This window comes from Affinundibacterium flavidum, from assembly GCF_014284175.1.
Lineage (GTDB): Bacteria > Pseudomonadota > Gammaproteobacteria > Burkholderiales > Burkholderiaceae_D > Undibacterium > Undibacterium flavidum.
Genome location: NZ_JACOGA010000010.1, coordinates 173015 through 228053, shown reverse-complemented (window position 1 = coordinate 228053; position 55039 = coordinate 173015). Strand labels below are relative to the sequence as shown.

The 55039-nt window shown below is 45.3% G+C and carries 43 protein-coding genes and 1 tRNA gene (1 of these 44 only partly in view); 15 read left to right on the top strand and 29 right to left on the bottom strand.

Translation table 11 applies throughout. From position 1 onward, the window contains the following. On the top strand, positions 1-602 hold a 602-nt coding region (locus H8K55_RS12565; protein ID WP_186942409.1), incomplete at its 5' end, for a transposase. Positions 603-675: 73 nt separating this feature from the next. Here the strand turns inward: H8K55_RS12565 and H8K55_RS12560 are convergent. From H8K55_RS12560 to H8K55_RS12550, 3 genes are all read right to left on the bottom strand, one after another. Beyond that, on the bottom strand, positions 676-1512 hold the full coding sequence (locus H8K55_RS12560) for a hypothetical protein (protein WP_186942408.1): 837 nt from the start codon (positions 1510-1512) through the stop codon (positions 676-678). Positions 1513-1589: 77 nt separating this feature from the next. Beyond that, positions 1590-3053, bottom strand: a complete 1464-nt coding sequence (locus tag H8K55_RS12555) for a M56 family metallopeptidase (RefSeq protein ID WP_186942407.1) — start codon at positions 3051-3053, stop codon at positions 1590-1592. After that, positions 3050-3454, bottom strand: coding sequence for a BlaI/MecI/CopY family transcriptional regulator (locus tag H8K55_RS12550; protein WP_186942406.1), 405 nt, complete (start codon positions 3452-3454; stop codon positions 3050-3052). The genes H8K55_RS12555 and H8K55_RS12550 overlap by 4 nt, the downstream gene beginning before the upstream one ends. Positions 3455-3737: 283 nt before the next feature. Between H8K55_RS12550 and H8K55_RS12545 the strand changes: the two genes are divergently transcribed. After that, positions 3738-4430 carry a glutathione binding-like protein gene (locus tag H8K55_RS12545; RefSeq protein ID WP_186942405.1) on the top strand — a complete coding sequence of 231 codons (693 nt, stop codon included), beginning with the start codon at positions 3738-3740 and terminating at the stop codon, positions 4428-4430. A gap of 97 nt (positions 4431-4527) precedes the next feature. After that, entirely contained in the window at positions 4528-5763 is a 1236-nt protein-coding gene (locus H8K55_RS12540; protein WP_186942404.1) for a DUF2863 family protein, read from the top strand. Positions 5764-5855: 92 nt separating this feature from the next. Here H8K55_RS12540 and trhP read toward each other — a convergent pair whose 3' ends face one another. The 3 genes from trhP to typA form a co-directional block, all read right to left on the bottom strand. Beyond that, positions 5856-7253 (bottom strand): prephenate-dependent tRNA uridine(34) hydroxylase TrhP, encoded by a 1398-nt coding sequence (gene trhP, locus H8K55_RS12535; RefSeq protein ID WP_186942403.1) that lies wholly within the window; start codon positions 7251-7253, stop codon positions 5856-5858. Between the two features lie 148 nt (positions 7254-7401). Further along, positions 7402-8298 (bottom strand): DMT family transporter, encoded by an 897-nt coding sequence (locus tag H8K55_RS12530; RefSeq protein ID WP_222612458.1) that lies wholly within the window; start codon positions 8296-8298, stop codon positions 7402-7404. A 114-nt stretch (positions 8299-8412) separates the two neighbouring features. After that, positions 8413-10248 (bottom strand): translational GTPase TypA, encoded by a 1836-nt coding sequence (gene typA, locus H8K55_RS12525; protein ID WP_186889473.1) that lies wholly within the window; start codon positions 10246-10248, stop codon positions 8413-8415. Between the two features lie 347 nt (positions 10249-10595). On the opposite strand from typA, the gene htpG reads away from it, so the two are divergent. Then, a complete protein-coding gene (htpG, locus tag H8K55_RS12520) occupies positions 10596-12509 on the top strand; it encodes a molecular chaperone HtpG (RefSeq protein WP_186942402.1) in 1914 nt (637 codons plus the stop codon). 99 nt (positions 12510-12608) lie between these two features. On the opposite strand, the gene H8K55_RS12515 is transcribed toward htpG, so the two are convergent. Then, entirely contained in the window at positions 12609-13067 is a 459-nt protein-coding gene (locus tag H8K55_RS12515; RefSeq protein ID WP_186942401.1) for an outer membrane lipoprotein, read from the bottom strand. A gap of 208 nt (positions 13068-13275) precedes the next feature. Here H8K55_RS12515 and H8K55_RS12510 point away from each other — a divergent pair, with 208 nt between their 5' ends. From H8K55_RS12510 to H8K55_RS12500, 3 genes are all read left to right on the top strand, one after another. Next, on the top strand, positions 13276-14088 hold the full coding sequence (locus H8K55_RS12510) for a spermine/spermidine synthase domain-containing protein (RefSeq protein WP_186942400.1): 813 nt from the start codon (positions 13276-13278) through the stop codon (positions 14086-14088). Positions 14089-14137: 49 nt separating this feature from the next. Next, positions 14138-15922, top strand: a complete 1785-nt coding sequence (gene tfpB, locus H8K55_RS12505; RefSeq protein ID WP_230408591.1) for a type IV pilus assembly ATPase TfpB — start codon at positions 14138-14140, stop codon at positions 15920-15922. A gap of 152 nt (positions 15923-16074) precedes the next feature. Further along, on the top strand, positions 16075-18894 hold the full coding sequence (locus H8K55_RS12500) for a diguanylate cyclase (protein WP_186942398.1): 2820 nt from the start codon (positions 16075-16077) through the stop codon (positions 18892-18894). 52 nt (positions 18895-18946) lie between these two features. Here H8K55_RS12500 and H8K55_RS12495 read toward each other — a convergent pair whose 3' ends face one another. From H8K55_RS12495 to H8K55_RS12435, 13 genes are all read right to left on the bottom strand, one after another. Further along, positions 18947-21319, bottom strand: coding sequence for a TonB-dependent receptor plug domain-containing protein (locus H8K55_RS12495; protein WP_186942397.1), 2373 nt, complete (start codon positions 21317-21319; stop codon positions 18947-18949). Positions 21320-21491: 172 nt separating this feature from the next. Continuing rightward, on the bottom strand, positions 21492-22853 hold the full coding sequence (locus H8K55_RS12490) for an ABC transporter permease (protein ID WP_186942396.1): 1362 nt from the start codon (positions 22851-22853) through the stop codon (positions 21492-21494). A gap of 55 nt (positions 22854-22908) precedes the next feature. After that, positions 22909-23856, bottom strand: coding sequence for an ABC transporter ATP-binding protein (locus H8K55_RS12485; RefSeq protein ID WP_186942395.1), 948 nt, complete (start codon positions 23854-23856; stop codon positions 22909-22911). A 273-nt stretch (positions 23857-24129) separates the two neighbouring features. Then, positions 24130-25650, bottom strand: a complete 1521-nt coding sequence (gene purF, locus H8K55_RS12480; protein WP_186942394.1) for an amidophosphoribosyltransferase — start codon at positions 25648-25650, stop codon at positions 24130-24132. 49 nt (positions 25651-25699) lie between these two features. Then, entirely contained in the window at positions 25700-26188 is a 489-nt protein-coding gene (locus tag H8K55_RS12475) for a CvpA family protein (protein ID WP_186942393.1), read from the bottom strand. Positions 26189-26247: 59 nt separating this feature from the next. Then, positions 26248-27372 (bottom strand): SPOR domain-containing protein, encoded by a 1125-nt coding sequence (locus H8K55_RS12470; RefSeq protein ID WP_230408590.1) that lies wholly within the window; start codon positions 27370-27372, stop codon positions 26248-26250. 29 nt (positions 27373-27401) lie between these two features. After that, a complete protein-coding gene (gene folC / locus H8K55_RS12465; RefSeq protein WP_186942392.1) occupies positions 27402-28706 on the bottom strand; it encodes a bifunctional tetrahydrofolate synthase/dihydrofolate synthase in 1305 nt (434 codons plus the stop codon). Between the two features lie 103 nt (positions 28707-28809). Further along, the gene (gene accD / locus H8K55_RS12460; RefSeq protein WP_186889461.1) at positions 28810-29682 is read right to left on the bottom strand and encodes an acetyl-CoA carboxylase, carboxyltransferase subunit beta; all 873 of its coding nucleotides are present in this window, start codon (positions 29680-29682) and stop codon (positions 28810-28812) included. Between the two features lie 167 nt (positions 29683-29849). Beyond that, positions 29850-30647, bottom strand: a complete 798-nt coding sequence (gene trpA / locus H8K55_RS12455) for a tryptophan synthase subunit alpha (protein ID WP_186942391.1) — start codon at positions 30645-30647, stop codon at positions 29850-29852. 109 nt (positions 30648-30756) lie between these two features. Beyond that, the gene (gene trpB, locus H8K55_RS12450; RefSeq protein ID WP_186942390.1) at positions 30757-32037 is read right to left on the bottom strand and encodes a tryptophan synthase subunit beta; all 1281 of its coding nucleotides are present in this window, start codon (positions 32035-32037) and stop codon (positions 30757-30759) included. Between the two features lie 17 nt (positions 32038-32054). Continuing rightward, positions 32055-32738, bottom strand: coding sequence for a phosphoribosylanthranilate isomerase (locus H8K55_RS12445; protein ID WP_186942389.1), 684 nt, complete (start codon positions 32736-32738; stop codon positions 32055-32057). A gap of 174 nt (positions 32739-32912) precedes the next feature. Then, complete coding sequence (aceA, locus tag H8K55_RS12440) at positions 32913-34220, bottom strand: isocitrate lyase (RefSeq protein WP_186942388.1); 1308 nt, start codon at positions 34218-34220, stop codon at positions 32913-32915. 339 nt (positions 34221-34559) lie between these two features. Then, positions 34560-35801 (bottom strand): YihY family inner membrane protein, encoded by a 1242-nt coding sequence (locus H8K55_RS12435; protein WP_186942387.1) that lies wholly within the window; start codon positions 35799-35801, stop codon positions 34560-34562. A 250-nt stretch (positions 35802-36051) separates the two neighbouring features. Here H8K55_RS12435 and H8K55_RS12430 point away from each other — a divergent pair, with 250 nt between their 5' ends. The 5 genes from H8K55_RS12430 to H8K55_RS12410 all read left to right on the top strand — a co-directional run bounded on the left by H8K55_RS12430 (position 36052) and on the right by H8K55_RS12410 (position 42063). Continuing rightward, the gene (locus H8K55_RS12430; RefSeq protein WP_186942386.1) at positions 36052-39105 is read left to right on the top strand and encodes a glycosyltransferase family 4 protein; all 3054 of its coding nucleotides are present in this window, start codon (positions 36052-36054) and stop codon (positions 39103-39105) included. Between the two features lie 73 nt (positions 39106-39178). Further along, positions 39179-39775 carry an NAD(P)H:quinone oxidoreductase gene (wrbA, locus tag H8K55_RS12425; RefSeq protein ID WP_186942385.1) on the top strand — a complete coding sequence of 199 codons (597 nt, stop codon included), beginning with the start codon at positions 39179-39181 and terminating at the stop codon, positions 39773-39775. Beyond that, a complete protein-coding gene (locus H8K55_RS12420; RefSeq protein ID WP_186942384.1) occupies positions 39772-40170 on the top strand; it encodes a DUF2069 domain-containing protein in 399 nt (132 codons plus the stop codon). Before wrbA ends, H8K55_RS12420 begins: the two co-directional genes overlap by 4 nt. Positions 40171-40189: 19 nt before the next feature. Next, on the top strand, positions 40190-41596 hold the full coding sequence (locus H8K55_RS12415; RefSeq protein WP_186942383.1) for an FAD-binding oxidoreductase: 1407 nt from the start codon (positions 40190-40192) through the stop codon (positions 41594-41596). Positions 41597-41604: 8 nt separating this feature from the next. Beyond that, positions 41605-42063, top strand: coding sequence for a hypothetical protein (locus H8K55_RS12410; RefSeq protein WP_186942382.1), 459 nt, complete (start codon positions 41605-41607; stop codon positions 42061-42063). A gap of 72 nt (positions 42064-42135) precedes the next feature. On the opposite strand, the gene H8K55_RS12405 is transcribed toward H8K55_RS12410, so the two are convergent. Both H8K55_RS12405 and H8K55_RS12400 read right to left on the bottom strand, forming a co-directional pair. After that, the gene (locus H8K55_RS12405) at positions 42136-43479 is read right to left on the bottom strand and encodes an MATE family efflux transporter (RefSeq protein ID WP_186942381.1); all 1344 of its coding nucleotides are present in this window, start codon (positions 43477-43479) and stop codon (positions 42136-42138) included. 265 nt (positions 43480-43744) lie between these two features. Continuing rightward, complete coding sequence (locus tag H8K55_RS12400; protein WP_186942380.1) at positions 43745-45460, bottom strand: hypothetical protein; 1716 nt, start codon at positions 45458-45460, stop codon at positions 43745-43747. Between the two features lie 272 nt (positions 45461-45732). Here H8K55_RS12400 and H8K55_RS12395 point away from each other — a divergent pair, with 272 nt between their 5' ends. Further along, positions 45733-46188, top strand: a complete 456-nt coding sequence (locus H8K55_RS12395; RefSeq protein WP_186942379.1) for a MarR family winged helix-turn-helix transcriptional regulator — start codon at positions 45733-45735, stop codon at positions 46186-46188. Between the two features lie 297 nt (positions 46189-46485). Then, the gene (locus tag H8K55_RS12390) at positions 46486-46905 is read left to right on the top strand and encodes an organic hydroperoxide resistance protein (protein WP_186942378.1); all 420 of its coding nucleotides are present in this window, start codon (positions 46486-46488) and stop codon (positions 46903-46905) included. A gap of 125 nt (positions 46906-47030) precedes the next feature. On the opposite strand, the gene H8K55_RS12385 is transcribed toward H8K55_RS12390, so the two are convergent. The 5 genes from H8K55_RS12385 to H8K55_RS12365 form a co-directional block, all read right to left on the bottom strand. Beyond that, a tRNA-Arg gene (locus tag H8K55_RS12385) sits at positions 47031-47107 on the bottom strand. Positions 47108-47216: 109 nt separating this feature from the next. Next, positions 47217-48554: a phosphoglucosamine mutase gene (gene glmM / locus H8K55_RS12380; protein ID WP_186942377.1), complete on the bottom strand. Its 1338-nt coding sequence runs from the start codon at positions 48552-48554 to the stop codon at positions 47217-47219. 48 nt (positions 48555-48602) lie between these two features. Continuing rightward, positions 48603-49487 carry a dihydropteroate synthase gene (gene folP / locus H8K55_RS12375; RefSeq protein WP_186942422.1) on the bottom strand — a complete coding sequence of 295 codons (885 nt, stop codon included), beginning with the start codon at positions 49485-49487 and terminating at the stop codon, positions 48603-48605. Positions 49488-49570: 83 nt separating this feature from the next. Next, complete coding sequence (gene ftsH / locus H8K55_RS12370; protein ID WP_186942421.1) at positions 49571-51451, bottom strand: ATP-dependent zinc metalloprotease FtsH; 1881 nt, start codon at positions 51449-51451, stop codon at positions 49571-49573. 210 nt (positions 51452-51661) lie between these two features. After that, entirely contained in the window at positions 51662-52306 is a 645-nt protein-coding gene (locus H8K55_RS12365; RefSeq protein ID WP_186942376.1) for an RlmE family RNA methyltransferase, read from the bottom strand. A gap of 32 nt (positions 52307-52338) precedes the next feature. Here H8K55_RS12365 and H8K55_RS12360 point away from each other — a divergent pair, with 32 nt between their 5' ends. Beyond that, positions 52339-52845, top strand: coding sequence for a YhbY family RNA-binding protein (locus H8K55_RS12360; RefSeq protein WP_186942375.1), 507 nt, complete (start codon positions 52339-52341; stop codon positions 52843-52845). 126 nt (positions 52846-52971) lie between these two features. On the opposite strand, the gene greA is transcribed toward H8K55_RS12360, so the two are convergent. After that, entirely contained in the window at positions 52972-53448 is a 477-nt protein-coding gene (gene greA, locus H8K55_RS12355) for a transcription elongation factor GreA (RefSeq protein WP_186942374.1), read from the bottom strand. 186 nt (positions 53449-53634) lie between these two features. Next, a protein-coding gene (carB, locus tag H8K55_RS12350; protein WP_186942373.1) for a carbamoyl-phosphate synthase large subunit crosses the window boundary here: on the bottom strand, positions 53635-55039 show its final stretch. 1814 nt of this gene lie beyond the right edge of the window; 1405 of the gene's 3219 nt are visible here — the last part of the coding sequence; the start codon falls outside the window, past its right edge — the gene reads right to left on this strand; the stop codon is at positions 53635-53637.

Below are 55039 nucleotides of genomic sequence, written 5' to 3'. Positions count from 1 at the left end.
CCTCCATGGCGGAGCAAACCTTACGTGCTTTGGTTCTGCGCTTAGATGCCTTGCAGAACATGCGTACGCAAGAATTAAATCGACTCGATGTGGCACGTGAGGCGATTCGACAAGGCATTACTGATCATATTGTTTGGCTGGATAAAGAAATCAAAGCACTGATTCGTTCAATCAATGACCATACACATCATGATCCAGACCTAAAAGACAAGCAAAAGCTATTGGATAGCATACCTGGTTTAGGGGAGCGCACTATCGCCATTTTACTTTCGTACTACGCTGATACAGAGCGTTTTACCTCAGTGAAAAAAGCAATTGCATTTGCAGGACTCGACCCACGTCATCATGAATCTGGCAGTAGTGTGCGTGGCAAAACGCGCATGTCGAAAGTAGGCCATACTTTTATTCGCAAAGCGCTCTACATGCCTGCTATGGTTGCTTTATATCGAACAACATGGGGAACAGCTTTCCGCCAGCGTCTTACGGCATCTGGAAAACCTCCCATGGTCATTATTGGGGCAATGATGAGAAAACTGATTCACGTTGCATTTGGGGTCTTAAAATCAGGAAAACCTTTCGATTCAAGCTTGCATTCTGCTTGACTCGGATAACAGTATCTACGAAATTTAATAGATATAGAGAGATAGCACTCTATTCCATATCAAAACACAAGCACTACTCGCCATTTAACGCCGTCAAAAATCGCGGCTGCATACGCAAAGAATTTGCGATCAAATGAAATTCTTGCTCATTTTTTGCAAAGTCTTCTTCAAAGCACCAAGTAGTCAAATATAAGATTTTTTTACCTACACGGATTTGTGTCGATAAATAATGCAAAGGCGCTGCATTCTTATCTCGCCCACGAATTTCTACTTGAAACCCTTCAAAATTTTGAAAAGTCGTTTCATTAATTTTGGTGATATCTGAGTAGACTAATTCGTCACGCAAACGCACGTACATTGAATCTCTGCTGTCTGACCAAATCAAGAATGGATTTGCGTCATAGACACTGATGAAAAGTGCCGCCTGCCCCTCACGATTTTTCGCAAAGACTTGATACAGAGGAGATGGCGAGACACTTGCCTCCCATTTGCTGTTGGCATTAAACTCAAAAACATAATGCGCGCTGCGCAGCGTCGACTGAGATACCTCTTTTGGAATTTTGTGTGCCCCATCGGTGCGCTCTGCACTACCACTCGACTGTAAATTAGGTACATCTCGCACAGCTCTTCGCTTCACGCTAGATTCTTGTGTGCGATAGACAAATTTATCATCGACTGGTGGATCATATTCATCAAATTTTTTTGCATAGCCTGTTTTCAAACATTCTGTCTTTGCGTCTAGGGCCCAGGTTTCTGGCACGAACTGTTTATCAGAAGAGGACGCCTTGGCTATACCAAAAGTCCAAGGTCCACAATCCGCTTCCATTACTTGAGTCTTAACACTGGTACAAGCGGTCAAAAAATTCATCGCTACAAAGAGCAGACCGATCAGGTTTACTATTTTTTTCAAGAACAATCCAATCACAAATAATTTTCGTCGGTACCAGATACCTCTGGATTCGAGATATCTGGTCAGCTCAATCTGATTTAATCCAACTTCCAAACGTATTCAACTTGTATTTCACTTGCTTGTGGTTTGCCATTGAGTGTTCCGGGTTTGCCGGTACATTTTCCTGACAAAAGTTGATTCTTCACTGCGTCATCTAACAAAGGAAAACCACTCGATTTTTTCACAATGACTTGTTCAATGCGCCCTTTCGCCGATAAAGAGACTAAGATTCGAGAGATTCCTTGCGATTCATTACGCAATGCTTCACGTGGATATTCAGGGGTGCATCCTGTTTTCGCAAAATTGACCCGCGCAGCAACAATCACGTCTTTATCGCTACGCACTTTACTCTTTGAGAGAGTCGTTTCTGACATTGGCTGCGATGTTTGATCAGGTGATAGATTTTCGATCTCTGCAGAGTGTGTCGAATCTTTTTCGACAAACGAATCACTTGCCGTCGATTGAACAGAATTCGGTACGAGATTGCTATGTTGCTGTGATATGGTCGGAATGGCCGCATTCGCAGCTAAACCTACACAAGCCGCTGCAATACCAACTGCTGTGACCGCGGATTTCCAATTTATACTTTGTACTTCTGGACGTATTAAACGTTTGATTCTGGACATAAGATTTCCTCCATGTGCCGCTTGGGCGAGTTGAGGGGTGGTGAATTGGAGTAATTCCAACTCTTGTAAAGCAAGCGCCAGACGCCGCGGTTCGCCGAGCATACTTGCAGCTAAATCATCCGCAATGTTTTCTCTTTCATTACGGATTTTCTTTGAAATCCACCAAACTGCAGGGTGGAAAAACAAAAACATTTCAATCACATTCTGGATAAAATTCACTAGGTAATCGTAGCGCGCTATGTGGGCTAACTCATGAGCCAACAAAGCTTCTAAATGCGCGGGTGTCATTCCAGTAATCAAGGATGCTGGAACCAAAATCATAGGACGCAGCCAACCTATGGTGATTGGACTTTCTAAGTCTTGCACTACTCTGAGTACTACCCGATTTGGTAATACGAAGCTTTGTGCCAGACGGTCTAATTGCTGTTGCCAATACACGTTCGCGGTTCCGCGTTGTCCCTGAGCATAGCCACGCAACCACCACAATCCTAAGCTTAAACGCAGGCCTAAAAGACCAACGATTAGAGACCAGTAGAAAACGATATTGTTGATATTTATTTGGAGCCAACTGCCGATGTCGCGCAGACTTGATTCTCTAACGGTTGTTGCATATTGAGTTCCCATGTTCGTCAAGGCATCTAGCGAATCAACGCCTGCATGGAAAGCTTGACTGACTTGCCATGCTGGAATGAGAAAGCAAAAAATCAATCCCAGGCAGGCTATGAAGTAACGTGTTTGGGCGCGTGCATTTCGACAAAAAAGTAGCAAAACCGCAGTTATTACGGCGATCAAAATTCCCTGCCATACGAAATGTATTAAGGCCCAGCCTATCGCGTTGATCATAGAAATCAAGGCGTTGTTGAGATCAAAGCTCATTCTTCATCTCCATGCAAAAATTTTTGAATTTCTTCGCGTTCTTCTTTGCTCACATGCGAACGTAAAGCGGCTAGCACCAAAGCCTTCGCCGAGCCAGAAAAAGCTTTGTGAATTAAATCTTTGACCAGATTTGTCTGCAGCGTGTCTTGCTCCTCAACTGCAGCATAGACATGTGCCCTCTGACTCTCATCGCGGCGCAATTGGCCTTTGGCATGCATCACTTGCAGCATGCGTAGTACCGACGCATAGGCGATTTCTGGGCGTTCTTTGATCGCCGCTTCGTGTACTTGCTTCGCTGTTGCGGGGCCTAATACCCATAGCAATCGCATTAACTCCATTTCTGCAGCAGTCGGCTTTGGAGGACTGGGATTTTCACTGAGGGATGATGATTTCTTAGTCATAATTGATATTGGGTGATGTAGATCGATTGGTCTAGATTAAATGATCTAGATTATTTAGTCTAGATATTTTTCATTACATTTTAATTTGTTGTTTTTATACATAAAGCGAGGCGCGCTAAATTGAGCGACGCCTGTACGCACTTGAAGAGTAGTGATCTCAATGAAACTCAGAGTATCAGCGTAAATTGCCTTAGATCAGAAATGCAGTGGGGCGGGATATAATCGACTCAGATTCAACACAGATTCAGAACAACTGTTCGGCTACTTTTTCTTGGAGTTTTTAATGATAGACGTCTATTCTTGGCCTACACCAAACGGTCACAAAGTCCACATCATGCTAGAGGAATGCGGTTTGAGTTATCGCGCTATACCGGTTGATATTAGCGCTGGAGCGCAATTCACTCCCGATTTTTTAGCGATATCGCCCAACAACAAAATCCCTGCGATTGTAGATGCCGATGGCCCAGATGGAAAACCGATAGCCCTATTTGAATCTGGTGCAATCCTGATCTACCTAGCGAGTAAAGTAGGTCGATTTTTAGGTCAAACTGATCGCGAAAAATACGAAACTTTACAGTGGTTAATGTTCCAAATGGGTGGATTTGGCCCCATGCTTGGGCAGGCGCATCATTTCAGGATTTATGCGCCGGAAAAAATTGACTATGCTTACGACCGTTATACCAACGAAGCGCAGCGACTCTATAATGTTTTAGAGAAGCAATTGAGCCATCATGCCTATCTGACGGGAGAACATTATACGATTGCAGATATTGCATGCTTCCCATGGGCGCGCTCTGCTGCGAATCAAGGAATCAATTGGGAAGATTATCCAAATACGAAACTTTGGTTTGACAAAATTCATGCTCGACCCGCCGTGCAAAAGGCATTAAGTGTATTAGCTGAGTACAGAAAACCACTGACTGATGCCAAAGCAAAAGATATTTTGTTTGGTAAAACCCAGTACGCAAAAAAATAGGAATACACTAGAGTTTGTTCATGATTTTTGTTTGTCTCTGAACATAGCTTTAAGCACAGCGCCAGCACAAAATATATCTCAAGAAAATGATCCCATTATGCGACGCGCACCCAAAAAGAAAATTCAAAAATTAGCTGGAGATGCCTTGCGCATCGCCAATCTATCTCTGGCGGTTTCACAAGCGGGCAGCCGCCTGGAGGATAATGACTGGCAATCCTTGTTGGATGCCTTAATCGCCAAAAATCTGGAGGCCAGGCACCAAAGCGTCCTGGACGCAGCCGCTGAGCATGTCTTTACTAATCAACCTGATGCCTACGAAGTCTTAATTGAAGCGATTGAATCGATCGCCACATCAGGTCAAATCAAAGATGGCGAGAGCGCTTACGATATTATTTTGGTGGCAGCACCCATCTTGGCCTGGAGTCGTTTTGACATTGCCTCTGGCAACGTTCCCGTGGCGATACTGAAATCTCTGACCACGAGTTGGCGCGAATCCTTGCTTTGTAAAGGAGTACAAGTGTGCATGTTGCCAACACTGTACTCTATCGATCAATTGCCGCAAGATCATTGCGCTGTCAACGATTTGCTCCACGATACAGCTCAACATTTTCTGCAAAATAAAGCCATCGTAGCACCTAAGGATTTGCCGAAGACCGTGCCTTTCTTAGCAGATAGCCGTTACTTACTCGGTGTGGTGTTAGCACCGAGCAATGCACCGCTATTTCAGTGGCAAATGACGCCTTCACCTTTTGATATTGCGAAGGCCAAGGAAGCCGCCCTACTGTTGTGGAAGCAAAGAGCACATGCGGATATTGCCCATCTGTTGCCGGGATGTGGTTTTGAATTTCTTCTGCCTGAGTCTTACTACTCTGCTTGTCGCGAAGCAGACATTTTGGTGCGTCCAATCTCTATCCGTGCCACAGTGTTTTATTTGTGCCAGACCTTAAATGTGGAAGCCAATGATTTAAGCGCGATTATCGGTCGATTTGGACCCGAAACCCATCCGGGACAAGTCGATGAAATCCGGGTTGGATTCACCCTTAAGAAAGCGCCAGAAGTCATTTACGGTGTGATCTGGCCGCTGTATCAGCAAGAAGATGAACTCAACGCCTTGGTCGGCCCATCGATCTCGACTATGGATGAACGCGAAGGTGAAATTCCTACTTTATTAAAAGAAAGTGGCATCACGCAAATTCAAATATTAGAAGATATTTTTGGCATGGAATTCTGTGAAGATTGCCAGGCACCGCTGTACGCCGATGCCGAAGGTGATTTAGTGCATCCAGAAATGCCTGATGACGCACCACCAGAGGGATCTGTGCATTTGCATTAATTTATCTCGCGCCAATTTTAGGTATATCAAGCAAAACGGGCACATAAAGTGATTAGCACTTATGTGCCCGTTTTTAATTGCAGCATCAAGAATTACAACATGCGTGCCAGCAAAGCCTTATCGTATTTTGCATCAAGAGGAATACGAACTTTGTGCCCTGCGCCGCCAATGACATCGACTGACTCATTACGCTTATTACGGATCTCGCCTAATGTGACAATTTCATTTCCAGTTGGATGAATAATTTCAATTTGATCACCGACTGAGAAGCGATTTTTCACTTCGACTTCTGCCCAACCGTCTGCGACCGACAAAACATTTCCTACATACTGACTGCGATGCGCTTTTGACACACCTTCCATGTAGTTTTGGTGTTCTTGCGTATGATGGCGTTGGTAGAAGCCATCGGTATAACCACGATTTGCCAGACCATTTAATTCACCCAACAATTGCTCATTGAATGGACGTCCTGCTACAGCGTCATCAATCGCACGGCGATAGGTTTGCGCAGTACGTGCGACGTAATATAAAGACTTGGTACGCCCTTCTACCTTTAAGGAATCGACACCGATTTTTGCCAGACGCTCAACGTGTTCAATCGCACGCAAATCTTTGGAATTCATGATGTAGGTTCCATGATCGTCTTCCAGTATCGGCATGAAATTACCTGGGCGGCCAGCTTCTTCAATTAAGTAAGGACGATCTGCTAATGGATGACGTGGCATATCTCCCATGGCGGAGAAAGATTGATTCGCTTCTTCCAAAGCTTTGTTGAAATCAAACTTGATTGTTTCAACTGGAATGCGTTGCAAGTCGCCGGTTTCATTTTCGGTCGCGTTTTCTACCTTGTAATCCCAACGACAAGAATTGGTGCAGGTACCTTGATTCGGATCGCGGTGGTTGAAATAGCCTGATAACAAACAACGACCAGAGTAAGCGATGCACAGTGCACCATGCACGAATACTTCGAGTTCCATTTCTGGGCAGCGTTGCTTGATTTCTTCAATCTCATCTAAAGACAATTCACGCGACAAAATCACGCGGGTTAATCCCATCTTTTGCCAGAACTTAACGTCAGCCCAGTTCACCGCATTCGCTTGTACGGACAGATGCACATTCACTTCTGGCCATTTTTCACGCACCATCATGATCAAACCTGGGTCGGCCATAATCAGCGCGTCTGGCTTCATGGCGATCACTGGTTCCATATCGTTCAGATAGGTTTTGAGTTTGGAGTTGTGCGGGAAAATATTGCTGGCAACGAAGAAAGATTTGCCACGAGCATGCGCGCCTTCTATGCCTTGCTGCAAAATATCCAAGGTAGAAAATTCATTATTACGTGCGCGCAAGCTATAACGCGGTTGTCCTGCATACACAGCATCCGCGCCGAAGTCGAAGGCTGCGTGCATTTTTTCTAAAGAGCCCGCTGGCAATAATAATTCTGGTGCTTTGAGTTGAACAGCACTGGTTGCGGAAGTGGAATTTGACATGGCAATACCGTCTAAAAATACTGCGATCTCACTGAATTTCACTGAATTTCACTGAATTTCAATGACAGGGAGAGCGCACAAAGTTAATCAATTTTACGAAATTCTTACACAAATCAAGCTGCGCATTCTGCGCTAAGACAAGCTCGGATCACTTCTCCTGGACTTTTGATAAACGCTCTTGTCTAAAGGCCATAACTTCATTGAATATCAAGGCGCTTAAGACCACCGTTCCACCGAGCAAAGTCGCTTTTGCAGGTTCTTCGCCGATTGCTAGCCAGACCCAAAATGGCCCAAGCACGACTTCAAGCAAAGACAATAAAGAAATCTCGGGCGCTGTTAATCCTTTGGCGGCATGCACCATAATCATGCACGGCAAGCCTAGCTGAAACACACCTAAGGTCGCCAAAATGACTAAGTCATGCAAGGATGCAGAAAACGGCAAAGCAAACGGCAGCATCAGCGCAGCCGATAAAATGCCGCCGACCAAGACTGCCGGAATCAAATCCACGTGCTGTCCGCCCTTCTTCAAAATAATCACGTTTGCAGCTACGGCGAATGGCACGCATAGCGCCAACATCACGCCGATCAGACCGCGTGCATCGAGCTGAGAAAAGCCATCAACAAACATCCATAACATGCCAGCGAAAGCGACAAAAATCGCTAACCATGTTCGGCGGGGAATTTTTTCTGCCAGAAAAATCCATGCGAATATCGCAGTTAATAAGGGGGCAAAACTCTCAACGATTAAGGCATTCGCCACGGTTGTCATGGTTAATGCCAGCATGAAGCAAGTGAACATCGCAGCCCACATAAAGCCAGATGCCAAACCATAGCGTCCGAGTCCGATCAGCTTCTTGCCTAGATTAATTTTGTGCTGCCAAGCCAGAATACCTGCCACAAAAATCGCGGCAAAAAAACTACGCCAAAAACTAACTTCAAAACCTCGTGCTGATTCCAAATGACGCGACAAGACACCTGCGGTACTCCACATAGTCGGCGCTATAATCATTAATACCAATGCAGTTTTGTGGCTAGGTTGCTGCATGCACAAACTCCGAATTTAAAAAGAAGAAGCCCGCTTGATGGAACATCAAGCGGGCTTATGTTGGAACTGATTTAAAACTAATTTAAAACTAATTTAAACCTGAATTAAATCTTATTAAGCTTCGCGAGATGCTTTTTTACGCTCGTGTTCTTTCAAGAAACGCTTACGCAAACGAATGCTCTTCGGTGTAACTTCTACCAATTCGTCATCTTCAATGAACTCAACCGCGTATTCCAGACTCATTTGAATTGGTGGTACCAAACGTACCGCCTCATCCGTACCAGAAGAACGAACGTTAGTTAATTGTTTGCCTTTAATCGGGTTCACAACCAAATCGTTATCACGTGAGTGGATACCGATGATCATACCTTCATAGACCGGATCGTTGTGAACTACGAACATACGACCGCGGTCTTGCAATTTCCAGATCGCGTAAGCAACTGCTGCACCATCATCTTGAGAAATCAACACACCGTTACGACGGCCAGCCAATTCACCTTTAGTATTATCAACTGGTGCGTATTCATCAAACACGTGACTCATCAAACCAGTACCGCGTGTCAATGTCATGAATTCGCCTTGGAAGCCGATCAAGCCACGCGCTGGAATACGGTATTCCAAACGCACACGACCTTTACCGTCCGGTTCCATGTTTTGCAAATCACCACGACGACGACCGAGTTCTTCCATCACGCCACCTTGGTTGTTTTCTTCTACGTCAACCGTCAAGTTTTCATACGGCTCGTGGCGCACGCCATCTACCATTTTGAACACAACGCGTGGACGTGAAACTGCCAATTCGAAACCTTCGCGACGCATGTTTTCGATCAAAATTGTCAAATGCAATTCACCGCGACCAGAAACTTCGTAGGTGGAGTCATCACCTTCAGCTTGCACAACGCGCAAAGCCATGTTCGATTTCAATTCACGATCTAAACGATCGCGGATTTGACGTGTCGTCACGAATTTACCTTCACGACCAGCCAATGGTGAACTGTTAACCATGAAGTTCATCGTCAATGTTGGTTCATCGATCTTCAACATTGGCAAGCCTTCCGGTGTATCCGGTGCGCAAATGGTGGAGCCGATACTGATTTCTTCAATACCATTGATCAAAACGATATCGCCAGCCAACGCTTCATCGGCCAATACACGATCCAAACCTTTAAACGTCAATACTTGATTGATACGCGCTTTACTTGGCTTGTCTTCTGGACCATTCATCCAGACAACGTCCTGACCTGCACGAACGCGACCACGCAAAATACGGCCAACGCCGATCTTACCGACGTAAGAAGAGTATTCCAAAGAAGTGATTTGTAATTGCAATGGACCATTTGGATCATCTTCACGCGCAGGAACGTGTTTCAGAATCGCATCAAACAATGGCTCCATGTTACCGTCACGTACTGTATCTTCCAGACCAGCATAGCCTTTGAAGCCAGAAGCGTAAACGATAGGGAAATCTAACTGCTCATCTGTTGCGCCGAGTTTGTCGAACAATTCAAATGTCGCGTTAACTGCTTTTTGTGGATCAGCATTTTCACGGTCAATCTTGTTTACGACCACGATAGGTTTCAATCCCAAAGCCAACGCTTTACGTGTCACGAAACGCGTTTGCGGCATTGGACCTTCTTGCGCATCAACCAGCAACAACACGCTGTCAACCATGGACAATACACGTTCAACTTCACCGCCGAAATCCGCATGGCCTGGGGTATCAACGATGTTGATGTGTGTGCCTTTGTATTCAACTGCACAGTTTTTGGAAAGAATCGTGATACCGCGCTCTTTCTCAATATCGTTGGAATCCATAACGCGATTATCAACTTGTTGATTATCACGGAAAGTACCAGATTGGCGCAGCAGTTGATCCACTAGCGTAGTTTTGCCGTGGTCAACGTGGGCGATAATGGCGATGTTGCGAATAGCGCGTGTATTGTTGGTCATGATTGTATTTATTTGGGAGGTGATTCGAATAACCGACGATTATAGCATGCTGCAATGCAAAACTTACGCCTTGATTACAAACAATGCAGATATTTTCGTCATTATTTCAAAGACTTACTACGCATTGATGACAAAAAGATGGGTTTCTGTCACGCCTATACGGCGTTTTGTATCAGGGGATGATCCTTGCTTGTTCAAAATACACGAAGAACTCAAATGTAGAAAAAGTCTACATCTCCCTCTTGAAATATCGCGTTACTGCCACACCTGATGCCCACATTAAAACATTCATTGAGTCCGCTTGAGTGCGGTTTCTACTCCTTCAATTCTTAAATATCGAGGAAAGCATGTCAGAAAAACAAACCCTGGGATTTCAAGCAGAAGTTTCACAATTACTCCAATTGATGATCCATTCTTTGTATTCAAACAAAGAAATTTTCTTAAGAGAATTCATTTCTAATGCATCGGATGCATCCGATAAATTGCGTTTTGAGGCAATTAACGATGCCAGCTTGTTCGAAAATGATTCCGAATTAAAGATCAAAGTTAGTTTCGATAAGGTTGCACGCACGATTACCATCAGCGATAACGGCATTGGTATGACACGTGACGATGCAGTGAATCATTTAGGCACCATCGCCAAATCTGGCACGAAAGAATTTTTCTCCAAATTGTCTGGCGATCAGCAAAAAGATGCAGCCATGATTGGTCAGTTTGGCGTCGGTTTCTACTCAGGCTTTATCGTTGCAGACAAAATGACGGTGGAATCACGCCGTGCCGGCACAGCGGCAAGCGAAGGCGTGCGTTGGGAATCTGCTGGTGCTGGCGACTTCAGCGTAGAGCAAATCAGCAAAGAAGATCGTGGCACTTCTATCACCTTACATTTGCGCGAAGGTGAAGATGATTTCCTCTCGTCTTGGAAACTCAAATCTATTATCCGCACTTATTCTGACCACATCTCATTGCCTATCTTCATGCAAAAAGAAGAATGGGATGATGAGAAAAAAGAACAAGTTCTCAAAGACGAACTCGAAACTGTGAATCAAGCGAGCGCCTTGTGGGCACGCAGCAAATCTGACATCACGCCTGAGCAATACACAGAATTCTACAAACACATTTCGCACGATTACACCGCGCCTTTAACGCATACGCACAATCGCGTCGAAGGTCGCAGTGAATATACACAGTTGCTGTACATTCCAAGCCGCGCGCCATTTGATATGTGGGACCGCAATAAGCGTGGTGGCATCAAGCTCTACGTCAAGCGCGTGTTCATCATGGATGATGCCGAACAATTGATGCCAGTTTATTTGCGTTTTGTGAAAGGGATTATCGATTCCAACGATTTGCCCTTGAATGTATCTCGTGAAATTTTGCAAGAATCACGCGATATCAAAGCAATCCGTGAAGGTTCTACAAAACGTGTGCTGGGTATGCTGGAAGATTTGGCGAATGCAGAAGGCGATGAAGCAGAAAGCAAGAAAGAAAAGTTTGCCAGCTTCTGGAAAGAATTTGGCCAAGTATTAAAAGAAGGTGTCGGCGAAGATGCCGCGAACAAAGATCGTATCGCTGCCCTGCTCCGTTTCGCTTCTACCCACAATGACAATGAGTCTCAAACGGTTTCATTGGCCGACTATATTGCCCGCGCTAAAGAAGGCCAAGACAAGATTTACTACGTCACCGCCGATAGTTTTGCCGCAGCGAAAAATAGCCCACATCTGGAAATTTTCCGCAAAAAAGGCGTAGAAGTCTTATTGCTCACCGATCGTGTTGACGAATGGATGTTGTCCTTCCTGACTGCGTTTGAAGGTAAAGATTTGGTTTCCGTTGCGAAAGGCGATTTGGATCTGGGCAAATTGGAAGATGAAGCTGAGAAGAAGCAGCACGAAGAAACTGAAACGCAATTTAAAGATCTCGTTGAAAAGATGGAAACTGCCTTGGCAGATAAAGCCAAAGACGTTCGCATCACATTCCGTTTAACTGATTCACCAGCTTGCTTAGTCGCTGACGAAAACGAGCTTTCAGGCAATTTGGTACGTATGTTGAAAGCCGCAGGTCAGGCAGCGCCAGAATCTAAACCGATTTTGGAGGTCAATCCCGATCATCCCTTGGTACAACGTCTAAAATACGAAGAAGCTAAGTTCAATGATTGGTCACACATACTATTCGATCAAGCGGCACTGGCTGAAGGGGGCACACTCGAGGACCCAAGCGCTTTTGTAAAACGCTTAAATGAAATGTTGCTGAACGTCAGTAAATAAGTAGGTATCGCGATGTGAATCGCTAACATAAACAAAAAAACCGGAATGTGAATTCCGGTTTTTTTCTATCAAGCGCTAAGATTTAGTACCTTCGCCGAGTTAGTGCGTTACGCGTGTAGTACGACGATCAGACAACAAGCGTACGCGATCACCTGCGCGGAAAGTCTCGTCTGCATCTTGGGTAATTGCTTTCAATTCACCATTATCTAAACGAACCGTAATTTCTACGCCACGGCGTGTATTGGCATTGGACTCAACGTTATTACCAATAATGCCACCAACTACAGCACCAACAATACTCGTGGCAGTTGAACCACGACCACCACCCATACTGGCACCTGCGATTCCTCCCAAGGCCGCACCAGTCATTGTGCCGACCCCGCTACGACCACCGTCAATCGTTACTTCGCGCACCGATTCAACCACACCCATACGAACAGACATTTCATTCTGTGTTTGATACGGGCGATAAACACTGCCCGATGTGTGCGTTGACACACAGGCACTTAAGGAAACTACAGAGACGAGCGCTGCAGCAATCACAATTAATTTCTTCAAGATAAACTCCTTATTGAAACAGATGACGAGCAAATAAAACCCTACATAACTAATACCTGTGACTATACAACGATAGATTTAACAATTAGTTGACATTTTACAGATTATTACCATTACATAATTTGATGGCACATACTGCAACATAGGGTTTACAATCAATCTTCGCAAGATCGAAACAGCAATCCTGTTTATCACTCACCTGCTTTCTATGTTAATAAAACGAAAATCTATCGAAGCTGAATCCAATTATCGATCCGGCCCAGTCGCTGCTAAAAAAGTGGAAAAAATCCGCAAACCTAAATTTGCGCCGGTCACACTGTCCGAACACGACGGCGTTCGTTACCTGCACTTCGGAACCGAATGGGTACAAGGCGCAATGCGCTTACGTAAACCTGATTGGCTGGAATTAGAATATGCGCAACAGATGATGGCTTGGATGCTATTCAAAGATCAGCCTAAGCAGATACTACAACTAGGTTTAGGGACTGGTGCACTGACAAAATTCTGCTACCGTCAATTCCCAGAAGCACAAGTGACGGCGATTGATTTAAATCCTGCGGTCATTATGATTTGCGAAAGTATGTTTAAGTTACCTGCTAACGACGAAAGATTAAACGTGATCGAAATGGATGCAATGGATTACGTAGCGGATAACCATCATCACGACCAATTTGACGCTCTTCAGGTCGATTTGTACGACGCTACCGCGCGCGGTCCCGTGCTTGATAGCACGGAGTTTTATCAAGCTTGTTTCGATTGCTTGAAAGCAGATGGCATTTTGACTGTGAATTTATTTGGCGATCACCCGAGTTTCGCCAAAAATATCAAGGTGCTGCGTTACGTGTTTGGCACCGTCCTATGTTTGCCTGAAGTGCATGACGGCAATGTCGTCGCAATTGCATTTAAACCAAGATTAAAGTTGGACTTAGACACTTTATATCAACGCGCAGAAATCATTCATAAGAATACAAAATTGCCGGCAAAAAACTGGGTCGATGGCTTGGCATTAACGCAAAAATAAGCACCACAAAATACTTCTACTCACCATGCACACAAGTGAAATCACGAACATGAATAGCGGAACAATCAAAAGTTTAAGTATGCAGCAAATTTTCACATGGTTGATGGAAGATGGCATAGTCAAAAAAGACGATGCAAAAACTGCTTTTAATCATGCGCGTGGCATCTTAAAAAATGGTGCTGAGAATATGCATCCATTTACAGCAATTGCACAAGCTAAGCTGTATTCTGCCTTGCGACCACAGCAATTGCTGACATTAGATTGGCTAACAGAATGGGCGGCGCGCAAAGCGGGACTGCCTTTTTTTCGCATAGACCCTCTCAAAATTGACTTCACCAAAGTATCGGATGTAATGTCATCTACTTATGCCACACGGTTCAATATTCTGCCTGTAGATGCAACGAACGACAGCGTGACGATCGCGACAACTGATCCATACAATAACGCGATTTGGCAAGATGAAATTTCTCGTATCACGAAGAAAGAAATCAGACTTGTTTTGGCCAATCCACTCGACGTGGCGCAATATACGGCACAGTTTTTCTCGTTGGCAAAATCAATCAAAGATGCTCGTAAATCAAATGGTAACGATGTCGCATTGCGCAACAACTTCGAGCAGCTAGTTGAATTAGGTAAATCAAACAAGCAAGTTGATGCTAACGATCAACACATTATCAATATCGTTGATTGGCTATGGCAATTTGCATTTGAACAGCGCGCTTCAGATATTCACTTGGAACCCAAGCGCGATATGGCAACCATACGTTTTCGTATCGATGGCGTTTTGCATCAGGTGTATCAAGTACCTGCTGTGGTCATGATCGCGATGACCGCGCGTATCAAGTTATTAGGTCGTATGGACGTCATTGAAAAACGTCGGCCGCAAGATGGTCGGGTTAAGACCCGTACCGCAGATGGGCAAGAAGTTGAGTTACGTTTATCAACATTGCCGACCGCCTTTGGCGAAAAATTGGTTATGCGTATTTTTGATCCCGAAGTCGTTGTAAAGACTTTGCCTGAATTAGGCTTCCCCGTGAACGATGCAATGCGCTGGAATGAACTGACAAAAAAACCGCATGGAATTATTTTGGTCACTGGACCAACTGGTTCAGGCAAGACCACGACTTTATACACGACCTTAAAAGCTCTTGCGACACCCGACGTGAATGTTTGTACGGTGGAAGATCCTATCGAAATGGTCGAAGGTTCTTTCAATCAAATGCAGGTGCAATCGAATATCGATTTATCTTTTGCCGATGGTATTCGCGCCCTGATGCGGCAAGATCCCGACATTATCATGGTGGGTGAAATTCGTGACCTGCCGACGGCTGAAATGGCTATTCAAGCGGCCTTAACTGGTCATTTGGTGCTGTCAACATTGCACACCAATGATGCACCTTCAGCGATTATGCGTTTGTTGCAGTTGGGCGTTCCTTATTATTTATTAGAAGCGACTATCGTTGGCATTCTCGCGCAGCGTTTGGTGCGAACCCTGTGTCCACATTGCAAAGCGAGTGATGGCGAAATCACGGATCCAGTTTGGAACGCGATGGTAGAAGAATGGCCTTTAGAAAAACCCAAGACGGTTTACCGCCCAGTTGGCTGCCTGGAATGTCGACAAACTGGCTACAAAGGGCGTACAGGTTTATATGAATTACTCACAGTGACCCAAACCTTTAGTAAGTTAATACAACAGGACTCAGATATTCATGCTTTGCGTGATCAAGCGATTACGGATGAAATGAAACCACTCAGGATCGCGGGTGCCAACAAAATTATTGACGGCGTTACGACGGTAGATGAAGTACTAAAAGTGACTTCTGCCTTATTTTGAGAAATATTCTTCAAAAGCATACTAAATAAATATCGCACAAGACAAAAGGTAAAAATATATTTTCAACATCATCGCTTCTCTCTTGATCTTGTGCGATCTGCGAAAGGATATTTCAAGCAAAGATTCTTTATGTTAAATTCACTGACACTGTCGTGTTGCACTACGGAAATCAAGTCAAGGTCAGTATGGATTTATACGCGTTAGACGAAGAAGTTGATGTACTCAAGACCAAGCTTACCTTGTCTGATAATGAGACTCGCCTATCGCATTTGATTGAGCTCGCCTGGCATTTACGCCAACGCGATTGCCAGCTAGCTTTAGAACTCGTTAGTGAAGCAAGAGCCCTACTTGCACACATCTCAAGAGGATCACGTGACTACAAGCGATTGCTGGCGCGTACTAACCTGATTAAAGCTGAAATACATTGGCTATTTGGCGAGTTAGAATTAGCCAAACGAGATGCAACCATCGCATTTACGAATCTGGAAGAAATACAAGATAGTCATGGTTTAGGCGATGTTTATTTCTTGTTTAGTTCTATTCATCGCGACTTAGGCGAAATTCAACAACGTGATCAATGCCTGCAAACTTCGATAGAGCATTATCAAATTGCTGGTGAACTACTTGGCTACCAAATTGCCTTTGCCCGCAGCCTGCACAATAGTGCCATTCGTGCTCCACAAATTACTGCAACAGAATTGGATAGGCAATTTGCGGTCGATCACAGCTATCCAGTTCCAGTCACTGCGTGGTTATCCAGTGCGCGTGCCATCATCGCCAACAAAATCGGCGATTTAGGTGAATCATGTCGTCTACACATAGAGGCTCATCGTGCAGCACTTGAATCAGGCCAAATACGTCTGGCAATTTTGGCGGCGACCAACGCTGGCGATTCTTTTGCAACCTTAGGCGATTTAGACGCGGCGCTGGAATGGGATGAAATAGCGCTCGCCATTGCGCGCGCCAATCAATGGCCAGGTTCATTGGCAATAGCTCTGTTGCAAACCGGAAACGCGTTAAGGCTACTGGGGCACCATGAAGACGCTAGGGAAACCTTAATAGAATCATTGAGCATACAAAGCAAGATCCCAGGTTCAAGAACTTTCGCTCATACATTAGCTTATCTTGGCGACCTCTCCTTAGACTTAGGCACTCCGGTGGATGCACTCAATTTCTTTGAACTTGCTGCTGAAAAAATTGAAGCACACGACGAAGCCGTGTTCTTATCTGACTGTTGGCGTGGTCAGGCAATTGCATTTTGCCGCCTGGATCAACTACACGAAGCCGAAGACAAAATTCGACAAGCATTATGCATCGCGCGTGAACACCATAATGTAGACGAGCAAATTAAATGTCTCAGAGTGTATGCTGAGCTAGCAAGAAAATATCCCGCGCTAGATAATAGTTCCTTGAGCATAGAAAACAATATGCCCAATCTCAGCCTGCATTACCAATTAGAAGCCCTTGCGCTCTGTCAGTCTATCAAGGGCATTTGTATTCCTGCAGATCTATTAGATAGTATCGCCGATGACTTCGCGCTGATCGAAGACTATCAATCGGCGTTTCAATTCTCACGATTGGCCGCCAAGGCAAAAGAAAATCGTCGATTAAGCGAAGCCCATAATCGTGCCACCGCAATGCAAGTTCGCTACGACAATGAACGTCATCGGGCAGACGCTGAATACCACCGCTTAATCGCCACCACAGAAGCTGAACGTGCTGCCAGCCTGCAAGAAGCTAGCAATACTTTAGAAACACTTGGTCTGATTGGACGCGAACTCACTGCCAATCTGAATGTTGAATCCGTATTTGAAGCACTGTATCGTCATGTCGACGACTTGCTAGACGCCAGTAGCTTTGGCATTTCGCTATTGGCACCTGATGGCGCTACTTTGCGCTTTGTATTCGGCATTGAAAACGGTGCGCCAATTCCGTTTTTTGAAACAGCTTTAGATCATCCAATTTCATCATTTGCTCGTTGCGCACGTGAACGTCAAGAAATCGTCCTTGAACGCGAACCGGGGGCGACTGGACGGTTTATCGTTCCGGGGACGATGGAAACACTCAGCTTGTTGTATACACCTCTCATGATTGGTGATCGCCTATTGGGTGTGATGTCTATCCAATCTATACGCCCGCATGTATATGGTGAGCGTGAACGTTCGATTTTACGCACGCTTGCTGCCTATGGCGCAATCGCCTTAGACAATGCGTCTGCCTACAAGCAACTGCAAGCCACTTTGACAGCCCTGCGTGAGACCCAAAATCAGCTAGAAGAAGTCAGCATTACCGATCCTTTAACTGGATTAAGAAATCGTCGATTCTTACTACAAAATATCGAAGGGGATGTTGCCCGCGCCTTACGTGCTTACGAAGATCAACTCGTTGACCCGACTGACAATTTTAGTCAATTAAGCGATGATGATTTGGTATTTTTCATGGTGGATTTGGATCACTTCAAGTCAGTGAATGACACGTATGGTCATGCTTGCGGCGATATGGTGTTAATGCAAATGCGCGATCGCTTACAGAGCGTATTTAGAGAATCAGATTATTTAGTGCGCTGGGGTGGAGAGGAATTTTTAGTTGTCGCACGCAACTGCAATCGTAAAGATGCACCAACGGTCGCCGAACGGATTCGGCATATTGTGTCCAGCACTGCTTTCACTCTGCTGGATGATCTTGAAATATTTAGAACTTGCTCAGTGGGCTATGCAAGCTATCCATTTTTACCCAAGCAACCGCATTTAGTAACTTGGGCACAAGTCGTGAATTTCGCAGATCAAGGCTTATACATGGTGAAGAAATCTGGACGTAATGCGTGCATAGGAATTGCACATACAGATCAACATCAAGTAGACGATTTTTATAATCGTGTCATGCGCCACCCGCAACAGGCAGCGCAGTCCCAACTCATACAAATAATTTCGCACAACACCGATGATCTAGACGAGGCCATACGGGCAAGCTAAGGCGATTTTGAGTTGACCACAAGGTTTAAGGTGAGAACAATATTGTTTGCTCTTAAATTTTCAACTCCAAGCGCAAATTAAACACGGTGTATGTTTTAGAACGATTGCTTTGCAAGTAATTGACGCCATTAATCGACAAGCTACTGCCGCTTAAGAAATCATTCGCTTGCAAATTGCTCGCCGATAATCGCAATTTCATATTCGGTGAAAATTTCCACAAGGCATACATATCAAGCTGTCGTTTAATGCCAGTGCTGGTGGTCTGTGTATCGCTAGTTTGGTTGACGTAAGCTGGTGTCCAGTTGACATTGCCGCCTAAAGTCAAAGGTACACTACTGACACGATAATCAAGTCCCAAGTTGGCGGTTTGTGTGGGTTGCTGATCTAGTCGATTATTCGGACCTTTAACATCATCGACGTTCGACCAGAAGCGGCTATAGTTGGTGCGCACGTCGATTGCAGGCCCCTCAGGAAAAAATTCTTGGGCTTGAAATTTCGCTTCTAATTCTATGCCTTTTGCAATTGCATGACCGATATTGACTGGCGAATTTACCCAACGTAATGCATCACCTACTTGCACTTGTTCGGTTCGGCGACGGATCAAGTTATCGATATTTTTCACGAATAAATTGACGCTCATAATCCCGGCACTTTTAAGATAATGCTCATAAGCGATATCCAAGCCACGCGATAATTCTGGCTGCAAATTCGGATTACCAGTGCGATCTGGGCGAGTTGGTCCATTCAACGGAGAAATTGCCGGCACTGCAATCACGTCATTCAAAGCAGGCGCACGATAACTACTCGTCAAGCTCATACGGATCTGATCTTTTCCCAAATCAGGAATACGGTACACGGCATGCATGATAGGGCTAAAAACACTAGTCGAATTATCGACGACGTAATTCGATTTACTACTATGTGTTTTTATTCCTTCCCAACGCAACCCTGCATAGCCAGACCACTGCGCATTGATATCAATTTCACTCTGCACATAAGCTGCCAGCCGACGGGTTGACGCCTCTAAATTGTCGCCAGAATCTGTAAATTGAGGCTTACCATTATCCAGAGAAACGCGCTTTTGCTCGCGCTGGCTACGTTCGAAATCCCAACCCGCTGCCAAGTTTTGCTTATCACCAATCGGCGTCGTGTATTTACCGCCCTGGCTAAACGAGGTATCGCGCGTGTCATTGACATCGCTAATGACATTGAGCTGATCGCCATTCTTCGCATACTGCGTACGTAAACTATCGCTATCAGAGCGACCAATGCCACCGCCCAGTTTGATTGTTAATTTTGCGGTATCTTCAAAACGATGTTGAAAATTGGAATTCAATCGGAAGAAAGTAGAATCCGCATTGCTATTGGAATTTGCCAGTGCGACAGGAGGCAAATGCGTGACTGGATCTGGTGTTTCAGGTGACTGTGTTAGTGTTGAAGTATTTCTTGAATGACTACGAGAATTCATCAAGAAGGGTTGCACCGTCAGATTGTCGCCGCTTTCAAATTTATAACTAAAACGCGGAGTCAGATGGATGCCCGAAGATTGTCGGTTAGTTTGATCAATCTGATCTTGAATCAATTGAATTACACCCGCATCAGTTTGCTCCACACGTTCTGACGTGGAGTAATCATGCTGACCGTTATGAAAAATTGAAGCGCTCAAAGCGTAATTAAGTTCACCTATTTGACCGGGATACGTAATTGATAAATTGGGAGCGACCCTGCCCTGCTCAAATCCCAAAGCCAACTTCAAATCGATATCTTTTGGGTGATACTCTTCACGCAAAATGATATTAATAGTTCCTGCAATTGCCTGAGTACTGAATTCTGCGACTGGTCCACGCATTACCTCTATGCGTTCGACCTGATCGGGCGATAGAGACTCCATCGAAAATCCACGTGGTGGGCGTTCGCCATTGACTAAAATTTGTGTATAACCGCCACCCATGCCACGCATACGAACATCACCACCACGCCCTGGGCGACCTCCAGTTGTCACACCGGGTAAGCGCTTGAGAATTTCACCAACAGTGAAGTCACCATCGCGATCTAGCTCCTCACGTCCGACAATAATTTTCCCGGCGATAGAGTTGCGACGCAAATCAATATCCGATTGTTTGGTGCCATTCACCGTTACTTTTTGCAACTGAGTTTGTAACTGACTTTGTAACTGAGAAGGATTTTTTGTATCTGTAGCGTCCGCTTTGGTCGGAGCTGGTTTCAACTGCGCAGGATTTTTTTGAGCATTGGAATTACGGCGCTTATTTTCTTCGCTACTTTTTGATTTTTCTTCCGTGGACTTTGTACTTTCTTCAGTCTTACTTTTTTCTTGTACTTCTTGCGCATGAGCAATTCCACTCAGTGCAAACGCACTACCAATAGCTAGTGCCACTACGCGCAAAGGAAAAGAAGTTGTTGTCATTATTTTGGCCGAAAAAAAATGGTGAAAAAGTTTTCACCATTATATTTTCAATCGAGCTCTGAAAAACTATCCTATCAACTTTGTTTTGTATGGAATTGAAACAAGCGCATGGGTTCTGTTACGTTTCGATACGTATGCCCCATGCGCCTCGCGCCATAACCGCTTGTTTCAGTTACCTTGCAGTCTGATCCCGACCGAATCGCCACAATGCCAAGGCACCAAACAAACTGGTAAATCCTAGCAACGCCGCCATGGGAGCGATGGCAGCATGTATTCCCAACCCGCGCCAGGTCATTGCGTCAAAACCATCAACAGCCCAACGGGTAGGGATAAAAATCGTTAGATCTTGCAACCATTGCGGGAAGAAAAAAGATGGCATCCAAGCTCCACCCAACATCACCATAATCAGGGTTGCGAAGATCGCAATACCACGTGCTGCCTCAGGTGTTTTTCCAAACGCTGCTATCAATAAACCAAAGCTGGCAGTCATTAAGGAAAAGCAAACCGCAACTCCCATCAGACCCAAAACGCTTCCTAGTATTTGCACCTGAAATACCAACATCGCTACTGCGCAGATCACACAACTCACAAGCAAAGCGATCAAAGCACAAGATAGTCCACGCGCCACAATAATGGTATTCATACCGATAGGCGCTGCTAACTGTCGATTCCAAATACCCAATTTACGCGACAACAAAACAGAGATGCCCGCGTCAATCGCTAAGAACAAAATGAATTGCACTGTCATTCCGGCGAAAGAATGAGCATAGCCATTGTAACCATTTGCAACGCCAGTCTTTGCCGACAGCGCTTCATCCTTGGTATTGAACGGCATACTCAAGCCCGCAGGTTTGGCAGCTTCAGATTGATTTTGGGTGGTCTGTGCGGTTTGCGCATTTTGGTCTTGTTGATGTTGCTGGAACTTCTTTAAGCTAGTCAAAAATGTTTTAAGTTCTTGCTTGTCAGTTGACGCAGTCGCAGAATCAGCAGCAGATTCTGCCCCCTGCTCCGCCTTACTTTCTAACTGCGCGATACTTTGATCGAGTGTTGCCATTCCCGACTTACCGCTAAACATTTCAGCACTCACGCTTTGCATCACATGCTGCGTCAGTATGCCCTTAACCATCGCTAACATCGTACTTTGAGATGGATCGTAATAGATAGGTAAATCTGGCTTTCCGTGCGCATTGAAGAAAGCCGCTCCAGCCGCCTCACCAAAACCAGCGGGCAAGACCAAAGCCACCGCGATCTTGCCTTTACGTACTTGTTCTTGCGCTTGCTCCAGACTCAGTTCTTTAATCAGCAAACTCTTGTCGTTCTTCAATCCTGCTAAGATTTTTTGGCTAATGAGATGTTGGTCTTGCTGTACGACGCCTAGTTCAATTTTTGATGCTTCTTGCTTACCACTGCCACCTGTGAGATAGCCAAAAAAAGCGGCCAATAGTATTGGCATTAGCAATGTCAAAATTAAGGCGCGTTTGTCGTGCAAAAATAAAATAATGTCTTTACGAATCAGGGCAACTAAAGGAATCATGATTGATCACCGTCTTTCAAATTATGTCTACAATTTTTTAATTCTTGGCGATCAATTAATCGCGCAGGCTACGTCCAGTTAGCGTCAGGAATACGTCTTCTAATCTTGTTTTCGCCGTCTCAAAATGACTGATCTGACCGTGCTGTTGTTGCACAAAATTCAGAATAGATATTGCCTGATCTGGCGCAGATAGATGTAACTCCAAAGTCTTTCCTTCATTCTTATTCAGGACCTTTTGTACGCCGATCTGTTGTGTTAATTGACTTAGACCTGTCTCGTCTAGAGCTGATGCTAAATTAACTGTGAGCGCAGCCTGTGCTGGAAGTCGCTGAACCAATTCCGCAGGCGTCTCATTCGCGATAATTTTTCCGTGATCAATAATCACAATATGGTCTGCAAGACGTTCGACTTCTTCCATGTAGTGGCTGGTATAAATTAAAGTCCGCCCTTGCGCTTTCAATACTTCCAAAGCATCAAAAATGGCATTGCGGCTTTGCGGATCAATGCCGACTGTAGGTTCATCCAGAATCAACAACTGTGGATCATGCAATAAGGCCGCAGCAATATTTAAACGTCGCTTCATCCCACCTGAAAAACTTGAAGGCTTATCTTTCGCTCGGTCTTGCAAGCTCACCAGTTCTAACACGGCATCACAACGTTGTTGTAAATGAAGACCAGACAAGCCGTATAAAGCGCCAAACAATTTCAGGTTTTCACGAGCGGATAAATCATCAAACAAGGCGAGATCTTGGGGGACTAAACCTAATTGTTTTTTTACCTGATGTTGTCCGGCAGCCATGAGTTGGCCTGAGATTAAGATTTGCCCGCTATCCGCTTGCAATAAGCCACAGATCATGTTCACTGTCGTAGATTTACCAGCGCCATTTGGCCCCAACAAACCAATCGTCTGCCCCGACTGCGCCGAAAATGAAATATTGTCGACTACCGTTGCTTGACCAAATTTTTTGCTGACTCCCCGAACTTCCAATAGCATTTTCGTCATATTCACGCCCTATCTCTAATTAAGCACTTTCATAATGTGCAATTTGAATTTTGGTATCGATTTCAGCATTAATTGTTATCGACCATGAACGTATTCTCGATCAAATTGACGGGCATGCAAAGAACAGTTTGCCACTTCTTTGTCATGACAAATGTCATGTTCAGCAAAAAACATGAAATGACAGGCAAAAAAATCGCCGGTAGTTTTCACCACCGGCGATTTCAAAAAATGCAGTTACAGCGCTCTTGCTGTGATTTTAAAGCTCTTTACATATCAATCAGCGCTATGCGACAAATTAAGATTGAGTTGAGAGCGCACCATATCTTCTTTATCTGAACGCGATCCATTGCGAGCTGCTTCCAAACGATCCAAGTAATCAGGCGTAACATCGCCCGTGATGTAGAAGCCATCAAAGCAAGACGCCTCAATACTCTTCAATACTGGATTAGCATCAGAGATTGCACGTTTCATGTCCGCAACATCTTGGTAGACCAAAGCATCGGCTGTGATTTCGCGGCAGATTTCGTCTTGTGAGCGACCATAAGCAATCAACTCGCTGCGCGTCGGCATATCAATCCCATACACGTTCGGAAATTGTACTGGAGGCGCAGCAGAAGCAAAAATCACTTTACGCGCACCGGATTCGCGTGCCATTTGCACGATTTCGCGACTAGTTGTACCACGTACGATAGAGTCATCGACCAACAGCACATTTTTGCCTTTAAATTCCGATGCAATCGCATTCAATTTTTGGCGCACCGATTTTTTACGAATTGCCTGACCTGGCATCATAAATGTACGACCGATGTAGCGATTCTTAATGAAGCCTTCGCGGTAGTCTAAGTTCAAACAATCAGCCAATTCCATTGCAGATGGACGAGATGAGTCCGGAATAGGCATCACGACATCAATATCGCCTTGTCCGAACTGACTGCGAATTTTTTCCGCCAGATATTTACCCATATTCAAACGTGTCTGATACACAGAAGTGCCATCAATTGTTGAATCTGGACGCGCTAAATACACATACTCAAACGCACATGGATTGAGGCTAGGGTTTTCTGCACACTGTTCGCTGTATAGTTTGCCATCGAGGTCAATAAAGATTGCTTCGCCAGGGGCAACATCACGCTCAAATTTGAAGCCTGTGCCTTCCAATGCGACGGATTCACTCGCCAACATGTATTCGATACCACTATCGGTATGGGCAGAACCCAAACACAAAGGACGAATACCAAATGGATCGCGGAATGCGAGCAATCCATGCCCAGCGATTTGTGCCACAACGGCGTAAGAACCGCGTACACGACGATGCAACATAGACACAGCACGGAATAAAGACACAGGATCTAAAGAGTAGCCGCTGACCACTTCTTGAATTTGATGTGCCAAAATATTCAACAACACTTCAGAATCAGAATCGGTATTTAAGTGACGATAGTCATTCTTAAATAATTCAACTTTCAATTCCGCCGCATTCGTCAAATTGCCGTTATGAGCGAGCACGATACCAAACGGTGCATTCACGTAGAACGGTTGCGCTTCTTCTTCGCTGGTGGATCCAGCGGTCGGATAACGCACTTGACCGATGCCGATATTGCCCGGCAAAGAGCGCATATTGCGAGTACGAAACACGTCACGCACCAAACCATTCGCTTTATGCATTGCGAATTTATTGCCGTGACTAGTTGCGATACCAGCCGCGTCTTGACCGCGATGCTGTAACAACAGCAAAGCATCATAGATCAATTGATTAACGGGATTTTTTGAGACTACGCCAACGATGCCACACATGGTGGACTCCTAAAAAAACGAAAATAAGAACAAACAAAAATCAAACAAATTACAACTTCACATGTTGGGTCACTGAGCCAGGTAAAAAAGGCATTACCGTACGCACTGCGCTAACGGCAACGGGACTCAACAAAGCATCTTTCCAAAATGATTGTTGCGGGATCGCGGTCATGCCACACACTAAGACCATAGACATCACGATCACGCAACCACGTGCCAAGCCGAATAAGCCACCCAAACCACGATCAGCCAAGCTCAAACCACTAGCTTTTATCATGGCATCAATCGCCCGCATCAATAGCGCCATCAACAGACGTACACCAATAAACAAAGCTAAGAACGCGACTATCATGCGAGTTAATTGACCAGGGATCATATCCGGCAACCAATTCGCCACCGTTGCACCAAACGCATTTGCGACGACCAAAGCAACGATCCAGCTGATCAAGGATAAAATCTCTTTAATCAAGCCACGCAAAGTGCTGATCACCACCGAACAAATAATGATAAATAAAACGATGTAATCAAATAAGGTCACGAATTATCCTTGCCAAAAATTAAGCCAGCTCATATGGATTCATGTTGGCTCATGTAGGCTTAAGTAGGCACCAATGAGCCACTTAAGCCAATCTTCACTAACTTCGCACGCATCTTTTCGGCTTCTGCTTTGCTACTAAACGGCCCAACACGTACCCGGCTGACCTCACCGGTTTTGGTAATAATTTTTTGTGTGTATGACTGAATATTTGCGGCTTTTAATTTTGTCTGTAGTTCGCGTACTTTAGCGGCTGAATTTAAGGCTGCAACTTGTACAACAAAAGTTCCGGCAGCACTTTCTGTCTTGTTTGGCTTTGCAACAGTCTTAGCAGGCTCAGGCAAGCTTCGCCCTTCTAATAAAGCCAGTGCACGCGCTGCATCGTCAATAGTGTCCTTCTTGGTTTCAGTCTTTGGTTCGACTTTTATTTCAGGTTTTTTTACAGGATCTGGTACTACTTTGTTAGCAGTAACAGCCTGAGCAGCAATGGCATTTTTACTGCCGGAGCCAAGATCAGTTTTTTTATCTGAGTTTTTTTCTTGAGTTTTTTCTGGAATAGCAACCGGAACTTTAGTACTGGCATCAACCTTTGTAATTACGCGTTCATCTTTTACAGGTTTATCCGTCAATGTTTGATTAGACACTGAGCTAGTTGGCGCTACAGGCGCGGCGATAATCTCTTCTGATTTATCAATGCCTTGATTGAGGTTTGAGTCTTGTGGTCGACTCGCAGTTCCAGCTTGATTGTTCAAAACAGTTTTTGCGGGCGCGGCATTCTGAGGTGCCACCTGCCTTGTGTCCTGTGCTGCGTCCTGTATTGCCCCCGGAGCAGTATCTTTAGCTGGAATCTCTATCGCAATTTTTGATGCCCCTGGTTTAGGCTCAGAATCGAACACCATAGGCAAACCTATGATCGCAGCTAATACCAAGGCGACTGCGCCAATCAAACGACGGCGTGCACGTTTTTTTTCCGGCAGAGCAATATCGTCTGCGCTATTTTTTCGACTATTACCTGCAGAAGTTGAGCGCTTGCCAGTTTTGGCAGCTTTGCTGCGTCCAGGTGCATCGGCAGCGGCCAAGCTCTCTTCTTCCGAGCGCGAACGGAATTCACCACTGACACTATCATCAGTGAAATCAGCATCGGCTTTTTTCTTATTATTTTGCTTAAATAGCGAGTCTAGGCTCATAGCAAATAGATTTTTCTTTGGTAGGTCGCTTAAGATTGAGCGTTTCTTCTGGCACGCATGACACCGGCAACTGTCAAAAACGAACCGAAGACCACTATTCTATCATTTTCCCCTGCTTTGCTCATTGCAAACGTATAAGCATCTTCAGGATTGCTGAATTTTTGCAAACTATGCTCTTTATCTTCAAGCACACCAGCACTCTGCAAACTGTGTAATAACTGTTCAGAAGTCGCAGCTCGTGGCAAAGGCAAATCACAGACGCACCAGTGGTCTATTTTATCTTTCATCTGTGCGATGACGCCTGCGATGTCTTTATCCAGCATAGAACCAAATACGGCATAGGTATAGGCATGAAAGCCCATATTGTCGAGATTTTGCGCTAAGGTCGCGGCTGCATGCGGGTTGTGGGCAACATCCAAAACAACTGTTGGGCGTCCGGGCAAGACTTGGAATCGCCCTGGCAAATCGACCATCACCAATCCAGTTCGCACTTCTTGCGCACCAACGGGTAATTCATGACGTAAGGCTTCAAGCGCAGCTAATACAGCTGAGGCATTCAACAATTGATTAGCGCCTCGCAGACTTGGGTAAGCTAAAGAATTGCGCCTTTGTTCGCGGCCACCAAAGTTCCATTGTTGCTTATCGCCGTTGTAGTTAAAATCGCGACCAAATAAACGTAAATCTGCACCAATTGACTCGGCATGATCAATCAAGCTTTGTGGTGGTTGAGGATCGCTACAAATTGCCACTTTACCAGTCCGGAAAATTCCAGCTTTTTCAAAGCCTATTTTTTCGCGTGTATCACCGAGGTAGTCAACATGATCAATATCCACACTCGTCACGATGGACACATCGGCATCAATCACATTTACCGCATCTAAGCGCCCACCCAAACCTACTTCCAATATGACGACATCTAGCGGCGCATCGGCCAACAACTTACAAATGGCGAGTGTCGTGAATTCAAAATAAGTAAGCGAAATATCACCACGTGCCGCTTCTACTTGATCAAATACCTGCACAAAGATTTCATCGTTGACGGGAATGCCATTGATACGTGCACGTTCGTTGAAATCCAAGAAGTGCGGTTTGCTATATAAACCAACGCGATAACCCGCTTGCATCAAGATCGCTTCTAACATCGCGCAGGTTGAACCTTTACCATTCGTACCAGCCACCATAATCACAGGGCAACCGTACTGAATGTCGAGCTTATTCTTGACGTGAGAAACCCGATCTAAGCCCATATCTATTTCTTTTGAATGGCGGGTTTCCAAAACAGATAACCATTCGAGCAAATTACTTGGTTTTACTGAAGTGTCAGAATTACTCATGGTGGTTATGCGAAAATAATCTAGAGGTAAATAAAAATGAAAAGAGCCTGAAGATTTTTGCCAAATCAGCAAATATCTTCAGGCTCTTGAAATGACATTGGAATTAAGAAACGGCTTCCACTGGTTGATTTTGCAAGAGTGCCATCAACCGGGCTAATTCTTCACGCATTTTGCGACGATCAACGATCATATCCACGGCGCCTTTTTGCACTAAAAATTCAGCGCGTTGAAAGCCTTCTGGAAGCTTTTCACGTACCGTATTTTCAATTACGCGCGGCCCTGCAAAACCTATCAATGCTTTTGGCTCTGCGACCACGACGTCACCCATGAAAGCGAAAGAAGCAGACACACCACCCATGGTTGGATCTGTTAAGACAGAAATGAACGGTAGTTTCTTCTCAGATAATTTGGTCAACATCGCTGTGGTTTTAGCCATTTGCATCAAGGACAACAAGCCCTCTTGCATACGAGCACCACCTGTCGCTGTAAAGCAAATAAACGGCACTTTTTGCTCCAACGCCGTTTGTACGCCACGTACAAAGCGTTCGCCAACAACTGAGCCCATAGAGCCGCCCATAAATCCAAATTCAAAACAGGCTACGACGGCTGGTACGGACATAATGGATCCACCCATCACAACCAATGCATCGGTTTCATTGGTGCTGTCCATTGCATCTTTAAGACGTTCTGGATATTTTTTGCTGTCTTTAAACTTCAAAGTATCCACAGGCAAAACTTCCTGTCCGATTTCATAACGACCACCGGTATCCAATAAGGCATCAAGGCGTTCACGTGCGCTAATACGCAAATGATGATCGCACTTAGAACATACGTGGACATTGGCTTCTAAATCGGAACGGTATAAAACAGCTTCGCAAGATGGGCATTTGACCCATAAGCCTTCAGGCATGGAACGGCGGTTGGCCGTTTCGGAACGTTGAATACGTGGGGGAAGTAATTTTTCTAACCAACTCATAGCTCTCTCCTCATATCTATTTGATCAATTTACATTCATCAAACGGGGCGCACTCTTCTAGGAATGTTGCAATTGGCGCGTATTCTATTCTATTTCCGCGCCAATTGCGACTCAGATAGTTATTTAACAAGCATCAAGCGGCAGATTTCTGAGGATTTTTTATCGATTTAATTATCAAGAGCACTACGAATTCCTGTGATAAAGCTTTGGACTGCTGCAACTGCCTGCTCTCTCGGGGTATTTTCCAACTCTTGAATAATACGAGAGCCGATCACCACCGCGTCCGATATGGAGGCAATTGCCTTCGCCGTTACACCGTCACGAATTCCGAAGCCAACACCAACTGGCACACTCACATGCTTTTTGATGCGAGGAATCATGTCAGCGACAGCATCCAAATCCAAAGCACCGGAACCTGTCACGCCTTTTAAAGAAACGTAATACACATAGCCAGTAGCGATTTTTCCAACTTGTGCAATACGCTCATCGGTAGAAGTTGGTGCCAATAAGAAAATCGTATCCATGCCGTTTTTGTGCATATTTTCAGCGAAATATTCACATTCTTCAGGCGGGTAATCGACGACCAAGACACCGTCAACACCAGCTTCTGAGGCTGCATGAATAAATTGCTCCTGCCCCATACGTTCTATGGGGTTGGCATAGCCCATTAATACGACGGGCGTGGTTTGATTTGTACTGCGGAACTGTTTGACCATCTCCAATACATTTCGCAAGCTAACACCTTTGAGCAAAGCACGCTCAGAGGCACGTTGTATCACTGGCCCATCGGCCATAGGATCAGAAAATGGCACACCGAGTTCGATGATATCGGCACCACCTTCGACTAAGGCGTGCATTAAAGGTAAAGTTAATTCAGGATCAGGATCACCCGCAGTGATAAATGGGATCAGACCTTTTTTATTTTGTACTGCTAAAGCAGCCAGACATGCTTGAATTCGGGACATAATTTTTACGCTCACTTTAGGCTAAGAATAGTGGAACTACAGAGCGACGCTGACCGCACATTAAAAAAACTCTGTGCATTCAGCGTCTCTGCGGCTATGTTGATTATGCTCAGTAGAACTTCAGTCCAGCTCGTTCTGCAACCGTATGCATATCCTTATCGCCACGCCCAGACAAATTCGCTAACACGATCTTATCTTTAGGCATAGTCGCCGCCAATTTTGCCGCGTAGGCTAAAGCATGACTTGATTCCAATGCAGGAATAATTCCTTCAATACGACAACAATCGTGGAAAGCTTTGAGCGCTTCTTCGTCCGTAATTGTCGCGTATTGCGCGCGGCCAGAATCTTTGAGCCAGGCGTGTTCCGGACCAACTCCTGGGTAATCGAGGCCAGCTGACACCGAATGCGTTTCGATGACCTGTCCATTTTCATCTTGCATCAAATAAGTGCGATTACCATGCAATACGCCCGGAGAACCTGCCGTCAAGGAGGCTGAGTGCTTACCGGTTTCCAAGCCCTCACCTGCCGCTTCAACACCAATCAATTGCACGTCTTTCAAATCAATATAGGGATAAAAAATCCCCATCGCATTCGAGCCGCCACCAACGCACGCGGTCACGACGTCGGGCTGACGTCCCGCTACTTCTGGCATCTGCCATAAGCATTCTTCCCCGATGACGGATTGAAAATCACGCACCATCATGGGATAAGGATGCGGGCCAGCGACCGTGCCAATAATATAGAAAGTATTGTCGACATTCGCGACCCAATCGCGCATTGCTTCGTTTAAGGCATCTTTCAAAGTCTTGGAACCAGATTCAACTGGCACCACAGTCGCTCCCAAGAGCTTCATACGATACACATTTTGCGCCTGACGTTTTACGTCTTCAGAACCCATGTACACCACGCATTCCAAGCCAAAACGTGCACAAATAGTCGCGGTCGCTACGCCATGTTGACCCGCACCGGTTTCTGCAATCACACGTGGTTTACCCATGCGTTTAGCCAGCAAAGCTTGGCCAATCACGTTGTTAATTTTATGCGCGCCAGTGTGATTCAGATCTTCACGCTTAAAGTAAATCTGCGCGCCGCCCATGATTTCGGACCAGCGTTTTGCGTGATAGATAGGTGATGGGCGACCGACGAAATGTTTGAGCTCATAGCGAAACTCTTCTAAGAATTCCGGATCATGTTGAAACTTGGCGTAGGCATCTTTTAACTCATTCAAAGCATGGGTCAAAGTTTCAGAGACAAAAGTGCCACCATACATACCGAAATGCCCACGGGCATCGGGATAATTATAAGTTGCGGAATGGTAAATCGCGGTAGGCGCTTGTGCGCTCACTGATTGACGTTCGAAATGGGCGTCAAGAGAAGATAATTCTTTCATGAAAATTCCTTGGAAAACTAGTTTTGATTGTCTGGCATGCTATTGGCCAAGCGCACGGCTTGCACAAATGCCCGAACCTTAGCTGCATCCTTCACGCCTTTTGACAGTTCAACACCACTACTGATGTCGACTGCAAACGGCCGTACACCCACGACTGCGTCAGTCGCGTTTTGTACGCTCAAGCCACCACTTAAAACGACCCGAGGCGCGAGTTCTTTTGGGATGAGAGACCAATCAAAAACCTTTCCACTACCACCGAAACTATCTACGAAAGTGTCAAGCAACAGTCCCTGAAATAAAGGACTAGCTGCTTTATATTCTGCCTCACATTCTAACAAATCTGCCGCGCTTGTGTCAGGTTTTACCCGAAAAGCACGGATAAAAGGCCGGTTCACGGCACTCGCCAAGCGATGACACTCTTGTGCCGATTCATCGCCGTGAAATTGCAATGATTGTATAGGTGCCAGCTTAATGACGGCTTGGAGTTCTTCCATACTGGCATTCACAAACAAGCCTACCGAGGTCACAAATGGTGGCATTGCAGCAACCAAGGAAGCCGCAGCTTCAGGATTGAGGTAACGCGGACTTGGTGGGTAAAATACAAAGCCAAGGGCGTCAGCGCCAGCATCGACCACAGCGCGCAAATCTTCTAATCGCGTAATTCCACAAATTTTTATTCGAGTTTTTTTAGATAAAGGCATAACGTGTATTCTTTAAGAGATGGGCTATTATTCCGCAGCTGAAATACTAACCGATCAGGCCTTTTTCTGCGCCTAAATACAAGCACTCACAATATTAATAATCATAATATTAATAAAAAAAGCGGTAGCATCTTTCAATGCTACCGCTCTATTTCAAAAAAATGCTAACTAAACTTAAGCCACTTTCTTCGCATCAAAGAACTGTTCATCCTCAGTAGAACCATGCAAAGCAGTCGTTGAAGACTGACCTTGTTGAATCACTTGGGTCACAGCATCAAAGTAACCCGTACCAACTTCACGTTGGTGTTTCACCGCAGTAAAGCCCTTCTCTGCCGCTGCGAATTCTGCTTCTTGCAATTCGACGAAAGCGGACATCTGACGACGTGCGTAGCCGTGTGCCAGGTTGAACATGCCATAGTTCAATGCATGGAAACCTGCCAAGGTGATGAATTGGAATTTATAACCCATTGCGCCCAATTCTTTTTGGAATTTTGCAATCGTTGCATCGTCCAAATTCTTTTTCCAGTTAAAGCTTGGTGAACAGTTGTAGGCCAACAATTTACCTGGGAACTTAGCATGAATCGCATCTGCAAATGCTTTTGCGAAAGCCAAATCTGGCTTACCTGTTTCGCACCAAATCATATCGGCATACTCAGCATAAGCTAAACCGCGAGAGATAGATTGTTGCAAACCTGGATTGGTTTTGTAGAAGCCTTCAACCGTGCGTTCGCCCGTCAAGAATGGTTTGTCGTTATCATCAATATCAGACGTGATCAAATCAGCTGCTTCAGCATCTGTACGTGCCAACAAGACCGTGTGCGTACCCATAACGTCAGCAGCTAAACGCGCAGCATTCAATTTCTCTACAGCTTCACGGGTTGGTACCAAGACTTTACCGCCCATGTGACCGCATTTTTTGACTGAAGCCAATTGATCTTCAAAGTGAACACCGGATGCGCCCGCTTCGATCATGGCTTTCATCAATTCGAACGCGTTCAATACACCACCGAAACCAGCTTCCGCATCCGCCACGATAGGCGCAAAATAATCGACATCGCCAGAACCCTCTGACCATTGAATTTGATCTGCACGGGTCAAGGTATTGTTGATACGTTTAACAACCAAAGGCACTGAATTGGCTGGATACAAGGATTGATCTGGATACATTTCACCAGCCACGTTTGCATCGCCAGCGACTTGCCAGCCAGAGAGATAGATCGCTTTCAAGCCCGCTTTAACTTGCTGCATAGCCTGATTACCAGTCAAAGCACCGAGTGCATTCACGAAGGGTTCATTGTTAACCAAGTCCCATAATTTCAATGCGCCCGTTTTAGCGATCGTATGTTCAACTTGCAATGAACCACGCAAACGAACTACATCTTCTGCTGTGTAGTTACGTTTGATGCCTGTCCAACGTGGATTGGTATCCCAATCTTTTTGGATTTCTGCAATTTGCTGTTCGCGAGTAAGTTTTTGCGTCATGGTAGTTCTCCTGTTGTGATTGCTGCGGTTTTTAAATCAATGCTTAAAAAAAGCTTAAAAAGTGTTCGTCCTTGAGATCTATAGTAGGACAAACCTTGCAGCGCAACAATGTCTTATATAAGACATAGGAGAAATATTTTTTACTTATAAATCAAATAGATATGATTTACATTTCATGATACGAAACAACTTTCCTCAAAATGAAATTATTTTATGGTGCGGCACATTAGAGGTTTTCACAATGTGAAATCACAATTTCACCATGTAGGATTTGCCAAATTTAATAACCTAAAATCGAATTTTGCCGAATAATATTAATGTTCAGCGAGCCTGCCAGCTCTAACGCAATAGGAAATGATCAAACAAACTTTCGGACATACCATCCCCGATCACACGGTGCACATGATTTGCCAATGGAGAATTGGCCTTAGTATCAAATACAAATAATCGATACACATCAGCCAGCGTGAATGCTGCAGGATTCATGATCAATACCCAGCGCTCAGCACCGGCATCATGTTTGTGCCACCAAGAGCGTTTCTTGACTGGGCCATCATTCGTCAAACGTGCAACCCAGCCAGCATCTAACATTTTTTCTAGCAAGCCTTCGATTTCATCCACACCAAAGCGAGTTTGCTTGCGCACTTGTAATACGTCGACTACCGCATTCGCATCAGAATTACGTGCCATGACCAAAATACGTAAAACTGCCATCGCATCTTCAAATGCACTGCCTGGCTCTGGGACATGCCACCAGCGCTCAAATTTCACTACTGGCAATGAAGCCGCAATCACCGCCCCAACGAGGGTAATCAGCCAGGATAAATAAATCCAAATTAAGAAAATTGGAACGGCCGCGAGTGCACCATAAATCACTGTATAAGTCGGAAACTGCTTAATGAAGATCGCAAATAGACGTTTAGCAATTTCAAAAGCCACCGCCGCGAAAACACCGCCCCATGCGGCATCGCGCCAATCTACAGGTCGATTCGGCACTGTCAGATACAGCAAAGTATATGCACCAGTTGTGAACGCAATCGAGACTGAGGTATAGAAAATTGTACCGATTAGGGGAACTGTTTTCATCAAACCGTTGGTTGCAGTAAACAGGCTTGAAGTCGCGCTCATAGAAATGCCGATGAGCAAAGGCCCCAATGTGACAATTGCCCAATACACGACTATCCTTTGCACTAGGGGTCTTGATCGCTTGACTTGCCAGATTTGATTAAAAGTCTTATCGATCATCGCCATCGTAGCGACTGCGGTGAACATCAAGACTACACCACCGACCGCAGATAACCTTGTTGCTTTGGTGGCGAACTGTGTCAAATATCCCATGACTGTCGTCGAGATTTGCTTAGGCATTAGGCTTTGCGTAAAGTAAGCTTCGAGCGACGCCTTAAAATCTGTGAATAAAGGGAATGCAGTTAATATCGCTAAACCTATCGTCAAGATCGGCACCAGAGCCAATACTGTCGTAAACGTTAAGCTGCCTGCTACCTGCGGCAAGCGCACCTCTTGTAATCGACGAAGTGCGAATTGAATTAGATTCTTTATTTGCGGCCAACTTAATCCACGCATTGATGTCAATTTCCTTAAGATAAAAATGCCAAAATCTTAAAACATTTTATTGGCATGAAGTCCGGTATTTTACTTGGCTAAGATGCCCAAGTGTGCCTGAATCACACCACATTAACAAAAACATACTCAAAATTATTCCTGCATGATTGCCAAGTCTTCAAGCCTTGATCGGGATCGGGTATCATGCGGCAGCAGCAGGTGTCACCAATCCACACCGCCCCATCACACTTACATTGCCAGATAATTTACCTTGAACAACAATAACAAAACCGCGGTCTTTACCATCGTTTCGCTCAACTATGGAGCATTTGCCAAAACTCTGATGGAGTCATTGGCACAAACACATCCAGATTGGGATAGGTTTGTCGGCCTCGCTGACCGTTGTGATGATGTTGACGCATTCGGCGGCCAACTCTTTCAACCCGTTTTAGTAGAATCTTTACCGCTGCCGAAGATAAATGAATTCCTGTTCCGCTATGGAATTATGGAACTCAACACCGCGATCAAGCCCTATATGTTTTCGCATTTGAGAAAACTTGGTTACAGCCACATTGTGTATATCGATCCAGATATTTTGGTGGTTGACCGTTTGCTCGATGTCGAACAATTGCTCAACGATGGCGCGGCAGCAGTCGTCACTCCGCATTTGACCGCCCCACTCAATGATCAGTTTGCGCCAACAGAGTTAGATATCATGCGTGCCGGCTCCTTCAACTTAGGATTCTTGGCACTGGGTAATCAACCCGAGTCCGATGCTTTTATTCATTGGTGGGAAGAAAAGCTTGAACATGGCGCAGTATCAGATCCTGCACGCGGTTTATTTACCGATCAGAAATGGGTGGATCTGGCACCAGGTATGTTTGGCAAATTTGCGATCTTGCGCGACCCAGGCTACAACGTCGCCTACTGGAATCTTGCACATCGCCAGCTAAAAAAAGTCGGCGACAATTATCTGGTGAATGATAGGCCCCTCCGGTTTTTCCACTTCAGCGGATTTGATCCCCTACACCCTAAGCCCTTTTCTAAACATCAAAATCGCTTCGATCTTGAAAGCATAGGCGACGCTAAATCTTTGGCGCTGACGTATGCGCAAAAAGTCATTTCACACGGCCTCAGTGAATTTAGAAAACGCCCTTACACCTTCGGCAAATTCAAGGATGGAACACCGATCCCGAATGCCTTACGCTACTTGTATAGGGAAGATGAAGATGTGCGATTCCAAGCCGGTGAAAACCCTTTTGACGGCATCGACTTTTTCGTTAATGGTGAAGCTGGCGATTTACCGGTGATCTTGCGTGCCGTTTGGATAGAACACCAACATCTGCAACGCGCATTTCCACATCCACTGACTAGCCATCGTCAAGCTTACTGTCATTGGTTCGTCGGTGGTGGTGCCATCGAAATCGGCATTACCGAAATTTTCATTAACCCGATACGCAGCAGGCTGAAAACTGAGGACGCGGTTAACCAAACGCAGCAGATATTACAAGCCCACAAAGCAACAATTTGGGCACGTGGCTTAGTGTTCTTACACAGACGCGCGACGGGTGGGAAGATTAGCCATGAACGGATTCGCCAATACCAGCAAATCAACAATCCGCTTGATTTTTGCCGTTTGGCGTTTAGGCAATTCCGTGCATCTCGTTGGGCGAATAAATTAGGATTGCAGCAAAACAAATCTATTAAATTAGATCCCTTAAACTCTGCGCATGTTGCCATTGAATTGAACATACCAACACGCAAAATACGCGGTCGCAAAATAAAGCAGAAATTTTCCGGAATCTATTTCGAAAATCAACAAACGGCGTGGTGGGTTAGCAAGCAAGCACGATTTTTGATTGACCAAAACGACGCGCCAACATTAAATCTGCGCGGCATACATCATCCACAACTAGTCGAGTTGTCGTCCGACTCACCCAATTTAACAATCAGTGTGGGCTTTGACGAACAGCCTAGGCAGGAGATTGTAATTCAAGATATCGAGTTCGACATCAGCATCGAATTACAAAATCTTCCAACGCGTTGGCCTGCAACTTTATACCTGACGCCGTCCTGTAGTTTTGTACCAAAAACTTTAGGCATCAATGAAGATAGCCGTGAACTCTCATTTCAACTAAGTGAGTTACGCCTGGGGTCACGTACCGTTTTCAATCCAGAACAAATGCAAATTGATGCCGCGACAGAAGAAGCCGTCCCCGGCATCAATTTACTTGGCTATGCCAGATCCGAACATGGCGTAGGTCAATCATTACGGCAGTTTGCTGGAGCACTCGCCGCCAGCGATACGCCCTATGTCGTGATCGACTTTAACCGGAATAATCTGAGCCGCACTGACGATAGTAGCGTTGAGAAAAAAATCGTGACTGACATTGTGCATGAAGTAAATGTCTTTCATATCAATGCAGATCAGATGCCAGAAGCCGAAATGCAATTGCCTAGTCATTTTTTTGGTCCATACAACATCGGTTTTTGGCATTGGGAACTACCAGAAATGCTGCCCGAACACCGTGCTGGATTTGATCAACTTGATGAAGTCTGGGTACCGACAGGCTTTGTGCAAGAATCGATTGCTAAGCATTCGCCGATACCGGTCATTCGCATGCCACATGCGATCCATTTCTCGCTATCGGCAAACGCGAATCGTGAGTACTTCAAATTACCTCAGGATAAATTTCTATTCCTAATGATGTACGATTTTTCCTCGTATCAGGAAAGAAAAAATCCGCAAGCGAGTTTAGATGCGTTTGAACGTGCATTCGGCGCCGACAATGAACGTGCAGTGTTAGTGATTAAGACTCAAAATGCGCAACATCATGTTCAAGATATGCAATTGCTACAAGAGCGCTTGCTAGGACGTCGTGACATCATCTGGATTAATCAAACCTTGAGCCGCCAAGAAGTTTATGATCTGCAATCGGTTTGTGATGCGCTAATCTCTTTACATCGGTCTGAAGGTTATGGCTTGGGTCCGGCGGAAGCGATGTTCTTGGGCAAACCCGTCATCGCTACTAATTGGTCTGGCAATACCGAATTCATGCGACAAGATAATTCGCTCCCAGTCAATTACACCTTAGTGAAAATTAAGCAGGATGTCGGAGTCTATAAAGCCGGGCAAACCTGGGCCGAGCCTGATATTGCACATGCCGCGCAACTGATGCAACAGTTAGAGAATGATCGCGCGCTGTATAACCGAATCTCACAAGCAGCGCGCAAAACTATGCTGGAGGAATTCAGTCCCGAGGTCATCGGTAAACGGATACAACAACGCCTGCGTTTCATCCAGCATCAGATGATAGCGAAGTGACGAAATCGTGATGCAGCAATGGGCTTATACACACAGCATCCTTGCACGACTATGAAAGACTTTGAATAAATTTATGATTCCGATTTTAGTACTTTATTACTCACGCCATGGTAGCACCCAGCAATTAGCACAATTGATCGCCCAAGGCGTCAATAGCGTCCCTGGATGCGAGGCGCGGGTGCGCACTGTGCCAGCCGTTTCCACCGTCACAGAAGCGACAGAATCCGCGATACCTGACAGCGGCGCGCCGTATGTAGAGTTAAGTGATTTTAAAGAATGCGCTGCACTGGCACTTGGCTCACCTACCCGCTTTGGCAATATGGCGTCCGCAATGAAATATTTTTGGGATGGCACCGCAGCCGATTGGGTGTCGGGCACCTTGAGTGGCAAACCGGCTTGTGTTTTCACTTCCACTGGAAGTTTACATGGCGGGCAAGAGTCAACCTTATTATCAATGATGCTACCGCTCCTGCATCATGGCATGTTGATAATCGGTTTACCCTACACGCATCCAGAATTAATGGCGACCAAATCAGGCGGCAGCCCGTACGGCGCAACGCACTGGTCTGGCCTGGATGGCAAACTACCGATTACCGAAGACACTCGTATACTAAGCATCGCGCTTGGTAAGCGCCTCGCCGAAACCGCATTAAAGCTACAAACACCATGACACAATCACCTACTCTGTTTCATCGTCTGGCAAGCGCTAGTTTAATTGGTCTGATCGCTCTCTGCATCGCGTGGGAAATGTGGTTGGCTCCGTATAAGCCAGGCGGTTCAATCTGGGTGTTGAAAGTCTTACCCTTGTTGTTTCCTTTACGCGGAGTATTGCAAAAAAATATTTACACATTACAATGGTCATCTATGTTTATCATGTTTTATTTCATGGAAGGGGTGGTCAGAGCGATGGGGGATGCGGAATTGATTTCACGCGGCTTAGCGGGTTTAGAAATCGTCTTAAGTGTATTGTTCTTCATCAGCGCCATTTACTATGTGCGGCCATACAAAAAAATCGCTAAAGCCGCTAAGAAAAAAGCCGAAACCGAATCCTCCGCATCCAACTAAAAAAGATCAAAAAAAATTTATGCAAAATTTTCTGAACCTCTGCAGAGCAGCCATTGGAGAAGATTATGTTTTGCATGAACCCGAAGCACAAGCGCCATATTTGCAAGATTGGCGGCAACGCGCCACCGGTAAATGTCTGGCTGTTGTCAAACCAGCCAATACAGCACAAGTCGCACTGCTAGTGCGACTATGTGCTGAACACCAAGTCCCTATCGTGCCGCAAGGTGGCAACACTGGACTGGTTTTGGGTAGCATCCCAGATCAGTCAGGTACAGCCATCGTCATGTCTTTGCAACGTCTAAACAAAATCCGCGAAATTGATACCGCAAATAGCACCATCACAGTCGATGCCGGTTGCTTGCTTGAGACAATACAAAATGCGGCGGATCAGGCTGATTTTCTCTTTCCATTATCACTGGCCTCTGAGGGCAGTTGCACCATAGGTGGCAATTTATCTACCAATGCTGGCGGTACCGCAGTGCTGCACTATGGCAATACGCGTGAACTCTGCCTGGGACTTGAAGTTGTAACGGCAGACGGTGACATCTGGAATGGTTTGCGTGGCTTACGCAAAGACAACACAGGTTACGATTTACGTGATTTATTGATCGGCGCGGAAGGTACATTGGGAATTATTACGGGCGCGGTTTTAAAACTGTATCCCAAACCAAAAAGCCAAGGAACGGCATTCATCGCTCTCGATAATATTACACAGGCAGTGGCGCTACTGCACTTGGCTAAACAACAGTGCCATGCCAACTTGACGGGATTCGAATTAATCAATCAGTTGAGCTTAGAATTAGTCCATCAACACTTTCCGCAATACCAGAAAATTTTTCAATATGCCACACGCTTTTATGTTTTGTTAGAACTCTCAACTTACGACAACGAACAAGTAACGAAGCAATTATTGGAACATTTGATTACGACGGCATTTGAACAAGAACTGGTAGTCGACGCTGTGATTGCAAACTCGATTGCGCAAGCTAAGAATTGCTGGGCACTACGCGAATCCATTTCTGCAGCGCAAGCTAAAGAAGGAAAAAATATTAAACACGATATTTCGCTACCCATTTCAAAAATCGCCGATTTCGTACAAGACACTGATACCGCGCTACGGTTAGCTTTTCCGTCTAGTCGCATGGTCACTTTTGGTCATCTAGGCGATGGCAATCTGCATTACAACGTCTCCCCCCCATTCGGCGCTGATCAAGATGGTTTTTTACAACATCAAACGGAAATCAATCGTATCGTGCACGATAAAACGCACCAGTATGGTGGCTCGATTTCTGCCGAACATGGCATAGGCACGCTCAAAAAACATGAATTACTGCTTTACAAATCACCAGTAGAAATCAAATTGATGCGCGCGATCAAGCATGCACTTGATCCACACAACATCATGAACCCGGGGAAAATCTTATAGGACAGCCCATGAAATTTTTTGTTTCGACGATGCTATTTTTGAGTTTAGGTTTGGGTGTGAGCCTTAGCTCCGCAATTGCTGACACACCCGCATTTAAATGTCAGGACAACGGCAAGATCATTTTCAGTCAAACGCCATGCAAAAGTGGTACGTCGACTGTCATCGACATCAAGACAATTCGTCCTTCAGAACAGGAACAACATGCTGCGCAAAACGCGCACCAACAACGTCTTAAAATAGTGAGCAAACTCGAAAAATCTCGCCACAAAGACGATGCTAAACAAGATGCTATTAATCGCCATATTGCCAGCCAAGCAGCTAGCGCAAGAAAGCACTGTGAAGCAAAGCAATTGCAAGCAAAGTGGGCAAAAGAAGATTTGAAAAATACTCAACCTAAGGCAGAAATGAAAGCCAGGCAGAAGTTAAAACGCGCTGAAGAAAAAGCAGATTTAGTTTGCAAAAATTAGAGCCTGCCAGATCAATGATTCTGAATTCTGCAAATCACCTACTTTCAAATCACTAAGCTTCGCAAACACTATTCACTCCATCGTCCGCAAACTTTTCTTCAGTTGTCCGCGTAAAAAAAATAGACTGATACACGCTTGCAAGGTCACGGTCGCCACCGACAAATACCAAACATGGACGATCTTAAATCCAGGCTGATGAGACAGCCATAAAGCGGGAATAACGAAGGAGATAACCCGCGTTCCCATACTAATCAACGAGGGCCAAGTATTGCCCAATGCTTGAAACATACCAGAGCACGCAAAAATAATTCCTGAAGCCACAAAATTCCAGGATATCAACTGAAGAAATTCAGCACCCACCGCAATGACTTGTTCATCCTGTGTGAAGAAGTGCACAAACCAACGTGGTTCAATTTGGCAAAGCAAGGTCAGAGTGACCATCATCGCACTCTCTATATAAATCGCCTTCCATACGGTATCACGCACACGCTGCGGTAGTTTGGCGCCAAAGTTCTGACCAGCAATCGGCGCAATCGCAAATGAGATTGCCATGATGGGTAAAAAAATCGCTTGCATCACACGTGAACCCAAACCGAACCCTGCCTGTGCCGCAGCACCAAAATCTTTAATGATGGAATAAATCACCGCCATGAAAATAAACATGAATAAAAACTCTGCGCCAGCAGGTAAGCCCACATTCAGCATTCGCTTCCAAATCGTAAAATCAGGACGTAAAGATGCGGCGTGATAGGCGACATAATGTTCAAGTTTCGCGAAATACACGAGCATGACTAGGACACCAACCAGCGACGCAATTGAAGTGGCGAGCCCTGCACCAGCAATGCCCATAGCGTGTCCAGTTCCCCAACCTGCTATCAACACTGGCGCTAAGATAATATTCACTAGAACAGTCAACATTTGCCCCACCATGGCGGGTTTTACAACGCCTGTTCCACGCAAAGCGCCGCCCGCTGCGGCCAAAGCAAATTGCAAAGCAAGCCCCGGAATAAGCCATCGGATAAAGGTATTGCCAGCGTCGATCGTAGCCTGATCCGCCCCCAGTGAAGCCATATAGACCGGTCCTAGAAGATAACCAGCTAACAAGGTAAATACGCCACAGATCGTCGACAAAACGATGGTTTGATTGAACACCAGATTCGCTTCTGGCTGATCTTTACGACCAACGGCATGCGAGATTAAAGTAACGGCTCCCACACTCAGCATTTGCGTCAATGCCATCACAATAAAATTCAAAAGACCAGCCGAACTAACACCCGCCAAAGCAGCGTCACCGAGACCCGCAACAAAATATAAATCCACAAAGAAATAAAGCGTTTGCACCAGCATGCCTATGCCGATAGGTGCTGCCATTGCCAGTATATGTTTGGGAATTGATCCTTGAGTTAAGTCACGCATGAATATCCTTTTACATTCTCACTATTTTTTATCGCAATGTTTCTTATCACTATGTGTTGGGTGACCAACAAATACCCCGCGTGCTGCGTTTAACGATGTCACTTGCAATTTTATAAGGAAAAAGTAGCTAGTGGCAAAGTACAAATATTGATTGCGTTGGCATGTAGCGAGCTTTCACAGTGAAGCAAATTCGAGTCTAAAAATGACGGAGTTATGTTCCTTGACTTAGCCGCCATTTTCACAAACCAGACTTCAGCTAGGAGTACTAATAATTCGAACGTAACTGCGAATCAGCCGACTTCCAACTACTATCCAAATCATTCTTGACTAGCTGCGCTTCATTCTTCTTACCCTGTCCCAGTAATGCAGCATTCAAGCCTTGTAAAGACCAACCGCTATGCGGATGCTCAATTAAATCTTTCTTGAAACTTTGTTCCGCAGCGGCATACGCCTTAGTTTGTACTTGCATTTGCCCCAATCTACGTAAAGGGCCTCCAGCTAGAATTGGCGGCTCTGTGCCTTCCGCATCATATGCGGCGTCCGCCGCCTGTGCTTGATACGAAATCGCGTCATCCGTGCGATTTTCAGCCAAGGCAAGTTCCGCACGCAGTTGGTACTGTGCAGTCTTGGTGATACTGCGAATTAGCTTGGAAAAGTAATCATTGCCCATATTCTTTTTGAGTAGCTCTGTCGCAGCCGGTTCCAGACGTGTCAAGGCGGTCTTTGCTGCATCAATTTGCCCAGTGCGGGCAAAAGCAATCCCACGCGACATCTCTCCCAAGACTGTTGCTACGCCCTTACCTCCAGTCGGCATAGCTTCTTTTTGCAAAACATCCCAGCGCTGCAGATATAGCAAAGTCAACATAGGCAAGCTACGCGTATATTCGCCAAAGGTATGGTCGCCTTTCGACTGTTGAGCGGCAGCACGAGCGGTTTCTAATGCCAATTCACCGCGTCCTTCCATTAAAGCGCCGTACCACTGAAAATGGCGATTATGTCCACGCCAGTCAGACGATACAGAGAAATTTTGTTTCTTTAATTCGACCATCATGGTTTCGTCAGCCGCCACCGCAAGTTGATTCACTCGCGTTGCATCGGCATATCGACCAACCTGCGCATAAGTATGTGACGGCATATGTAAGAGATGCGGTGATTTAGGCGCAAGTTGACCAAGACGGTCGGCGGCTGCAACTGCACGACTTGCCACTTGCACTGCGTCGACGCTGTGGATCATGTAATGATTTAACCCGGTGTGATTAGGAAACTTGATCAGATTTGCTTCCAAACGATTCGCTAAGTCGCCGATTTTCCCACCAGCCTGCCCCGTCTTTCTGTCCCACCAATCGGCAGTTGTCGCTACCATTTCGGCTTCTGCATAAATAGCCAAGACATCGGGATCATTGGGAAAACGATCAGCTAATTGTTGCATGCGCTCCGCGTAAGCGACATCTAAGGGATTCGCGCGCTCAGATCCACCACTACCTGCGACCGCACAAATTTCGCCCAGCAAAGGCGCCACATCACGCGCCACACTGCCGTGCGCGTAACGCAACGCCAATGACTCAATCAACGCTCGATCGCGCTCCGAGGCCTTCTGGCTGTGCTTAAGAGCATATTCCACATAGCGCAGTGCTTCGGTCAAATCACCGCGTCGGGGATTGTTGATATTCGGACCCATTTCATACGCAACACCCCAAGCGCATAATCCACATTCAGGATCTCGCGCTAATGCCGCCTTGAAGGCGCGAATCGCTTCTGCGCCATTGAAGCCATAAACCTGGCCCATACCTTGCGCAAATAAAAGTCGCGCCGCATCGTTCGCTTGCGAAGGCCAGAGACTATTTTCTCCAAATCCATCTAGGGTCGGTGCGCTCGCTTTTTGATCAATTTGAAATGGAATCAAAGTACAGGCGCCAACTGTGAGCATGGCAATGGTAATGACTAATCGTTTCATCAGTGGCGAAGGACGACTATTGCGCATAAAATTTCCTAATTCAAAAATGAGTGTACAAGTCCGTATAAGCTTGTTCGACGATTTTCATTCCGCGATAAAGCGATAGGCATTTTTAACCAATGAAAAGTGCGAGCAAATATGTAAATCCTCGACAATGTTTTCGTCAGTGTCATCGAGACAATTTCTAACATTACATGAATTAGCATTTGTTGAGTCAAACTTTATCGCTTACCTTCGACAAAGTGATAAAGTCTTGCCCATGCATTTTAAAAAACATTCAAACGTAAAACGACTTTTCCATGAAAAAAACTCCCGTCTCTCAGAATGACTTCTTGGCTCTGGACAGGCAATTTTGTTTTGCCCTGTATTCCGCGTCACATGCTTTAACAAAAACCTATAAGCCTTTATTGGATGAGCTCGGACTTACTTATCCCCAGTACTTAGTCATGTTGGTACTTTGGAAAAATGACGGCATTCTGGTGAAAGACATAGGTGAAGCCCTATTTCTTGATTCTGGAACATTGACTCCACTCTTGAAGCGCATGGAGGTTGGCGAATTTATTTCGCGACAACGTGATCTTCAAGATGAGCGGCAAGTACGCATCAAGTTGACTTCCAAAGGCAAGAATCTCAAAAAAGATGCAGAAAAAATACCACAGAAGATCTTATGTGCTAGTGGTCAAAACCCTGAGCAGCTGTCGGAGCTTCGCAAGCAACTTCAACAATTACGCCATGTACTGCACGCCGATGATTAGGTTTGTTCAGGGAGTTACGCGTTGCATTAGTGCATAACTCGCTAAACAAAACACAACATAATCTAACGCAACATCACGAATGGCTATCGAGGGAAAATCTCTTAATTGTCGTTAGCGACCAGATTCCAATCTCGTCAAAACCTCGTTATTAATTATGACTATCGGATTCATAGAAATATAATTTTCAAAATAAATTGTACACAATTAAATTGTGCGATATTATTTATCCCATCGCAGCACGCAAATACTATGTCGCGACAAATCAATCTCTGAAATCTCATTACCAAAGGAAATATCATGCAAGTACTTTATACCGCAAGAGCCACAGCAACAGGCGGCCGCGAAGGTCGCGCCAATAGTGACGATCAACGTTTGAACATTAGCTTGAGTACGCCTAAAGAACTTGGCGGTGCAGGCGGAGACGGAACCAACCCAGAACAATTATTTGCTGCAGGTTATTCAGCCTGTTTTATTGGAGCGATGAAAGTTGTAGCCGCAGCGGCCAAACAAGCCTTACCCGCCGATACCAGCGTGACAGGTGAAGTCGGAATTGGCCCCAACGGTCAGGGTGGATTTGGTTTGAAAGTAAGTTTGACTGTATCCTTACCAGGGCTAGATCGTAGCGTTGCCGAAAGTATTATCCACAAAGCACACGAGGTTTGCCCGTATTCAAACGCGACAAGAGGCAACATCGACGTTGACTTGAAATTAGCGTAAGTTGAAGATTATTAAATTGGACCGATAGGTAATCAAATTTCTATTTCTATCCACGGCACAATTCGCCCGCAAAAACAAAAAAGGATTACCTGATTGACAGGTAATCCTTTTTTCTTAAAGTCATTTGGCGCGTCGGGAGGGGTTCGAACCCCCGACCCATGCCTTAGAAGGGCATTGCTCTATCCAACTGAGCTACCGACGCACACACATTTTCAGCCGTTCAAATACTCGCTAACGTGCTAAAAATCAGAAGGCTGCATATTACAGGTTATCGCTATTAACTTCAAGAATGATTCCCTATTTGCACAAAATTAGCTAATGCAATTTGCTAGACGACGAGCCATTTTTTGCGCAACTTCGGCATCAGAAGTCTCTACCATGACGCGAATTAATGGTTCCGTTCCAGAAGCGCGTATCAATACACGTCCCTGCCCTGCCAATTCCTTTTCTACTTGCGCTTTTTCCGCAACCATTGCCGCATTACTTTGCCAATCAAAACCTGGCGTAACGCGGACATTGATCAGTACTTGTGGGAAGAGCTTGAGGTTCTCAAAACATTGATCTAAGGATTTGCCATTACGCTTTAACGCAGACAAAACCTGCAATGCAGAAACGATACCATCACCCGTTGTGTGTTTGTCGAGGCAAAGTAAATGTCCTGAACCTTCCCCACCCAACAACCAGCCTTGTTGCTGCATTTGCTCCAACACATAACGATCACCCACTTTTGCACGAATAAAACCTACGCCTAAATCTTTAAACGCCAGTTCGACCGCCATATTGGTCATTAAAGTTCCGACCGCGCCCGCTACGGGACCGATTGCCAGGCGATCCAAGACCATCAGGTAGAGCAGTTGATCGCCATCATAGATCTTACCGTTCTTATCAACCATTAAGAGTCGATCTGCATCACCATCTAATGCGATGCCTAGATCCGCATGATTCGCACGCACAGCTAATGACAGTGCATCAGGCGAGGTCGCACCGACTTTGTCATTAATATTAAATCCATTTGGTTGATTACCAATCGCAATCACTTCTGCGCCTAACTCGTGAAATACATGTGGTGCAATATCGTAGGCCGCACCGTGAGCGCAATCGACGACGATTTTGAGGCCGCGCAAATCGAGTTCGTTGGGATAAGTACTTTTACAAAATTCGATATATCGTCCGTTCGCATCACCCAGTCGTTTCGCCTTGCCCAGTTTATCTGAACTCACGCATTGCATTTCTTTGTCTAATTCGGCTTCAATCGCGAATTCGACTTCGTCTGGTAATTTGGTGCCTTGCGCGGAGAAAAATTTAATGCCGTTATCATCATAGGGATTATGCGAAGCCGAAATCACTACGCCAGCAGACAAACGTAGCGCACGAGTCAGATAGGCAATTGCGGGTGTTGGCATAGGGCCGGACAGCATTACGTCAACCCCTGCCGCCGCGAAACCAGCCTCTAGTGCCGCTTCCAACATATAACCAGACACGCGAGTATCTTTACCGATTAACACTGTCGGCCTTGCATGTGTAGCAGTATCCAACTGCGCCAGCACTTTTCCTGCAGCGTAGCCGAGACGCATGACGAAATCAGGCGTAATTGGACTGACGCCAACTTTGCCACGAATACCATCAGTACCAAAATATTTACGAGACATGTTTTTCCTTTCTTATTTTTTTATTGATATTGTTTAATTTTGAGTTGATTACTCACGCTCAATCTTTTCGGTATGGACTGATTGCCATACACGTATCGCATCAACTGTCTCTGCAACATCGTGCACACGCACTATACGCGCACCTTGCGCCATAGCAGCGAGCGCAGCTGCGAGACTTCCTGCCATGCGGCGCTCTACTGGTTTCCCTGTAATGCTGCCTATCATGGTCTTGCGTGAAATACCTGCTAACACTGGCAAACCTAATTCTTCCTGCATCAAGCCGATGTTTTGTAAGAGCTCAATATTATGCTCAAGAGTTTTCCCAAATCCAAATCCAGGGTCAATGCTAAGTCGATTTTTCTCAACACCTGCAGCCACCAGTTGATCACAACGCTCGCGTAAAAATGCGATGACATCTTGCGTCACATGCCGATAATTTGGTTGCTCTTGCATAGTTTCTGGAGATTTTTGCATATGCATCACACACAAACCGACATCACTATCAGCCACCACTGCGCGCGCTTCTACTGAATCGAAACCGCGAATGTCATTGATCATATCCGCGCCAGCGATTATTGCTTCACGCATGACTTCGGGTTTGTAGGTATCAATTGAAATCGGCTTACCACAATCGCGCAAAGCATAAATCAATGGAATCACGCGCTTCAATTCTTCATCCAAGGGCAAGGGTACGGCACCGGGGCGACTTGATTCACCGCCGATATCAATGATATCGACACCGTCTTCTATCATTTGCTCCGCGTGCGTGATCGCGTGATCTAGAGATTGAAATTTTCCGCCATCAGAAAATGAATCAGGGGTGACATTCAAAATACCCATCACCAGTGGTTTGAATACCGTTTTGACGCCATTGGTGTTCGGCACTTTCATTGGGAAGCGATATCTTCCACATTCAAAATACGTTGTCAGCATCATCATGTCATTAAGCGATCGCTCTAAAAATGAAGGGTGAGGATTTCTCCTCACCCTCGCAAGACTTCTAACTCTTTTAAGACTTAGGCCGGTGCCGTCGCATTCGGCGTCACACCGCCAGGTGGTGTGTCAGAAGAAGATTTTGGCGCAGAAGTGAACGACTTAGGTGGGTTTGGTTGCAAACCATTCATGATGTCATTAATTTGTTCCGCATCAATGGTTTCCCACTCCAACAGCGCTTTCGTCATTACTTCAACTTTTTCGCGATTTGCTTCTAACAAACCGCGCGCAATCGCATATTGCGCATCCAAAATTGAACGAATTTCAGCATCCACTTTTTGTTGTGTCGCCTCAGAGATTGTTTTTGAAGAGCCACCAAAATAACCACTATCCTGACTATCTTCGTACACCATTACGCCCAAAGTATCAGACATACCAAAACGCGTCACCATCGCACGCGCCAACTTCGTCGCACGAGAAAAATCATTCGATGCGCCAGTCGACATTTGACCGACAAAGATCTCTTCAGCAATACGACCGCCAAACAGGATAGCGATTTCTTCCAACATCTTATCTTTGTAACCGCTAATCTGATCATGTTCAGGCAACTGCCAAGTCAAACCAAGCGCATTACCGCGCGGCATGATAGTTACTTTATGAACCGGATCCGCTTTTGGCAAAAGCTTGGCGACGACGGCATGACCAGATTCGTGATAAGCGGTATTACGACGCTCGTCCTCACGCATGACCATGGATTTACGTTCTGGTCCCATGTAGATCTTGTCTTTGGCATCTTCAAAATCCAGCATCTCGACCAAACGCTTATTACGACGTGCAGCGAACAATGCCGACTCATTGACCAAATTGGCCAAGTCTGCACCGGAGAAACCTGGTGTGCCACGCGCCAAGATATCAGCGCGGACATCCGGTGCGATAGGCACTTTGCGCATGTGTACATTCAGAATCTGTTCGCGACCACGAATATCCGGCAAACTCACAGTCACCTGACGATCGAAACGACCTGGACGCAATAGAGCTTTATCCAACACATCGGCACGGTTAGTCGCAGCCACCACGATCACGCCAGAATTAGGTTCAAAACCATCCATCTCGACCAACATTTGGTTCAAGGTTTGTTCGCGCTCATCATTACCGCCGCCCATACCAGCACCGCGATGACGCCCAACCGCATCGATCTCATCGATAAAAATAATACATGGAGAATGTTTTTTTGCATTGTCGAACATATCTCGCACACGAGATGCGCCAACACCAACAAACATTTCTACGAAATCAGAACCAGAAATGGTAAAGAATGGCACTTTCGCTTCACCAGCAATTGCACGCGCCAACAAAGTTTTACCCGTGCCTGGAGGACCAACCATCAAAACGCCACGTGGAATACGACCACCGAGTTTTTGGAATTTACTAGGATCTTTCAAGAAATCAACCACTTCGCTAACTTCTTCTTTCGCTTCATCGCAACCAGCCACATCCGCAAAAGTGACATGATTATTCGTGTCATCCAACATGCGTGCTTTTGACTTACCGAATGAGAATGCACCGCCTTTACCGCCGCCCTGCATTTGGCGCATAAAGAAAATCCAAACAGCGATCAACAGCAGCATTGGGCCGTAAGAAAATAAAATTTGGCCTAATACTGATGGTTCTTCAGGTGGCTTACTATCAAACTTCACGTTATTGGCGATCAAATCACCAACCAAACCGCGCTCTTGACGTGGCACCTGCGTTTTTACTTTTTTACCATCTTGGGTAATACCAATTGCCGATAAGTTTGCATCGTCAAAAGTCACTTCTTTAATTCGCTTGGCTTTCACATCCTCTAGAAAATCAGAATAGCCAACAACAGTCGCACCTGCCGCCAGATTCTTACTGTCAAATTTATTAAACACCATAAAGAGCACAAGAAGGACTGCGCCCCACATTGCAATTTTGGTTAACATTGAATTATTCACAAAAACTCCTCAGGTGCATGATTTGCACAAAAAGTCGCGGGCAAAAATGACGCGCGAAACAGCTGGCACTTATAAATGTTCATTCTACTCGCATTGAATACAGCTTGCTGAACAAGATATGCTGTCGCGATTGACAATTATCAAGAGTAAAACCGACAAAATCGTGATTAATTTTTCGGTTTTCTCAGTTTTTCTTCATTAAGTCGGATGTTTTAAGCCTTTTCCTAGCAAAAAGATCTCGGATGATTTGTCTTTGCTGGCTTTTGGCTTTTTATTCGCGACCGTATTAAATTCATTTTTGAATAAAGTCACTAACGTATTATAGCTAGTGCCATGAAAACATTTTACTAACAAGGCACCATTTGGTTTCAAATGCGCCTTAGCAAATTCGACTGCTAATTCAATTATGTATTCGACGCGCGCGCCATCGACAGTACCATTTCCAGACAAATTTGGCGCCATATCCGATAACACGACATCGACTTTTTTCCCGTGGAGCTTAGCTTCTAGTTGAGACAACACGTCTTCTTCACGAAAATCGCCCTGAATGAAATTGACGTCAGCGATAGGCTCCATCTCCAACAAATCAAGCGCATAAATTTCGCCGAGAATCCCTCCCCCTTCTTTGCCAGCCAATTTATTTCGTACATATTGCGACCAACTACCCGGTGTTGCACCCAAATCGACGATAACTTGACCAGATTTGATCAACTTTTCGGTTTCGTCGATTTCTTTGAGCTTGTAAACAGCTCTCGAACGATAGCCCTCTTTTTGTGCTAATTTCACATATGGATCATTAATATGATCGTGAACCCAATTTTGATTGAATTTATTCTTGGCCATTGGCGTAAAATACTGCTTTTAAAGGAATTTATATGTCAAACGACGCAACAACTGCAATAATCAAACCAAAATCAAAACTCACACCAGCTGAACGTAGTGAGTTACGTGCTGAAGCGCATGGTCTCAAACCTATCGTTATCATCGGTGAAGCGGGCTTAACACCGGCAGTCACAAAAGAAATTGATGCCAGCTTAAACTCACACGGATTAATCAAGGTTCGCGTTTTCGGTGATGATCGTGAAGCACGCGTGGCTATGTATGAAACTATTTGTGCGGAACTTGGTGCCGAGCCAGTCCAACACATTGGTAAATTACTAGTCATTTATCGCCCTAAACTTGACGGCGTCAAAGAAACTAAGTTTGTGAAACGCGGCAAAGGCTTACGTGAAGTAACTATTGTGAAGCCTAGCGCAAGTGGCACGAAAAAACCATCTGTTTCTAAAGTTTTAGTCAAAGGCAATGAACGTGTAACCCAAGGTGGCACGATCAAACGTGCTAAACCACGTCAAACCAGCGTCAAAAAATCTAGCAAAACGTGATCTAAGCCTCTTAGACCACCATCAAAGAGGGGCGCTTCTTAGCGCCCCATTTTTTTGCGACTGCCTTCAATTTTTTACTTGTCTAAATCACAGTCCAGCAATGACGCTGAACCAATACTAAATGATTTAGATGTACAGCACGTCTAAAATTTCATACTCGCGAACGCCAGCTGGCGCTTGCACACCAACGACATCTCCCGCGTATTTACCAATTAAAGCACGTGCAATAGGTGAAGTAATCGATACTTTATTTAACTTCAAATCAGCTTCGTCTTCACCGACGATTTGGTATTGAACTTTCTGTCCATTTTCCAAATCTTCCAGATGTACGGTCGCAGCAAACACTACGCGCCCTTCTGCATCCAATTCAGTAGGATCGATAACTTGTGCTGCACTCAATTTACCATCGAGTTCTGCAATGCGGCCTTCGATAAAACTTTGACGCTCTTTGGCTGCGTCATATTCTGCATTCTCAGACAAATCGCCTTGCGCGCGCGCTTCTGCAATCGCGTTGATCACTTCAGGACGCTCTTTGGTCTTTAATTTGTGCAACTCTTGCTTGAGCAATTCTGCACCAAATTTAGTCAGGGGTACTGTACTCATAGCTATCTACAATATTTAAGTAAAAAATTAGAAAAAAATACTGGGATAAAATCCCAAGTTAAAAAAACAAGATGGATTGCCATCATGCCTAAAAGTAGAGAGGTCACAAGAACAATGATTGCTCATTGTTGATTGTGACCTCTCAGTATGCGATTTCCTGTTAGTTAGGAATTCGCAGAATTGCGCTTAGTGTAAAGACTTATGCAGACCTTGTAAATCATAGACATGCAATTCATCCAAATGACGCATACCTTCCACCGCGGCTTCCGCACCAGCAATCGTCGTAATTGTCGTCGCTCCAGAAGCTAAAGCCGAAACACGAATCGAACGAGAATCGGCGATCGCATTACGTTTTTCTTCAACGGTGTTGATGACCATCACGACTTCACGGTTTTTCAACAAGTCAACGACGTGTGGACGACCTTCAGCGACCTTATTTACTGATGCACAAGTCACACCAGCAGCTGAAATTGCCGCTGCAGTCCCTTTAGTAGCAACCAACTCAAAGCCCATCGCGATCAAGTTCTTCGCGATATTAATTGCACGAGGCTTATCCGCATTTTTGACAGTCAAGAACACTTTACCGGATCTAGGTAATTTAACACCAGCGCCTAATTGCGATTTAACAAAAGCTTCACCGAAAGTCTTGCCGACACCCATGACTTCACCAGTCGATTTCATTTCAGGTCCCAAAATCGTATCGACACCAGGGAACTTCACGAATGGGAACACCGCTTCTTTCACACTGAAGTAGGATGGAATCACTTCTTTGTAAATACCTTGAGAATCCAAAGACTGACCGACCATACAACGCGCCGCGATTTTTGCCAATTGCAAACCGGTGACCTTAGAAACATAAGGCACAGTGCGGGACGCGCGTGGATTCACTTCCAACACGTAGACGACATCTTCGCCATCTTTTTGTTGAATCGCGAATTGCACGTTCATCAAACCGACCACATTCAAGCCTTTGGCCATCAAACTGGTTTGACGTTTTAGTTCATCAATCGTTGCTTGCTTCAATGAATATGGAGGCAAAGAACAGGCGGAGTCACCAGAGTGCACACCAGCTTGTTCGATATGTTCCATCACGCCGCCGATGAAAGTGCGTGTACCGTCGGACAAACAATCAACGTCCACTTCAATCGCGTCATTTAAGAATCGATCCAACAACACTGGGGAATCGTGTGACACTTTGACCGCTTCGCGCATATAGCGTTCCAGATCACGTTGTTCATGCACGATTTCCATTGCACGACCACCCAAAACATAGGACGGACGTACCACGAGTGGATAACCGATTTCCTGTGCCAAAGCGATGGCTTCATCTTCAGTACGTGCTGTGCGATTTGGAGGTTGGCGCAAGCCTAATTCATGCAACATTTTTTGGAAGCGTTCACGATCTTCAGCCGCATCGATCATGTCTGGCGAAGTACCAATAATTGGCACACCATTCGCTTCTAATTCGAGTGCCAATTTCAATGGTGTCTGACCACCATATTGCACGATCACGCCAACTGGTTTTTCCAAGTCAACAATTTCCAAAACATCTTCCAAAGTTAATGGTTCGAAATACAGACGATCCGAAGTG

What these genes read in the sequence shown, in the direction of transcription:
- H8K55_RS12555 (WP_186942407.1), bottom strand. Translation starts at nt 3,053, where the DNA reads ATGAGCTTTGATCTCAACAACGCCTTGATTTCTATGATCAACGCGATA.
- H8K55_RS12550 (WP_186942406.1), bottom strand. Translation starts at nt 3,454, where the DNA reads ATGACTAAGAAATCATCATCCCTCAGTGAAAATCCCAGTCCTCCAAAG.
- H8K55_RS12545 (WP_186942405.1), top strand. Translation starts at nt 3,738, where the DNA reads ATGATAGACGTCTATTCTTGGCCTACACCAAACGGTCACAAAGTCCAC.
- H8K55_RS12540 (WP_186942404.1), top strand. Translation starts at nt 4,528, where the DNA reads ATGCGACGCGCACCCAAAAAGAAAATTCAAAAATTAGCTGGAGATGCC.
- trhP (WP_186942403.1), bottom strand. Translation starts at nt 7,253, where the DNA reads ATGTCAAATTCCACTTCCGCAACCAGTGCTGTTCAACTCAAAGCACCA.
- H8K55_RS12530 (WP_222612458.1), bottom strand. Translation starts at nt 8,298, where the DNA reads ATGCAGCAACCTAGCCACAAAACTGCATTGGTATTAATGATTATAGCG.
- typA (WP_186889473.1), bottom strand. Translation starts at nt 10,248, where the DNA reads ATGACCAACAATACACGCGCTATTCGCAACATCGCCATTATCGCCCAC.
- htpG (WP_186942402.1), top strand. Translation starts at nt 10,596, where the DNA reads ATGTCAGAAAAACAAACCCTGGGATTTCAAGCAGAAGTTTCACAATTA.
- H8K55_RS12510 (WP_186942400.1), top strand. Translation starts at nt 13,276, where the DNA reads ATGTTAATAAAACGAAAATCTATCGAAGCTGAATCCAATTATCGATCC.
- tfpB (WP_230408591.1), top strand. Translation starts at nt 14,138, where the DNA reads ATGAATAGCGGAACAATCAAAAGTTTAAGTATGCAGCAAATTTTCACA.
- H8K55_RS12495 (WP_186942397.1), bottom strand. Translation starts at nt 21,319, where the DNA reads ATGACAACAACTTCTTTTCCTTTGCGCGTAGTGGCACTAGCTATTGGT.
- H8K55_RS12490 (WP_186942396.1), bottom strand. Translation starts at nt 22,853, where the DNA reads ATGATTCCTTTAGTTGCCCTGATTCGTAAAGACATTATTTTATTTTTG.
- H8K55_RS12485 (WP_186942395.1), bottom strand. Translation starts at nt 23,856, where the DNA reads ATGACGAAAATGCTATTGGAAGTTCGGGGAGTCAGCAAAAAATTTGGT.
- purF (WP_186942394.1), bottom strand. Translation starts at nt 25,650, where the DNA reads ATGTGTGGCATCGTTGGCGTAGTCTCAAAAAATCCCGTTAATCAATTG.
- H8K55_RS12470 (WP_230408590.1), bottom strand. Translation starts at nt 27,372, where the DNA reads ATGAGCCTAGACTCGCTATTTAAGCAAAATAATAAGAAAAAAGCCGAT.
- folC (WP_186942392.1), bottom strand. Translation starts at nt 28,706, where the DNA reads ATGAGTAATTCTGACACTTCAGTAAAACCAAGTAATTTGCTCGAATGG.
- accD (WP_186889461.1), bottom strand. Translation starts at nt 29,682, where the DNA reads ATGAGTTGGTTAGAAAAATTACTTCCCCCACGTATTCAACGTTCCGAA.
- trpA (WP_186942391.1), bottom strand. Translation starts at nt 30,647, where the DNA reads ATGTCCCGAATTCAAGCATGTCTGGCTGCTTTAGCAGTACAAAATAAA.
- trpB (WP_186942390.1), bottom strand. Translation starts at nt 32,037, where the DNA reads ATGAAAGAATTATCTTCTCTTGACGCCCATTTCGAACGTCAATCAGTG.
- H8K55_RS12445 (WP_186942389.1), bottom strand. Translation starts at nt 32,738, where the DNA reads ATGCCTTTATCTAAAAAAACTCGAATAAAAATTTGTGGAATTACGCGA.
- aceA (WP_186942388.1), bottom strand. Translation starts at nt 34,220, where the DNA reads ATGACGCAAAAACTTACTCGCGAACAGCAAATTGCAGAAATCCAAAAA.
- H8K55_RS12435 (WP_186942387.1), bottom strand. Translation starts at nt 35,801, where the DNA reads ATGCGTGGATTAAGTTGGCCGCAAATAAAGAATCTAATTCAATTCGCA.
- wrbA (WP_186942385.1), top strand. Translation starts at nt 39,179, where the DNA reads ATGATTCCGATTTTAGTACTTTATTACTCACGCCATGGTAGCACCCAG.
- H8K55_RS12420 (WP_186942384.1), top strand. Translation starts at nt 39,772, where the DNA reads ATGACACAATCACCTACTCTGTTTCATCGTCTGGCAAGCGCTAGTTTA.
- H8K55_RS12415 (WP_186942383.1), top strand. Translation starts at nt 40,190, where the DNA reads ATGCAAAATTTTCTGAACCTCTGCAGAGCAGCCATTGGAGAAGATTAT.
- H8K55_RS12410 (WP_186942382.1), top strand. Translation starts at nt 41,605, where the DNA reads ATGAAATTTTTTGTTTCGACGATGCTATTTTTGAGTTTAGGTTTGGGT.
- H8K55_RS12405 (WP_186942381.1), bottom strand. Translation starts at nt 43,479, where the DNA reads ATGCGTGACTTAACTCAAGGATCAATTCCCAAACATATACTGGCAATG.
- H8K55_RS12400 (WP_186942380.1), bottom strand. Translation starts at nt 45,460, where the DNA reads ATGCGCAATAGTCGTCCTTCGCCACTGATGAAACGATTAGTCATTACC.
- H8K55_RS12395 (WP_186942379.1), top strand. Translation starts at nt 45,733, where the DNA reads ATGAAAAAAACTCCCGTCTCTCAGAATGACTTCTTGGCTCTGGACAGG.
- H8K55_RS12390 (WP_186942378.1), top strand. Translation starts at nt 46,486, where the DNA reads ATGCAAGTACTTTATACCGCAAGAGCCACAGCAACAGGCGGCCGCGAA.
- glmM (WP_186942377.1), bottom strand. Translation starts at nt 48,554, where the DNA reads ATGTCTCGTAAATATTTTGGTACTGATGGTATTCGTGGCAAAGTTGGC.
- folP (WP_186942422.1), bottom strand. Translation starts at nt 49,487, where the DNA reads ATGCTGACAACGTATTTTGAATGTGGAAGATATCGCTTCCCAATGAAA.
- ftsH (WP_186942421.1), bottom strand. Translation starts at nt 51,451, where the DNA reads ATGTTAACCAAAATTGCAATGTGGGGCGCAGTCCTTCTTGTGCTCTTT.
- H8K55_RS12365 (WP_186942376.1), bottom strand. Translation starts at nt 52,306, where the DNA reads ATGGCCAAGAATAAATTCAATCAAAATTGGGTTCACGATCATATTAAT.
- H8K55_RS12360 (WP_186942375.1), top strand. Translation starts at nt 52,339, where the DNA reads ATGTCAAACGACGCAACAACTGCAATAATCAAACCAAAATCAAAACTC.
- greA (WP_186942374.1), bottom strand. Translation starts at nt 53,448, where the DNA reads ATGAGTACAGTACCCCTGACTAAATTTGGTGCAGAATTGCTCAAGCAA.